This is a genomic window from Microbispora sp. NPDC046973 (genome assembly GCF_040644495.1).
GTDB lineage: Bacteria > Actinomycetota > Actinomycetes > Streptosporangiales > Streptosporangiaceae > Microbispora.
The window spans coordinates 173015-229562 of record NZ_JBEYWQ010000007.1; the positions used below are offsets into that span (position 1 = coordinate 173015).

A 56548-nucleotide genomic window follows, 5' to 3' on the forward strand; every position below is an offset into this window, starting at 1 on the left:
TGCACAGGACGCCGACGCCCCAGGCACGGCAGACATCCCAGCCGCGCCGCAGGAGCCCGAGGCGGAGCCCGCACCCCAGGAGCCCGCCGGCGACGCGGGCCGGGAAGACACGGCACAGCGGGACGCCGAGGTCCTCGAGCAGCATCGCAAGGGCCGTCCGCCGCGGCTCGTGCGTCCCCGCGTGCCGGAGGACACCGCGACGGACGAGGGCGTGCCGGCCGAGCGGGCGGCGACGAAGGAGGCGGCGTCCGCGGCGGCTCCTCCGATGGAGGCCACGACCGGGCACGGACCGGCGGCCGAGGCCTCCGAGGCCTCCGACGCCTCCGCGGAGGACACGCCCAGCTGGATCAGGCCGCCCCACGCGCCGGGGTCCAGGCCGTACGAGAGCGCCCTGGGCAGCACCACGGGCAGCGCCTCTGACAAGGGAAACGTGACGCCGCCTCCGGCGGGTCCGGCGGCGGTGTCGATCCGGGCCGTGCCCGCGGGGCCTCGCGCGGCGGGCCCTGCCGGTCCCGCCCGGCCGTCGCTGCCCACCCCGGGCACGTCCTCCCCCGGCAGGCCGGCGCACGAGGAGCCGCCGCGGCTGCGCCGCGTCGAGGCCGTCGTCGGGCGTGACACCTCGGGCGGCTGGCGGCGGCTGGCGCAGGTCGTCGTGGGCGGCAGCCGTACGGACGGCATGGAGGTCGACGAGGCCCGGACCCGCATCCCGCTCACCACGAGCAGGCGGATCATGGTGCTCGGCTGCACGGGCGGCGCCGGGCAGACGACCACGGCGTTAATGCTGGGCCACACACTGGCCCGTTACCGCGAGGACCGCGTGCTCGCGCTCGACGCGAACACCGGAGAGGACACGCTCACGACGAGGATCGCCGCCGAGTCGCCCGAGACGCTGAGCTCGCTCATCGAGGGCTCGGAAGAGGTGACCGGCTACCTCGGCATGCGGGCGTACACGACGCGCTGCGAATCGGGATTGGAGGTCGTCGGGGCGGACACCGACGACCGGGTGACGCAGCGCCTGGCGGAACGCGCGTTCCTGGCCGACTGGCGCAGGACGCTCGCCGCGCTCGACCGGCACTACCGGCTTACCGTGATCGACCCCGCGGCCGCGCTGGCGGCCCGGCTCCTGCCGTACGCCGACCAGCTCGTGCTGGTCGCCCCCGCGAGCGAGGACGCCTCCGAGGCGGTGGCGATGACCTACGAGTGGCTCGACGGGCACGGCTGCTCCGACCTGCGGCGCCGCGCCGTGATGGTGATCAACGGCGTGAGCCGCCGCAGCCTCCCCGACGTGGAGCAGGCCGAGGCGGTGGCCAGCGGCCGCTGCCGGGCGATCGTCCGGGTGCCCTGGGAGGACGAGCTGGCCCCCGGGCGGCCGGGACCGGTCGACGTCAATCACCTCCGAATGGGCGGCCGCAGGGCGTACGTTGCGCTTGCGGGTGTGATCGTGAGCGGCCTGGCGGCTGTCCAGGCCAAGCAGGAGGTGGCCAGATGAAGGGCGAGCGAGGAAGCTGGTGAGAGGTCGATGAGCAGGGCGCGCAGTCGCCTCGCGGTGCGTTACTTCGACGATCGCGTTCTCCTCACCGACTCGGCGGCCTGGGCCTACTTCCGGCTGCCGACGGTGAGCTACGAGTTCCTCACCCCCGAGGAGCGCGAGGCGCTGGCCACCAACATCACGATCGCGCTGGCCGCGATCAGGATGCCCGACGCCGAGGTGCACCTGCGGATCGCGCACCGGGCCTACCAGGCGGCGGAGTGGGCGATGGCGCTCAACTCGACCTCCGACGAGGGTCCGGGCTGGCGGGAGTACCTGGAGGAGATGTACCGCCACGTCTGGGCCAAGGACTTCTGGAGCAAGGAGGTCTACCTCGGCGTACGGCTCGGGCCGCGCGGCGCGCAGCTCGGCACCGGCGTGCTGGCCCAGCTCTTCGGCTTCTACCAGCGCAGCGAGAAGGCGCTCGGCATCGAGGACGACCACGTGCCGGACAAGGAGATCGCCCGCTGGACCGAGGCCGCCGAGCGGCTCGGCCGGGCCCTGGCCTCCAGCGCGTTGTACGCCCGCCACGCCACCTCCACGGAGATCGCCTGGCTGTTCCAGCACGCGGCGGCGGGCGGTCTCGGCGAGCCGCTGGCCTCGGCCACGCCGCGCCGCAGGTGGGGCAAGGGCGAGATCGAGGCGCTGGTCGAGGGACAGATCCACAACGGCAGGTCGCTGCTGCGGATCGAGCAGCCGGCCGGAGACTCCTACACGGCGCACCTGTCGTTCGCCCGGTTCCCCGACCTCATGCCGTTCCCCGACGGCGAGCCGTGGCTGCACTTCGCCGACCAGCTGCCGTTCCCGGTGGAGGTCTCCAGCCGGATGCGGCTGATCCCCCCGGTCAGGGCGAGCAAGGACGTGGCGCGCAAGCTGGCCCACGCCCGCGACATGGACATCCACATCCGTGAGGCGGGCGCCGAGGCGCCGCTCGCGCTGGCCGAGCAGATCGACGCCGCGCGCATGCTGGAGCACGGCATCACCAAGGAACGGCTGCCGTTCGTGTACGGCTGGCACCGGCTGAGCGTCAGCGCGCCGACCGAGGAGATGTGCGTCCAGCGGGTCGAGGCCGTCGTGGAGCACTACCGCGACCTCGGCATCGACGTCGTCAACTCCACCGGCGACCAGTTCTCGCTGTTCTGCGAGGCTCTTCCCGGCGAGCGGCTGCGGGTCAACGCGTACGCCCAGCGGCAGCCGCTGCGTACGATCGCGGGCGGCATGGCCACCGCGACCGTCGAGCTCGGCGACCGGGTGGACGAGTCGAACGCCGGATGGATCGGGCCGTACGTCGGGGAGACGCTGGGACGGGCGCGCAGCATCGTGCACTTCGACCCGCTCGTCGCGGCGGCGCGCAACCGCCCGACCGCCATCGCGATCACCGGTGAGCCGGGCGGCGGCAAGACCACGCTCGCGCTGCTGCTGATCTACCAGATGGCGCTGCGCGGCGTCACGATCGCGGTCATCGACCCCAAGGGCGACGCCGAGTCGCTCGTACGGCTGCTGCGCAACCGGGGGCGCAAGGCACGGGTCATCCCGCTGGGGTCGGCCGCGCCGGGCCTGCTCGACCCGTTCTCGTTCGGCGACGACATCGCGACGAAGAAGACGATGGCGACCGAGACCCTGCGGCTGCTGCTGCCGAGGATGTCGGAGGAGCGCGAGTCCGCCATGATCCAGGCGGTCGCCGCGGTCTCCAACGAGCCCGACCCCTCACTGGGCAAGGTGGTGGACCATCTGGAGCAGTCCACCGACCCGGCGTCCAAGAACCTCGGCGCCGTGCTGCGGTCGATGTCGGAGATGCACCTGGCCCGGCTGTGCTTCGACGCCTCGGGCGGCGAGCAGATCGACACCGAGGGCTGGACGACCGTGTTCACGCTCGGCGGGCTCACGCTGCCCGACGTGATGACGGTGAGGGACGACTACTCCTACGAGCAGCGGCTGTCGGTCGCGCTGCTCTATCTGGTGTCGCAGTTCGCCCGCCGCCTGATGAACGGGCTCGACCGGCGCACGCCCAAGGCGATCTTCCTCGACGAGGCGTGGGCGATCACGTCCACCCCCGAGGGCGCCAAGCTCGTGCCGGAGGTCTCCCGGATGGGCCGCTCGCGCAACACGGCGCTCGTCCTGGTCTCGCAGAACGCCGGTGACCTGCTCAACGAGCAGGTGACCAACTGTCTGTCGTCGGTCTTCGCGTTCCGTTCGACGGAACGCGTGGAGGTCGAGCACGTGATGGAGCTCCTCGGCGTGGACCCGTCGGAGGAGCACAAGGCGGTGCTGCGCTCCCTGGGCAACGGGGAGTGCGTCTTCCGGGATCTGGACGGCCGGGCCGGCCGTATCGGGGTGGACCTTATCTCGGAGGAACTGCTGCGCTGGCTTGACACCAATCCGACACACGACAAACCCAACGAGAACGTGCATGATCTTCTTGACGGGGGCTCCGGTCGGTCGGGGGTCGCGCAGGAGGTGCGATCGTGAGCGTGCGCAGGAACGGTCCGAAGGGTCGCACCAGACAGGGTGCCGGACGCGGCAGGAGGATCCGCCGGAGTCTGGCGCTGTTGTTCGTCGCGTTCGCGGCGTTCGTGACGCTGCCGCTGGTCTTCCCCACCGGTACGGCGAGCGCGGTCGGGCCCTGTGACCTGTCGCCCAATCTCGCTCCCGAGATCGTGGGCGGCGGCGTCGACGGGCTGGTCCAGCCGCCGGCGACCGACGAGGCGCCGGCCGGGAGCCAGAACACCCCCCAGGCGCCGAAGGATCCGGCGACCAACTACGAGCGGTACGGCATGGCCGGCCAGTTCTGGCACACCTACGACCTCGGATGCTCCGACGTCACGGCCGTGCTCGGCAACGCGTGGGCCAACACGGTCTTCTCCTGGGCAAAGGCCGTCGACCGGCTGACGATCAGCACCTACCAGGCGGCGGCGACCGAGGGCCCGCTGCAGCCCATCAAGGACGTCGCCGACGAGATCGTCACCAACCTCGCCAACGCGATGTACTGGCCCTACCTGCGGCCGATCGTCATCCTCGGCGCGATCTGGCTGGCGTGGTACGGCCTGATCCGCAAGCGCGCGACGACGACCACCGAGGGCGTCATCTGGATGGTCCTCGCGGTCACGGTCGCCATCTGGTTCTTCAGCCGCCCGGGTGACTTCACCAGCCTCGGCAAGACCGTGACCGACAAGACCGGCGAGATCGTGAACTCGGCCTTCTCCGGGCTGCCGGGGGCGGGCGGCGCGTCCTGCCTGTCCATGAAGGAGACCGCGCCCGGCGAGGTGCCGAGCGCGCCCACGGCGGGCGGCTACGGCCACCAGGGCACGCCCGGCGTGGCGCAGAACGCCGACGCGCTGTGGTCGGTCCTGGTCTGCAAGCCGTGGCTGATGGGCGAGTTCGGCACGGCCGACCCCAACTCCGGTCTCGTGAAGGGCCTGGGCGCCAAGCTGCTCAACCTCCAGGCGATCGACGCCGCCGAGCAGGCCGCCGATCAGACCCCGGCCTCCGACTCCCACCAGCAGCGGTTCGAGGAGGAGGTCGCCAAGCCGATGCAGAGCACCCCGGCGTACTTCCTGTTCCAGGGCAAGGACTGGACCAGCCGCCTGGGCATCGCGATCGGCGCGTTCATCGCGGCGATGGTCGCCGGTCTGCTCATCTTCCTCGTCGCAGTGTCGCTGCTCGTCCTGAAGGTCGGCTTCCTGCTGCTGCTGATGCTCGGGCCGATCTTCCTGTTGATCGGCGTGCATCCGGGCTCCGGCCGCATCATCGCCATGCGCTGGGTGGAGATGCTGGTGGGCACCCTGCTGCGCCAGGCGGTGCTGGCCCTGGTGCTCGGCGTCCTCGTGTACGGCTACGCGCTGATCATCTCGACCAGCCTGCCCTGGGGCATGCAGATCCTGTTCATGGCGCTGCTGACGATCGCGGTCTTCTTCTACAGACGGCCGTTCCAGCACCTGTTCGCCTCGATGGACGGGCACACGATCGCCACCCGGATGCTCGGCGAGGCCGCCACCGCGCCGACCCTCTCGCGGGCGGCCAACGTGCTGCCGCCGGTCGCGGCGGCCCGGGCGGGCCGCTGGGGGCTGCGCAAGGCCGAGCCGGTCATCAGCGCGGCTGCGATGGCGACCGGCGCGGGCGCGGCGGCGGCCGCCGCCGCGGGCGTGGCGCAGGGCCGCGTGCGCGGCGAGGAGGGCGCGGGCAACGTCCCCGCCCAGGCCGGAGCGCGTGCGGGGGCGCAACCCGCGCCGCTCGACGCCGACGCGCAGGGGGCCGGCCGCCGCAAGGCCGGGGTCACCGCCTCACGTCCGGGAACGGCCCCGCCGCTCAACCTGTCGGGAGTGCGGCCCGCCGGGGCCGTACGGGCCGGCGCGGGCTCTCCCTCGGCGGCACAGGCCGCCTCCGCCGCGGCGTCGGCGGCGGGAAGCCCGGCGGCCCCGCCGCAGCGGGTCACCGGCGCCACCGCCGGACCCGTGCCGTCTACCGGGCCGTCTACCGGGCCGTCGGCCGCGCAGCCCGCGCCGTCCCGCGGCCGCCCGATCGGCGGCTCCAGCGGTGGTTCCAGTGGTGCGTCGAGTGGCGGTTCCGGCGGCGGCTGGTTCGGCGGCAGGTCCGGTGGCGGCTGGGCCTCCCGGCCGTCGTCCACCCGGGCGTCCGGTGGGAGCTCGGGCGGGTTCTTCGGCGGTTCGCGCGGCTCGTCGGGCGGGTCGAGCAGGTCGGGCGGCTCGGGCGGCTCGGGTGGCCTGTTCGGCGGATCCTCCGGCAGGTCCTCGAACAGGTCGTCCGGTGGTTCGTCCGGCGGCATCTTCGGCGGCTCGTCCCGGCGGGGCGACGGCGGCCGTTCCCGGCCCGCCACGCCACGTGACTCCGGTTCGTCCGGCGGCTCGTCGTCCAGCCGTTCCCGTTCGGCCGAGCCGCCCCCGCTCTGGCTGCCGAGCAGGGGAGAGGGCACGCGCCGCGACGGTGACGCGCCGACCCCGTTCTGGGCCAAGCCCGCCGACCGCGACTCCGGCGACTGACGGGAACCTCCGCGCTGTCATGAGAAGCCGAAACAGTGATCGGGGGAAGGGCCTCGCCTTCGCGGCGGCCGTCGTGGTGCTCGCCGCCGTCGGCGTCTACCTCACGATGAGCCCGCCGTCGAGCTCCTCCTCCGAAGGTGACGAGCAGACGAGGGAGCAGTCGGTCGTGGCCACCTCGCAGGCGACGGCCGCGGTCCGCGAGCCCAGCCCGGTGGCCACGACTCCCGGCGCCTTCGACGTGTACGCGTACCTGCCGTTGTCGAGGGAGGAGATCGGGGCGGCGGCCGACCTGGCACGCCGCTTCACCGAGGCGTACGGCACCTTCTCGCCCGGCGAGGAGCCGGCGGCGCGGGCCGACCGGCTGAAGCGGTTCGCGACCGACGAGTTCGCCGGCCAGCTCACCAGGACCGTCACCGACCCCGCGGTGGTGGAGCAGAACGAGGCCGACCAGGTGACGTCCAAGGCGTCGGCGAAGGTGACGACGATCCGCGACATGACGGCCGACCAGGTGGTGTTCGTCGTCGACTCGGCCCGCCATGTGACGGACAAGAACGGCCAGAAGGACGTGCCCGAGCGGTTCGCCGTGACCGTGATCAAGGCGGGGACCGACTGGCGGGTGTACGACCTGCAACTGGCCGACGCCGGTCAGGACGGGGACAGCTCGCCGTGACCGCCCCGCCGCGCATCACTTCGTCCGGCGCCTCGACGCGCGTCGTGCGCAGGCTCGCGTCGGCGGGGCGGAACTGGCGGACGATCGCCGTCGCCCTCATCGTGATCGTGCCGGCCACGCTGTTCGGCTCGATCATCCTGATGACCCCCAGCCCGTCGATCCTCTTCGGCGGCGGCGCGGCCGAGAACTGCGCCGAGGCGGCCACGGGGGAGTCCGCCGGCGGGGCCGCCGCCGACGTCTCGCAGACGGCCCAGGGCGACATCCCCTCCGACTACCTGGAGCTCTACAAGAAGTTCGGCAAGCAGATCGGCGTGCAGTGGAACGTCCTGGCCGCCATCGGCAAGCGGGAGACGAACCACGGCCGCTCGACGCTGCCGGGGGTGCGCAGCGGCACCAACTACGCGGGGGCCGCAGGGCCGATGCAGTTCCTCGTCAGCACCTGGGGCGGCCAGGCCAAGATGAAGATCGAGCCGGGCATCAACGGCTACGCCTCCGACGGCGACGGGGACGGCTACGGCGACGTCTACAACCCGGCGGACGCGATTCTCGGCGCGGCCAAGATGCTCAAGCGCAACGGCGCGCCCGACGACCTCAGAAGGGCGATCTTCGTCTACAACCGGGCCACCTGGTACGTCGACCAGGTGCTGGAGATCGCCAAGCGCTACGCGGCGACCGGGGACATCGGCGTGCCGCCGGAGGCCGACCCGGCCTGCGACTCCGGCTACGTCGACAGCGCCCCCGACGACGTCGTACGCAAGATCCTCGAGTACGCTCTGGCGCAGCGGGGCAAGCCGTACCGGTGGGGCGGCACGGGCCCGGACGCCTACGACTGCTCGGGGATCATCTACATGGCCTACCGCAACGCGGGTCTGACCATTCCCCGCACGACCTTCGGCCAGTGGCCCTTCGGTATGAAGATCGAGGAGGGGCGGGAGCAGCCCGGTGACCTCGTCTTCTTCAACGCCGGCCCCGGCACGTCCAAGGACAGCCCGGGGCATGTCGGGATGGTCGTGTCGCCCGGCAAGATGATCGAGGCGCGGTGCACGCTGTGCGGGCCCATCAAGGTCTCCTCGTACCGCGACCGGCCCAACATCGTGGGCTTCACCCGGCCGCTGGAGAACGAGACCGTCATCGCGCAACTGAAGCGGGCGCAGACGTGACCGGCACGCGGCTCGTCGTCGGGGCCGCGATCGTCGAAGGCGGCCGTCTCCTGGCCGCCCAGCGGTCCGGGCCCCCGGCGCTGCGCGGCGGCTGGGAGTTCCCCGGCGGGAAGGTCGACCCGGGGGAGGACGAGCGCGCGGCGCTGGTGCGCGAGTGCGCCGAGGAGCTCGGGGTCCAGGTCGTCCTCGGACGCCGCGTCGGCGGGGACTGGCCCCTGGACGACGGCTACCTGATGCACGTGTGGCTCGCCACCGTCGTCGAGGGCGTGCCCCGCCCGCTTGAGCACCTCGCGCTGCGCTGGCTGGAGCCGCACGAGTTGTACGACGTGCCCTGGCTTCCGGCGGATCTGCCGGTCGTCGCCGCGATCGAGAAGTTGTTGCCGAACCGGAACGCATAGTCGCCGAATCGTTCGCAAGATCGGGCTTTGCTCATGCTTTTACCGAACTACAATCGGTTCTGACCTCGAAGCCGGGCCGACAGGAGGCGAGCGGTGATCGGACGCGCGTATATGAGAGCCGCGTCCTCGGCTGTCGCGTCCGTGGCCATCGCCACGCTGGCGATCCTGGCCGTGGGCCCGGTGATCGGCGCCAGCGCGGACCCGGTGGAGCCGTGCGACCCCGGCCAGGACCCCCAGTGCGCCGTCGTCACGGTCACCGTCACCCAGACGCCGCCGGCCACCTCCTCGGCGAACGCGAGCCCCTCGGCCGAGCCCGTGGTGACCAAGACCGTCACCATCACGCCGACGCCGAAGGCGACCAAGACCAAGGCGCCCAAGCCGGTCGCGACGACGACCGCTCCTCCCGCGTCCACGACGGAGCAGAACCCGCCGCAGACGATCCCGACGCTGACCGACACCCCCGCCACGAGTCCCAGCCCGAGCCCGGAGGACAACGGGCAGGTGCAACTGCCCACCGCGTCGGCCGAGCCGACGCCGGACGTGGCGCAGCAGACCCCCAGCACGGGCGTGACGTTCGAGCAGCCCGATCCCCAGACGGTGCCGATCGAGATCCGCAACGCGTCTCCCGAGTACGACAAGCCGACGCTGGCCCACCGGCTCGCCATCCCCGCCGGGGTGCTCGTCGGCGTCGCGCTGATCGCGTGGCTGATCTTCGAGGGCCGGCTGCGGAGGATGGCGCACGCCGCCGCCGTACGGCGGGCCGGTCCGGCCGCGGCGCGGACGCCGGTTCCCGAGGTGGCGGCCTACCCGGCGGCCTCTCCCGGCTACGCCCCGATGATGGGCTTCGTGCCCGTCCAGCCCTACACGGTGAACTATCCGCAGCAGCCCTACGGCTACCCGGTGCCGTACGGCTATGCCCAGGCCCAGCCGTACGGGTACCCGGTGGCCGACCCCGCCCAGATGCAGGCCCAGGCGCAGGCCCAGATGCAGGCACAGCAGGGCATGGCCGACCCGTGGAGCCAGGCGGTCGGCGAGGCCCAGGCCGGGGTCTGGAACGAGGCCACCCGGCCCGGTCACCTGCCGCAGCAGCCCACGGGCGAGGACCCCACCACCCTGCGCTGACGAACCCCGGGCTGACGAACCTCGCGCAGGCGAGCAGAGACGAACAGAAAGGCGCCGATCGGACGGACCGATCGGCGCCTTTTCCTGGGGCTCAGCGCTGGCGCTTGAAGATCTTCGAGCCCAGCCAGACCAGCGGGTCGTACTTCCGGTCGACCACACGCTCCTTCATCGGGATCAGCGCGTTGTCGGTGATCTTGATGTGCTCGGGGCAGACCTCAGTGCAACACTTGGTGATGTTGCAGTAACCCAGGCCGTGCTCCTCCTGCGCCGACTCCTTGCGCTCGGCCACGTCGTACGGGTGCATGTCGAGCTCGGCGATCCGCATCAGGTAGCGCGGACCGGCGAAGTTCGGCTTGTTCTCCTCATGGTCGCGGATCACGTGGCAGACGTTCTGGCACATGAAGCACTCGATGCACTTGCGGAACTCCTGGGACCGCTCGACGTCGACCTGCTGCATGCGGTACTCGCCCGGCTTCACGTCGGCGGGCGGCGTGAACGAGGGGATCTCGCGGGCCTTCTGGTAGTTGAACGACACGTCCGTCACCAGGTCCTTGATGACCGGGAACGTCCGCAGCGGCGTGACCGTGATGGTCTCGCTCTCCTCGAAGGTGGACATCCGGGTCATGCAGCCCAGCCGGGGCTTGCCGTTGATCTCCATCGAGCACGAGCCGCACTTGCCGGCCTTGCAGTTCCAGCGGACCGCGAGGTCGGGGGCCTGCGTGGCCTGGAGCCGGTGGATGACGTCGAGGACGACCTCGCCCTCGTTCACCTCGACGGTGAAGTCCTCCAGGCGGCCCTCGCCGCCCTCGCCGCGCCAGATGCGGAACTTCGCCTTGTATCCCATCACGACTCCTTGACCGCGGCGTCGTATTCCGCCAGCTCTTCCTCGGTGAGGTACTTCTCCAGCTCGGAGCGCTCGAACAGGCTGATGAGGTCGCCCCGCATGGACGGCTGGGCCCTCTCCTCGACCGTGATGGACGTGCCGTCCGGGTTCGCGGAGCAGACCAGCAGCTTGCGCCGCCACTCGGCCGACATGCCGGGGTAGTCGTCGCGGGTGTGGCCGCCGCGGCTCTCCTCCCGCAGCAGCGCGGCCTTCGCCACGCACTCGCTGACCAGCAGCATGTTGCGCAGGTCGAGCGCGAGGTGCCAGCCGGGGTTGTAGACCCGGCTGCCCGAGGAGGCCGTGTTCTTGGCCCGCTCCTTGAGCTTCTCGATGACCTGCAGGGCCTCGCTGATCTCCTCGGACTTGCGGATGATGCCGACCAGGTCGTTCATCGTGCGCTGCAGTTCGTGGTGGACCTCGTACGGGTTCTCCCCGCCGCTCCGCTCCAGCGGGGCCAGGGCCTCGGCCTTGGCCTCCTCCACGCCGGTCACGACCGGCCGCCTGGCCAGCCCGTCCACGTACGCCGCGGCTCCCGCGCCGGCGCGGCGGCCGAACACCAGCAGGTCGGACAGCGAGTTGCCGCCGAGGCGGTTGGAGCCGTGCATGCCGCCGGAGACCTCGCCGGCCGCGAACAGGCCGGGGACCGACGCCGCGCCGGTGTCGGCGTCCACCTCGACGCCGCCCATGATGTAGTGGCAGGTCGGGCCGACCTGCATGGGCTCCTTGGTGATGTCGACGTCGGCCAGTTCCTTGAACTGGTGGTGCATCGACGGCAGCCGCCTGGTGATCTCGGCGGCGGGCAGGCGGGTCGACACGTCGAGGAACACGCCGCCCTGCGGTGACCCGCGCCCGGCCTTCACCTCGGCGTTGATCGCCCTGGCCACCTCGTCACGGGGCAGCAGCTCCGGCGGACGGCGGTTGTTGGCCTGGTCGTCATACCAGCGGTCCGCCTCCTCCTCGGTCGTGGCGTACTTGTCCTTGAACACGTCCGGGATGTAGTCGAACATGAAGCGGCGGCCCTCGGAGTTGCGCAGGACGCCGCCGTCGCCGCGCACCGACTCGGTCACCAGGATGCCGCGCACCGACGGGGGCCAGACCATGCCCGTCGGGTGGAACTGGATGAACTCCATGTTGATGAGCTTCGCGCCGGCGAGCAGGGCCAGCGCGTGACCGTCACCGGTGTACTCCCAGGAGTTCGACGTGACGACGTACGACTTGCCGATGCCGCCGGTGGCCAGCACCACGGCGGGGGCGTCGAAGACGATGAAGTCGCCCGTCTCGCGCCAGTAGCCGAAGGCCCCGGAGATCGCGTCCCCGTCCTTCAGCAGCCGGGTGACCGTGCACTCGGCGAAGACCTTGATGTACGCCTCGGGGTCGCCGTGCAGCTTCTCGTCCTCCTGCTGCAGGGCGACGACGCGCTGCTGGAGGGTGCGGATCAGCTCCAGGCCGGTGCGGTCGCCGACGTGCGCGAGGCGCGGGTACTCGTGGCCGCCGAAGTTGCGCTGGCTGATCTTGCCGTCCTTGGTGCGGTCGAACAGCGCGCCCCAGGCCTCCAGCTCCCAGACGCGGTCCGGGGCCTCCTTGGCGTGCAGCTCCGCCATGCGCCAGTTGTTGAGGAACTTGCCTCCGCGCATGGTGTCGCGGAAGTGCACCATCCAGTTGTCGCTGCTGTTGACGTTGCCCATCGCGGCGGCGGCGCCGCCCTCGGCCATGACCGTGTGGGCCTTGCCGAACAACGACTTGCAGACGATCGCCGTCCGCTTGCCCTGCTGCCGCGCCTCGATCGCCGCGCGGAGCCCCGCTCCACCGGCTCCGATGACGACGACGTCGTATTCGTGACGCTCCACGTGAAATCCTTAAGCGAACGGGAAGTTGATGACGCCCATGGCGACGAGCCGGACGTACAGGTCGGCGATCATGACCGAGAACAGCGAGGCCCAGGCGAACTGCTGGTGCCTGGCGTTGAGCTTCGAGACCAGGGTCCACGCCTTGTAGCGCAGCGGGTGCCTGGAGAAGTGGTTCAGGCGCCCCGCGGTGATGTGACGGCACGAGTGGCAGCCGAACGTGTAGCAGAGGATCAGGGCCGCGTTCGCGAGCAGAATCCAGCTGCCCAGCCCGGCGGGCTTGTGCACCAGCGCGAGAACCGCGTCGTACGTCAGGATCAGGCCGATGATGATGGCGAAGTAGAAGAAGTAGCGGTGGATGTTCTGCAGGATCAGCGGCAGACGCGTCTCACCCGTGTACTTCCCGTGCGGCTCGGCCACGGCGCACGCCGGCGGCGACAGCCAGAACGACCGGTAGTAGGCCTTGCGGTAGTAGTAGCAGGTGAGCCGGAAACCGCCGGGCAGACCGAGGATCAGCATCCCGGGCGGCAACGTGTACCAGTCGCCGAACGGGGCGAGCCCGAACAACCGGGCCCCCTCGGGGCACGACGTCGCCAGACACGGCGATGAGAAGGGCGCGATGTACGGATCGACGAAGTAGCTCTTGTCGAAGATCGCCCAAATTCCGTAAATCAAGAACAACAGGAGTCCGGCGAACGTGAACGCCGGAGCCAGCCACCATCGGTCGGTTCTCAGAGTGCGCACCCTGATCTGTGCGCGTTGTTTCCTTGCCGGGCTCTCGGCCGTTGTCTGGGTCATCGGAGACCTTCCACCCTCACTGACTCCGCGCACGCCGGAGCGACCGCGCCGTACTGCTCAGGCCGTGCGCGTTATTGGTGGGGCACACATTACGACGAGCACATCACGAAGTGTGAGGAGGGTCACTCCTCCCCGCTGTGATCTCGGTCACTTCGCCGGCAGCTTGACCACGGTCACGAAGAATTCGTCGATCTGGCGTACTACCCGGGTGAACTGGTCGAAATCTACGGGTTTGGTGATGTACGCGTTGGCGTGCAGGTTGTATCCCCGCAGGATATCCTGCTCGGCCTCCGATGTGGTGAGGATCACAACGGGGATGGTCCGCAGCGAGGGGTCCTTCTTGACCTCCTCCAGCACCTCGAACCCGTTCACGCGGGGCAGGTTGAGGTCGAGCAGCACCAGGTCGGGCCGGGGCGCCGAGTCGTACTGCCCCTCGCCGCGCAGGTAGGCCAGCGCCTGCTCGCCGTCGTTGACCACGTGGAGGTTGTTGCCGACCTTGTTGTAGGAGAACGCCTCCTGACAGAGCAGGACGTCGCCCGGGTCGTCCTCGACCAGGAGGACCTCGATCGGGCGGAACTCACTCATCGGGGTCTCCCAAAGCCGGCAGGGTCCAGCGGAACGTGGCTCCGGCGTCCTCGTTCGTGTCGAGCCAGATCCGGCCGCCATGATATTCGACGATTTTGCGGCACAGGGCCAGTCCGATGCCCGTCCCGGGATAGACGTCCCTCGGATGCAGGCGCTGGAAGATCAGGAAGATGCGGTCGGCGTACTTCGGCTCGACGCCGATCCCGTTGTCCGAGCAGCTGAACTCCCACATGTCGCCGTCCCGCCGTACGCCGATGTGGACGCGGGGAGGCTCCTCGGAGCGGAACTTGAGCGCGTTGCTGACGAGGTTCTGGAAGAGCTGGGTCAGCAGCGTGCGGTTGCCGACGACCTTGGGCATGTCGTCGTGGGTGACCGTCGCGCCGGTCTCCGACAGCCGGGCGTCGAGGTTGCGCAGGGCGCCGGCCAGCGCGTCGCCCGTGTCCATCTCCTCCGGCTCGCCGCCGACCCGGCCCACACGGGAGAAGTCGAGCAGGTCGTTGATGAGCAACTGCATGCGGCGGGCGCCGTCGACCGCGAAACCGATGTACTGCCGGGCGCGGTCGTCGAGCCGGTCGGCGTAGCGCTGCTCGAGCATCTGGGTGAAGCTCGCCACCTTGCGCAGCGGCTCCTGCAGGTCGTGGCTGGCCACGTAGGCGAACTGCTCCAGCTCGCGGTTGGAGCGCCTGAGCTCCTCGGTCTGCTCGGCGAGCTGCTGGCGGGCCTCGACGGACGACTGCCACTCGGTCATGATCCGGCGGCGCATCCCGTCGATGTGGCCCGACAGCTCCCACAGCTCGGCCGGCCGCTCGACCCCGAGCTCGTGGTCGAAGTCGCCCGCGGCCACCGCCCGGACCTGCCGGGTCAGCCGCGCGATCGGGCCCACGACCGCGCGGCGCACGATCAGCGCGCAGAACACGATCGCCAGCACCATCGCGCCGGCCAGCGCCGCGACCGCCAAATAGATGGTGTTCCAGCCGGAGTAGAGCCGATCCCTGGCGATGTCGTGCAGCCGCCCCAACAGGGCCTGCTGCGTGTCGAGCGCGCTCCTGACCGCCGAGAAGCGCTGGAGGTTGTTCTTGGCCAGGTCGGTGAGCGGGGCCGGGCCGCTCTTGAGGGTCCGCGCGACCACCGGCTCGGCGTAGTCGCGCCGCCACGCGGTCGTGGCGTCGGTGATCTCGCGGATCTGGCGGCGCACGCCGTACCCCTGGGGCAACCGGGGGACGAGCCTGGCGATCGCGCCGGTCGCCGACCGCTCCTCGGCCACCCCCTGGCGGTAGGAGTCGAGGTACTGCTGCTCGCCGGTGAGCCCGTATCCGCGGATCGCGCCCTCCTGCGCCTGCACCGCACGGGCGACGCGCAGCGTCTGCAGGGCGGCGGGGTCGACCGCGTCGACGAGGGTCTGCCGGGCCTCGTGCGTCGTGGAGAGCGCGAGCAGGATGGCGCTAATAGCGATCACGAAGACGAGCAGGACGCCCGCTCCGGCGAGCACGAACCACCGGCTGACCGGCAGGCGCGCGCCCCGAGCGGACGGCGTCAGCGGGGGCAGCGGGGGCGGCGCATCCTCATGCGCCTCCACATGCGCGTCCACATGCGCGTCCACATGCGCGTCCTCATGTGCCTGCACATGCGCCTGCTCAGTGGGCTGCGGCGCCGTCATGCTCCACTCTCCCGTACGCCCTGCTTCTCATGGCCGCGGGCGACGAGGACGGCCGCGACGTCGTCGTGCATGGCGCCGTCGAGGCTGGCGATGATGCGGTCGAGGTCGATCCCCGCCTGGGCGCGGATCAGGTTCGCCAGCCCCTCGGTGCCGAGCAGGTCGCGGTTCTCGCCGACCGTGGCCTCGATGAGGCCGTCGGTGTAGAGCAGCAGCGACCACCGGTCGCCGAGGGTGACGTCGATGGGCGTCCACTCGATGTCCGGGAAGATCCCGAGCGGCGGGCCCGACGGCGTCTCGGTGACCACGCCGAGCACGCCGTCGCGCAGCAGCAGCGGCGGTGGGTGACCGATCACGTGCAGGCGCGCGGTGGTCAGGTCGGGGGCGATGGTCGCGGTGCACATCGTGGTGAAGATCTCCGGCGACTTGCGCTCGTGCCGCAGCAGCGTGTCGAGCGTGCGCAGCACGTCGTTGCCGGTCTGCCCGGCCAGCACCAGCGTGCGCCAGGCGATGCGCAGCGCCGTGCCGAGGGCGGCCTCGTCGGGCCCGTGCCCGCACACGTCGCCGATCAGCACGTGCACCGCCCCGTCGGGCGTCTGCACGGTGTCCCAGAAGTCGCCGGCCAGCAGCCCGCCCGAGCGTCCGGGAAGGTAGCGGGCCTGGTGGTGGAGGAGATCGGGGTCGAGCAGGGGGACGGGCAGCAGGCCGCGTTCGAGCCGGGAGTTCTCCTTGCTGACGATGCGTTCCTGCAGGAGTTCGCGCATGGCGAGGTCGGCGCGCTTGCGCTCGATGGCGTAGCGGATGGCACGGATCAGCAGCCGGGCGTCGACGTCCTGCTTGACCAGGAAGTCCTGCGCTCCGGCGGCGACCGCCTCGATGCCGACGTGCGCGTCCCCGAGCCCGGTGAGGACGAGCACCGCCGTGTCGGTGGACATGGCGAGGACCTGCTGCAGCGCCTCGAGCCCTGACGCGTCGGGAAGGGAGAGGTCGACGAGCACGCACTGCACGTCGTCGGTGAGCCGCGCGCGTCCCTCGGCGAGCGTCCGTGCCCAGGTGATCTTCGGCGGCCTCTCGGCGCCCGCCAGCAACTCCTCGACGAGAAACGCGTCGCCGGCGTCGTCCTCGATCAGCAGGAGGGTGAGCGGATCGGGCAGATCAGGGGAGACCGGGGTCACGAACGCCTCTCGTCAGCGTCGGCATCATCGTCGTGCAGCATCGTGTGCACAAACCTATCGTCTGGAAACCGCTCGGTTAGGGCTCACACGTCAACGAGCGCCTCTATTCCCTGGGGAAGCGTCCCCTCACGTGCGGCCTCCCCGAGGAACGACAACAGCGTCCCACGGAAGGCCTGCGCCGCCCGAGTCGGCTCCACGTCTTTGCGGTGGGCGAGGGCGACCGTACGGCGCAGACCGGGCAGCAACGGCGTGCCCGTCAGGCTCGGCCGGTTCTCCAGCACCATCGAGGGCACCACCGCGATGCCCAGCCCCGCCTCGACGAACCGCAGCACCGCGTCCATCTCCCCGCCCTCCACCGCGAAGCGCGGCTCGAACCCCGCCTGCCGGCAGGCCGCCAGCGTCGCCTCGCGCACGTCGTAGCCCCTGCGGAACATGACCATCGGCCGTCCGCGCAGGTCCTCGATCCGCATGTACGATCGGCGCCCCCGGGGCGACGTGGAGGCCACGACGAGGTTCTCGCTCAGGATCTCCTGGGTCACCAGGGACGGATCGCTGCTCTGCAGCGGCAGGATGATCAGCGCCAGATCGAGCTGGCCCCGGGCGAGGTCGCGGACGAGGTCGCGGGACCCGCCCTCCTCGACCTTCAGCTCCACGCCGGGGTAGTCGCGGTGGAAGCGGGCCAGCGCGTCGGCCAGCAGCCCGGCGCACAGCGACGGGGTCGCGCCGAGGCGCACCCGCCCCCGCCGCAGCCCCGCCAGCTCGGCGACCTCGCGCCGGGCGGTCTCGGCGTCGGCGAGCATGCGACGCGCGAGCGGGAGCAGCGCCTCACCCGCCGGGGTGAGCGTGACGTTGCCCCGGGCCCGGCTGAACAGGGGCGCTCCCAGCTCGGTCTCGAGGCTCTTGATCTGCTTGCTCAGCGACGGCTGGGCGACCCGCATCCGCTCCGCGGCCTGGGTGAAGTGCCGCGTCTCGGCCACGGCCATGAAGTAGGCCAGTTGCTGGAGCTGCACACCTCAATAGCCTAGGGCTATCGCCGAAGCCGGCTCGATGCGCCCCCCGTGGTGTGGCGCGGTGTGAAATTCGTCGCACACTCTCGGGACCTTCGACTCTTGGAAACCGTGTGGGACAGAGCGCATAGCCGGGGGCTATCGAAACCAGACCTGTCATGACTTGGACGTCTGAACAGCACGAACCTAGCGTGTGCATTCGTGACTGCCACTGTTGACCACTCTGTGGACTCTGCTTCCGTGGATCGCGGCTCGGCGACCGCTCCGGTGCCCGTGCATGACGCACCCCGCAAGCCCGCCGGGCCGGCGCCGCGTACGCCCGCCCGCCGCGGCCTGCTCGGCACGTCGGCCGGCAGGAAGGCCGTCATGGCCGTCACGGGCGCCGTTCTCGTGCTCTTCCTGATCACGCACATGCTGGGCAACCTCAAGATCTTCTTCGGCGCCGACTCCTTCAACCACTATGCAGGCTGGTTGCGGACCGTGGGCTCGCCCGCGTTGCCGAACCGCACCGTGCTGACGATCACCGAGATCGTGCTCGCGCTCAGCGTCGTGCTGCACATGTGGGCGGCGGTGTCGCTCGCCCGACGGGCCGCCAAGGCGCGGCCCGTGAAGTACGCGGCCAAGCGGAAGTCGCAGGCCAACGGGTATGCCACGCACACCATGCGGTACGGCGGCGTGATCATCCTGCTGTTCGTGATCTGGCACCTGCTGGACATGACCTTCGGCACGGTGAACCCCGAGGGCGGCGACGCCACGCCGTACGCCCGGATGATCGCCGGCTTCCAGCCCGACCGCTGGTGGGTGGCGCTGTTCTACCTCGTCGCCATGGTGATGGTCGGCCTGCACCTGCGCCACGGCCTGTGGAGCGCCTTCCAGTCGCTCGGCCTGACCCGCCGACCCCGCGTCCGCAGCACGCTGCAGACGACCGCCGTCGCGGTCTCAGCGGTGCTGGTGCTCGGGTTCGTCTCCGCGCCCGTCTGCATCCTGATCGGAGTGGTCAAGTGAAGTTCCGCCGCCGCGCCCAGCAAGACAACCAGCAAGACAACCAGCAGGACAACCGGCAGGTGAACGTCCAGCGGGAGAGCCGGGGCGCAGAGCCGGCCATCGTCGGGCACTACCGGGTCGGCGACCCCATCCAGGACACCAAGGCGCCGGCGGGCCCGATCGAGGACCGCTGGGACAAGCGTCGTTTCCAGGCCAAGCTGGTCAACCCCGTCAACAAGCGCAAGCTGACCGTCATCGTCGTCGGCACCGGCCTGGCCGGCGGCTCCGCCGCGGCCACGCTCGGCGAGCTGGGCTACAAGGTCAAGTCGTTCTGCTACCAGGACTCGCCCCGGCGGGCCCACTCCATCGCCGCACAGGGCGGCATCAACGCCGCCAAGAACTACCGCGGCGACGGCGACAGCGTCTACCGGTTGTTCTACGACACGGTGAAGGGCGGCGACTACCGCGCCCGCGAGTCGAACGTCTACCGCCTCGCCCAGGTCAGCGTGAACATCATCGACCAGGCCGTGGCGCAGGGCGTGCCGTTCGCCCGCGAGTACGGCGGCCTGCTCGACACCCGGTCGTTCGGCGGCACCCAGGTGTCGCGTACCTTCTACGCCCGCGGCCAGACGGGCCAGCAGCTCCTGCTCGGCGCCTACCAGGCCCTGGAGCGGCAGGTCGCGGCGGGGAACGTGGAGGTGTACACCCGCCACGAGATGCTGGAGCTCATCGTCAGCGGCGGCCGGGCCCGGGGCATCGTGGTCCGCGACATGGTCACCGGCGAGATCGAGACCCACCTCGCCGACGCGGTCGTGCTCGCCAGCGGCGGCTACGGGAACGTGTTCTACCTGTCCACCAACGCCAAGGGCTGCAACACCACGGCGATCTGGCGGGCGCACAAGAAGGGCGCCTACTTCGGCAACCCCTGCTACACGCAGATCCACCCGACCTGCATCCCGCAGAGCGGCGACCACCAGTCGAAGCTGACGCTGATGTCGGAGTCGCTGCGCAACGACGGCCGGGTGTGGGTGCCCAAGCGCAAGGGCGACGACCGCGCGCCGGGCGACATCCCCGAGGACGAGCGCGACTACTACCTGGAGCGCATCTACCCGGCGTTCGGCAACCTCGTGCCGCGCGACATCGCCAGCCGCGCCGCCAAGAACGTCTGCGACGAGGGCCGCGGCGTCGGTCCCGGCGGGCTCGGCGTCTACCTCGACTTCGCCGACGCGATCAGGCGGATGGGCCGGGAGGCCGTCGAGAAGAAGTACGGCAACCTCTTCGAGATGTACGAGCGCATCACCGGCGAGAACCCGTACGAGGTGCCGATGCGCATCTACCCGGCCGTCCACTACACGATGGGCGGGCTGTGGGTGGACTACGACCTGCAGTCCACGATCCCCGGGCTGTTCGTGATCGGCGAGGCCAACTTCTCCGACCACGGCGCGAACCGCCTGGGTGCCTCGGCCCTCATGCAGGGCCTGGCGGACGGCTACTTCGTGCTGCCGACGACGATCGGCGACTACCTCGCGGGGGCCGGTTCGTTCGGGCCGGTCGAGGAGGGCGACGTCGCGGAGGCCAGGAAGGCCGTCCAGGACAAGATCGACAAGCTCCTGTCCGTGAACGGCGACCGCACCGCCGACTCCTTCCATCGGGAGCTCGGCCGGATCATGTGGGACTACTGCGGCATGGAGCGCACCGAGGAGTCGCTGCGCAAGGCGCTGGAGCGCATTCCCGAGCTGCGCGAGGAGTTCTGGAACAACGTCAAGGTGCCGGGCGACGCCGAGGGGCTCAACCAGGCGCTCGAGCGCGCCGGCCGGGTGGCCGACTTCTTCGAGCTCGCCGAGCTGATGTGCATCGACGCGCTGCACCGTACGGAGTCGTGCGGCGGCCACTTCCGGGCCGAGTCGCAGGACGAGGACGGCGAGGCGCTGCGCGACGACGAGAACTTCGCCTACGTCGCGGCGTGGGAGTGGACTCCGGAGGGCCCGGTCCTGCACAAGGAAGAGCTGAACTACGAGTACGTCAAGATGACCCAGCGGAGCTACAAGTGAACCTGACCCTCAAGATCTGGCGGCAGAACGGCTCGTCGGACAAGGGACGGATGGTGACCTACCGGGTCGAAGACGTCTCGCCTGACATGTCGTTCCTGGAGATGCTCGACGTCCTCAACGAGCGGCTGATCCTGGAGGGCGACGACCCGGTCGCCTTCGACCACGACTGCCGCGAGGGCATCTGCGGCATGTGCGGCATGGTCATCAACGGCGTCGCGCACGGCGAGCAGAAGCTCACCACGACCTGCCAGCTGCACATGCGGCACTTCAAGGACGGCGACGTCATCACGATCGAGCCGTGGCGGGCGGCGGCGTTCCCGGTGATCAAGGACCTCGTCGTGGACAGGTCGGCGTTCGACCGGATCATCCAGGCGGGCGGCTTCATCTCCGTTCCCGCCGGGTCCGCGCCGGAGGCGCACTCCGTGCCGGTGCCGAAGGCCGACGCCGACGCCGCCTTCGACGCCGCGACCTGCATCGGCTGCGGCGCCTGCGTCGCGGCCTGCCCGAACGGCTCGGCCTCCCTGTTCACCGCGGCGAAGATCACTCACCTGAGCCTGCTGCCGCAGGGCCAGCCGGAGCGCGAGTCGCGCGCCAGGGCGATGGTCGAGCAGATGGACGCCGAGGGCTTCGGCGGCTGCACCAACACCGGCGAGTGCACGGCGGTGTGCCCCAAGGGCATCCCGTTCGACACGATCGCTCAGATGAACGCCGACTACCTCAAGGCCGCCTCGAAGTAGCAGACGAGTGACGTGGGCCGGTCGGCCGGAACATAATCACCCCTCCTCCCGGGTAACGTGTGATTTGTGTTGGCGTAACACGCCTGCCGTGTCCCCGCAGGCGAGGGAGTGAGCATGCCCGTGACCGGTCCACGTTCCACCTTGAAGGTCGCGTCCGCAGTCCATGGCGCGGCCGTCGTCGTGCGTGTGGAAGGCGATCTCGACGCCGGCACCGTGCATCTGCTCCATGAGGAGTTGCACCGGGTCTGGGAGTCGCCGGGGACGTCCGTTCTCGTGATCGACGCCGCCGAGCTGATGTTCTGCGACTCGCGCGGGCTGAGCGAGCTGATCTCCGCGTTGCAGCGCGGCCAGGCCCTGAACGTCCGGTTGATACTGAGCGGCGTGCAGGGCGTGCTGCGCCGGGTGCTGACGATCACCGGTCTGCGCAACGTGTTCGAGCAGCACCCGACGGTCGCGGAGGCGCTCAGCCGCGCGGCCGACGCCGGTCCGCGTCTTCCCCAGCCCGGCGGCGGGCCGGACCCGGACTCCGATTCCGGCGGGTTGTACGAGATCGCCGGCGACCGCTGAGCGTCCCTGAGCCCCCGCCGTCCTGTCCTTGCCTCCCCCTGCCTGCCGGGGTAGGTAGAGGTGTAACTTCTCTGTAGATCTTCCATGGGGAGGGTCTTTCAGGATGAGGACAGGCGATGACGACGAGACTTGGCGTCACGGTGAGCCATGAGGCGACCCACACTCTCGTCACCCTGACCGGCGAGCTTGATGTGATCTCCGGCGAGCGGCTGCGCACCGTGTTCGCCAAGTTGTCGGAGGAGGGCGTCACCCGGCTGGTCGTGGACACCTCCGAGCTGACCTTCTGCGACTCCATGGGCCTGCGGCTTCTGCTGGAGACGCACGACCGCGCCGTGGAGGCGGGCGGGTTCATGAAGCTCGCCGGCGTCAAGGGCGTCTTCCGGAGGATCCTCACGGTGACCGGGCTGCACGCCGCGTTCCCCATCTATGAGACCCTCGCGGACGCCCAGGCGGCTGTGACCGACTGACCCCGGTCAGAGGGCGCTCCTGACCTCCGTCCGGAGCGCCGGCAGATCGACCCCGGCGTCGGCCAGGATGCGGACGCCCAGGCCCTCGCCCTCCCGGATGACGCCGAGGAGGATGTGCCCGTCGCGGATGTCCCTGCTCTTGAGCGCGATGGCCTCGCGCAGCGCGAGTTCGAGCGTCTTCTTGGCCCGCGGCCCGAAGGACGCCCGGCGGCCGCTGCGAAGCGCGCCTCGATGGTCGCGGTGCGGTTGCCGGTCCAGCGCCCCGGGCCCGAAGACCTCCTCGATCCTCTCCCGTACGGCTGACAGGTCGATGCCGATCGTCTCCAGGGCCTCGGCGTCGATGTCCCCGCCCGTGGCGTCGCCGAGGATCCGGACGACCTCCCTGCGGACCCGCTCGTGATCGACGCCGCGCGCCGCGAGTAGCCGGGCCGACAGCGTCTCCGGGCGGCTCAGCAGGCCGAGCAGCAGGTGTTCTGTGCCCACCTGTCCGTGCCGGAGCGTCCTGGCCTGCTCCTCGGCGTGCAGCACGACCTCCCGGGCGTCTTGGGTGAACCTTTCCAGCATCTACTTCTCCCGTCTCAGCAGTCCTCGCCCGCCTGCGTACTTCTTGTGCACCGCCTGCCGGGACACCCCGAGCAGGAGCGCGATGTCCTGCCACGACCACCCCGCGTTGCGGGCGTTCTCCACCTGCAGCGCCTCGAGCCGTTCCACCAGGAGCCGCAGGGCCCGTACGGCCCGCAGGCCGACGGCCGGATCGCGGCTGCCGGCGTCGCTCGCCAGTTGTGCCGTATCGCTCATGTCGTCAACATAGGTTGACAGCCCTCTCTGTGTCAACCTTGGTTGACGCATTGATCGGCGCAGGTATCGGCGCAGGTAAAACGGTTTGCCCTCCGACCTGCGTCTTTGCGAGCCTGGAACGACCATGCGTGTTCTTCCTGTGGCCGATCCCGGCACTCCCGACGCCCGCGGGCCGCTGCGCTACCTGTGGTGGGTGGCGCGCCGCCAGGCCGCCTCACTGCTGGCCGGAGTCGGCCTGGCGGTGCTGTGGTGGCTGGGGCAGGCGCTCGTGCCGGCGGCCCTGGGCAAGGCCATCGACGCGATGGCCGCGCGGGACGCGGGCACGCTGATCAGGTGGTCGGCGGTGGTGCTCGGCCTCGGCGTGGTCCAGGCGGCCGCCGGTGTCCTGCGCCACCGGTTCGCCGTCGTCACCTGGTTGTCGGCGGCCTACCGCACCGTGCAGGTCACCGTACGGCAGGCGACCAGGCTCGGGGCGACGCTGCCGAAGCGCCTCTCGACCGGCGAGGTCGTCAGCGTGGGCAACTCGGACATCGCGCACATCGGCAACGCCATGGAGATTCTCCTGCGGGGCGCCGGTGCGGCCATCGCGATCGTCGCGGTGACCGTGATCCTCCTCGCCACCTCGGTCCCGCTGGGTCTTGTCGTGCTGGTCGGGGTGCCGCTGATGGCGGCCGCGGTGGGTCCCCTGCTCAAGCCGCTGCACCGGCGCCAGCACGAGCAGCGCGACCTGCAGGGTGACCTGGCCACCCGGGCCGCCGACATCGTGGCCGGTCTGCGGGTGCTGCGCGGCGTCGGCGGCGAGCAGGTCTTCGCCGCGCGCTACCGGGCGGAGTCGCAACGCGTACGGCAGGCGGGCGTGCGGGTGGCCTCGGTGGAGTCCCTGCTGGAGGGCGCCCAGATCCTGCTGCCCGGCGTGCTGATCGCGTGCGTGACCTGGCTCGGCGCGCACTTCGCGCTCGACGGCCGCATCACGCCCGGTCAGCTCGTCGCGTTCTACGGCTATGCGGTCTTCCTGATCGCGCCTCTGCGTACGCTGACGGAGGCCGCCGACAGGCTGACCAAGGGGCACGTGGCGGCGCGCCGCGTCTGCCGCATTCTGTCGCTGGAGCCCGAGATCACCGGCGGCGACGGCCGCTTGTCCGCCGGACTGAACAGGCTGCCGGGCACGCTCCGCGACGGAGAGTCGGGCGTCGAGGTCCGGCCCGGCCGGCTCACGGCGCTCGCCGCGGCCGCGCCGGAGGACGCCATCGCCATCGCCGACCGCCTGGGCAGGTTCGCCCCCGGCGACGTCACGCTCGGCGGCGCGGCGCTGGCGGAGCTGCCGCTCGCCGAGGTCAGGCGGCACATCCTGGTGGCCGACAACGGCGCTCGGCTGTTCACCGGACGGCTGCGCGACGAGCTGGACGTGCGGGGCACGGCCACCGACGAGGACGTCCGTCAGGCGTTGCACGCCTCGTGCGCCGAGGACATCGTGGCGGCGCTGCCCGAAGGCCTGGAGGCGCACGTGGCCGAGTCGGGCCGCGAGTTCTCCGGCGGCCAGCAGCAGCGGCTGCGGCTGGCCCGGGCGCTGCTCGCCGACGCGGAGACCCTGATCCTGGTCGAGCCCACCAGCGCCGTCGACGCGCACACGGAGGCGCGCGTCGCCGAGCGGCTGGGCAAGGCGCGGGCGGGCCGCGCCACCCTGGTCTGCACGACCAGCCCGCTCGTGCTCGACCGGGCCGACCACGTGCTGTACGTCGAGGGAGGCGTGGTGCGGGCCGAGGGCACCCACCGGGCGCTGCTGGAGACGGTGCCCGCGTACCGCTCGACCGTGACACGAGGGGAAGACTGACCATGGCCCGCGAGATCCTTCCGGTCGCCGACAGGGCGCAGGTGCGCGCCTACGCGCGGCGGCTGACGCTGAAGTATCCGCGCGAGCTCGGCCTCGCGCTGGCCCTGCACGCCTTGGCGGCGGTCGCCGGGCTCGTCGCGCCCCGCATGCTCGGCGACCTGGTGGGGGGCCTGGCCAAGGGCCGGACCGACCTGCGCGTGGACGCCGTCGCCCTGGCCATCGCCGCCTTCGTGGCCGCGCAGGCCGTGCTGGTCAGGTTCGCCGTGTACGCGTCGTCACGGCTGGGCGAGAAGGTGCTGGCCGAGCTGAGGGAGGACTTCGTCGGCCGGGTGCTCGCGCTGCCGCTCTCGACGGTCGAGCGGGCCGGCTCCGGCGACCTCATCACCCGTACCTCCAGGGACGTCGACGCGCTGTCCCGCAGCGTGCGGCACGCCGTGCCCGAGACGCTGATCGCGGTCGTGACCGGCGCCTTCGTCGTCGGCGCGGTGATCCTCGTCGGGCCGGTGATGGCGGTGCCGTCGCTGGTCGCCGTGCCGCTGCTGTGGGGCGCCACCCGGTGGTACCTCAATCGCGCCAGAGACGGCTACCTGCGGGAGAACGCGGCGTACGCCGACATGACCGAGGGCCTGGCCGAGACCGTCGAGGGCGCCCGCACGATCGAGGCGCTGGGGCTGCAGGGCCGCCGCCGGGACCGTACGGACCGGGACATCGCACGGTCGTTCGCCGCCGAGCGGTACACCCTGGGCCTGCGCACGGTGTGGTTCCCGGCCGTCGAGTTCGGCTACGTGATCCCGGTCGTGGCGACCCTGCTCATCGGCGGACTGTTCTCCATCGAGGGCTGGGTGACGGTGGCCCAGGTGACGACCGCCACGCTCTACGTGCAGCAGCTCATCGACCCGCTCGACCGGTTGCTCTCGTGGGTGGACGAGCTCCAGGTCGGCGGAGCCTCGATGGCCCGGCTGCTGGGCGTGGCCGGCGTGCCCGACGACCGGGTCGCGGGCGACGCCCGGCCGGTGGGGGAGGAGCTGAAGGTCAGCGGCGTGCGGTACGCCTACCGCGAGGGCCACGACGTGCTGCACGGCATCGACCTCGACGTACGCCCGGGGGAGCGCCTGGCCATGGTCGGTCCCTCAGGGGCGGGCAAGTCGACGCTGGGCCGCCTCATCGCCGGGGTGCACGCGCCGGCGAGCGGGTCGGTCACGGTCGGCGGGGTGCCGCTGGTCGAGCTGCCGCTCGACGAGCTGCGCGGGCACGTCGCCCTGGTCACCCAGGAGCACCACGTGTTCCGGGGGACGCTGCGCGACAACCTCCTGATCGCCAGGCCCGACGCCTCGGACGCCGAGGTGCGCCGCGCGCTGGAGGCCGTGGACGCCTGGGAGTGGGCGGCTGCGCTGCCGGAGGGCCTGGACGCGGCCGTCGGCTCCGGCGGCACGGCGATCTCCCCGGCCCAGGCGCAGCAGCTCGCGCTCGCCCGGCTGGTGCTGGCCGACCCGCACACCCTCGTCCTGGACGAGGCCACCTCGCTGATCGACCCGCGGGCCGCCCGCCACCTGGAGCGGTCGCTCGCGGCCGTGCTGGAGGGCCGTACGGTGATCGCCATCGCGCACCGGCTGTACACGGCGCACGACGCCGACCGGGTGGCCGTGGTGGAGGACGGCCGGATCAGCGAGCTGGGCCCCCACGACGACCTGGTGGCGGCGGGCGGTGCCTATGCCGCGCTGTGGGACAGCTGGCACGGCACCGCCCGGTAGTCCCGTCAGCCGGTGATGTCCAGCGACTTCTTCAGGAAGTCGAGCTGCAGGAGGAGCAGGTTCTCCGCGACGACCTCCTGCGGCGTCATGTGGGTGACGCCCGACAGCGGGAGCACGGTGTGCGGGCGGCCGGCCGCGAGCAGGGCCGACGACAGCCGCAGCGTGTGCGCGGCGACCACGTTGTCGTCGGCCAGGCCGTGGATCAGCAGCAGCGGGCGGTCCAGCTTCTCCGCGTCGCCCTTCTCCGCATCGCCGAGGAGGGACGACCTCTCGTAGTGCCCCTCGTCGGGGTGGCCGAGGTAGCGCTCGGTGTAGCAGGTGTCGTACAGCCGCCAGTCGGTGACCGGCGCCCCGGCGACGGCGGCGTGGAACACGTCGGGGCGGCGCAGCACGGCGAGCGCGGCGAGGTAGCCGCCGAACGACCAGCCCCGGATCGCCACCCGCGACAGGTCGAGGTCGCCCGGGTACAGGGCCGCCACGCCCTGGAGGGCGTCCACCTGGTCCTGCAGCGAGATCGTGAAGTCGTGCAGCATCTCGCGCTCGAAGGCCGGGCCGCGCCCCGGCGTGCCTCGCCCGTCGGCCACGATCACCGCGAAGCCCTGCTCGGCCCACCACTGGGACTCCAGGAACATCCGCCGGGCCGACAGCACCCGCTGGGCGTGCGGCCCGCCGTACGGGTCCATCAGGACGGGCAGCGGGCCCGAGCCGGGCACGTGCCACGAGGGCAGCAGGACGGCCGTGGACAGCTCGCGCGAGCCCGCCCGGACGAGCGACACGCGCGGCTCCAGGCCCGGCCGCTCGGCCAGGGACCTGATGGAGACCGACCCCTCCGCCCGGACGACCGACACCGTCGTGCCCTCGGTGTCGAGGCTCTGCCGGGCGACGAGCGTCACGCCGCCGGCCCGGCGGCCGGAGTGGACGCCCGGCTCGGTGGTCACCGGGCTGAGAGTGCCCGCCGTGTAGGTCCACAGGTGGATCTCGGTGGGCTCGCCGCTCGCGGAGAAGAGCACGGTGTCGCCGTCGACGTCGAGCACCGCGCGGACCTGCAGGGACGGCGGCGTGACCGGCTCGTCGCCGACCACGAGCCGGTGGCCGCCGTCGGCGTCGGCCACCCACACGAGCGTCCCGTCGGACAGGCGGGCCGGGACGCCGGTGACGATGTCCACCCAGGCCGGGTCGGTGTCCTCGCGCAGGAGCGTCGTCTCGCCCGTGTCCGGGTCGGCCGACAGCAGGCGCATGGTCCGCTGGTTCCGCGAGAGCGTGACGATCGCGAGGCCGTGGGCGTCCCAGGCCGCCGTCACCAGATACTCCTGCTCGAACGGCACCGCCGTACGCGCGCCGTCCAGGCCGATGACGTGCAGCGTGACCTCGGCGTTGGCCGTTCCGGCCGCGGGGTAGCGCTGCGGGACGGGCCGACGATCGGGGTTGGCCGGGTCGGCGATGTGCCACAGGGCCACCGGCGACTCGTCCACGCGGGCCACGAGCAGGCGGTCGCCGGAGGGCGACCACCAGTAGCCGCGCATCCGCTCCATCTCCTCGGCCGCGATGAACTCCGCCAGGCCGTAGGTGACCGTGTCGCCCTCCGGCTCCGCAAGCGCGGTGTCCGCGCCGGTGGCGATCTCCAGCACGTGCAGGGCGCCGCCCGTGACGTACGCGACCCGGGTGCCGGCGGGGTCGAGCCGGGGGTCGATGACCGGCCCGGCCGCCGGGAGCCGCCGCACCTCGCCCGAGGCGAGGCCGGCCAGGTAGAGGTCGCCCGACAGCGCGAAGACGGCCTGCCGGACCTCCCGGTCCGTGGCGTACGCCACCACGCCGCCCGCCGACTCCCGCGACCGCTCGCGCCGGGCGCGCTCCTCCGGCGGCAGGTCCTCGTCCGCGGCGCCCAGGGCGAGGGGGTCGACGACGAGCCGCTCGGCTCCGGACGCGACGTCCAGCTCCCACAGGCAGGTCACCGGATCGGTGCCCGACCTCGTCCTGAGGAAGGTCACCCGACCGCCGTCAGGGGAGATCGTGAAGTTGCGCGGCACCCCGAGGGTGAACCGCCGGGTCCTGGCATGCAACCGCGGGAAGCTCTCCGTCATAGCTCCTCATACTGCCAGCACGGGGGCACTACCCTCGGAGGCATGACTGACCGTCGCTTGCTGCTCGTGCACGCCCACCCCGACGACGAGTCCATCACCACCGGTGCGACCATGGCCAAGTACGCCGCCGAGGGTGCGCACGTGACGCTCGTGACCTGCACCCTGGGGGAGGAGGGCGAGGTCATCCCCCCGGAGCTCGCCCACCACGCGGCCGACAGGGACGACACCCTCGGTCAATACCGCGTCGGCGAGCTGGCCGCCGCCTGCAAGGCGCTCGGCGTCACCGACCACCGCTTCCTCGGCGAGGCCGGCCGCTGGCGCGACTCGGGCATGATGGGCGCGGCGACCAACCACCGCCCCGGCTGCTTCTGGCAGGCCGACCTCGACGAGGCCGCGGGCGAGCTGGTCAGGGTTATCCGCGAGGTCAGGCCCCAGGTCCTGGTCACCTACGACGAGAACGGCTTCTACGGCCATCCCGACCACATCCAGGCGCACCGCGTCTCCTGGCGGGCCTTCGAACTGGCCGCCGACCCCGCGTTCCCCGGCGGGGAGCCGTGGCGGATCGCCAAGTTCTACCACACCGCCATGCCCAAGTCGGTGCTGCGGCGGACCATCGAGACCATGCGCGAGGCCGACGTCGACTTCTGGGTGCCCGAGTCGATCGACGACATGCCGGGATGCGCCGACGAGGACGTGACGACGGAGATCGACGCCCGGCCCTACGTGGAGGCCAAGCTCGACGCGATGCGGGCGCACGCGACACAGATCGCGGTGGACGCGCCGTGGTTCGCGCTGTCGAACAACGTCGGCCAGCAGGCCCTCGGGGTCGAGCACTTCATCCTGCGCGCCGGGGTCCCCGGCCGGCCCGGCATCGGCGCTCCGCCCGAGGTGGGCGGCCTGGGCGAGCCGTACGACCGCGAGACCGACCTGTTCGCCGGCGTCGGATAAGTTGAGTGGTATGACCCAGGAGACGCACGTCGCCGTCGAGACCGAGGACGTTCCCGGCCCGATGGCCGGGGCCGTGACCGGCGCGGCGTACGGCGTGCTCTTCCTGCTGGGCGTGGTGCTCGGAGTGGTCGGGGGCTTCCAGCACGCGTGGTATGCCGGGCAGGTGCCGGTCGCCGCGATCGCCTGGCTGGTGGCCCTGTTCGCCGTGCCATACGCGATGGGCAGGCTGATGGGCGGCAAGCTGGGCGCGCTCCTTCCCGCCGCCGGCTGGCTCCTCGTGTCGTTCCTGCTGGCCACGCCGCAGCGGGCCGGCGACCTCGCCATCGCGGGCAACTCGGCCGGCTACTGGTACCTCTACGGCGGCGCCGTCGCCGTCGCGGCGGCCGTGGTCGTCACGCGGTCCACCGGTTCGTGGCTGCTGAGGTCGTACGACCGGGTCTGAGCTTGTATAGACGGTGCTTGTATAGGCGGTGCTTGTATAGGCGGTGCTTGTATAGGCGCGGATCCTCGCCGATCCTGGGGACATGCGGCGCTCGCACCGGGTCCGGCAGGTCATCAACTACGTCAACCTCTCCACGCCTCTCGGGCTGCTGATCGCACGGATCGGCGGAGCCCGCACCCGCAGGGGGGAGCGGGGCCTCGTCTACGCGCACGGCTATCGCATCCCGTTCCCCGTCGCCGGGGCGTTCACCGTGGGCAACGTGATCCTGACCAAGCACGGGGAGGGCTATCTCACCGGCTGCCTGCTCGACCACGAGTCCCGCCACGCCACCCAGTACGCGTTCTGCGTCGGCCTGCCCATGCTCGCGCTGTACGTGCTCGCCTCGGCCGTCTCCTACGCCGTCTGCGGGCATCCGGCCTCGTGGAACCTTTTCGAGCGGATGGCCGGCCTGGACGACGGCGGTTATCCCCGGGTGCATCCATGGTGGCGGAGAAGGGGGAGTAGGTCGCCTTCCACCTGAGGGCGGAGGAAACATGGAGGGAATCGACCGGTCGTAGGAGGAATATTTTCGGCTCTGCGGGGATCATGGAGAGCGGAAGGGAGTTCCCCATGTCGCAAACGATTCAACCGGAAAGCCCTGAGGCCCTCGAAATCCCCGTTTCTCCCGTTCCGCAGGCGCCGAGCGCGCCGATTGTCCGGCCGGCCGGACCCCGCCGGTGGCCGTCCAGCTTCGCCGACAGGCTGACCGCCCCTCTTCCGGACTTCCGCGAGGTCACCAGTGTCATGTGGCACGGGCAGCTACGGCCCGACATCGGTGACAGCGACCAGATTCCCGTCCACCGCGTCGGCCTGCCCCGTGCCGCCGCGACCGAGACCGTGGTGACCTGGGTCGGCCACGCGACGTTCGTCCTCCAGATCGGCGGGCTGACCGTGCTGACCGATCCGGTGTGGTCCCGCAAGATTCCCGGCGTGCGCCAGCGGCTGACCCCTCCCGGCGTCGCCTGGTCCGACCTGCCCGAGGTCGACGCGGTCGTGATCAGCCACAACCACTACGACCACCTGGACGCGCCGACGATCCGTCGCCTGCCGAGGGACACGGCCGTCTTCGTCCCCGCCAAGCTCGGCGGATGGTTCCGGCGGCGAGGCTTCCGCGACGTGACCGAACTGGACTGGTGGGAGTCGGCTCGCCTCGGCGACGTGACGTTCGACTTCGTCCCGGCTCACCACTGGAGCCGCCGTACGCTCTGGGACACCTGCCGCACTCTGTGGGGCGGATGGGTGCTCACCTCCCCCGAGCACCGGGTCTACTTCGCCGGGGACACGGCCTACGGGGAGCGGTTCGCCCAGATCGGCGAGCGTTATCCGGGGATCGACCTCGCTCTCATGCCGGTCGGCGCCTACGAGCCGCGCTGGTTCATGAAGGTCTCCCACGTCGACCCGGCCCAGGCCGTGCAGGGCTGCCTCGACGTGGGCGCACGGCGGATGGCCACCATGCACTGGGGCACGTTCGTGCTGTCGGGCGAGCCGCTGCTGGAGCCCGTGCGCGAGGCCCGCGCCGTATGGGAGTCACGCGGCCTCGACCCCGCCGACCTGTGGGATCTCGCCGTCGGCGAGAGCCGTACGCTGCCCTGACGGGGCGGTGGTGCTTGCGGGAGGGCGGCTTCGGCTGTGGCTATGGCCGCTCTCCGAGCATCGCCGCGGCATTGGCCAGTCGCGTCCGCAGATGCCGCCGGACCGCCCGGAGCTCGGGGCCATGTTCCTTGATCATCGTTTGCTGGGCCTCGATCTCTGTCGTCAGCCGCACCGTCAGGTAATCCACCTGCAGCTTGCAGCGCATGTCCGCCGCCGCGGTGGCCTCCTCCCGCGTGTCACCCGGTTTCCGCCAGCGTGGGTCCTCCCACGCCTTGACGGGCGTCGGGTAGGAGTAGCCGGCCCTCTTCATGCAGGCGCTCCACGCCGCGTTCACCGCCTTCACCCGGGGATCATCGAGCGCCTTGTCGTACGCCTGCGTGCCCAGCCGGACGACCAGCCACTCCGCGTCGGGCGGGACCCCTTTCATCACGCGCCGGTTCGCCGCCCCGATGCAGCCGCCCTCCGGCACGCGGATGCCCCTGACCGTCTTCGGCCCCTGCCCGTTCAGGACGGCCTGCTCTTCGATCGGGGTCAGACCCGTGTCCGTCCTCGCGCTTCTCGCGCTTCCCGGCGGTTTCCGCTGCTGTGCGGGAGACGGCAACGGCACGGCGTATCCGTACCGGGCGGCGAGCTCAGGATCGACGAACAGGTAGCGGCGGGCCCTCGGCGTCGTGTCGCGTTGCGGCGGCAGCGGGTTGTCGTCGTTGCTCGCGATTGCGAACCTTCTCGTGCACAGGGCCAGCGAATGACGCACGGCGTTGACGAGCCGGACCCGCTGTTCGGGTGTCGGCTCGAACACGTCCAGGGGGAACACCGCGGTCTCGACCGTCCGTACCGCCTTCTCGCCCGCCCTTTCCGCCGCCTTCTGGGCCGCCTGCCCGCCGTCCGGCACGGGTGATGCGGTGAGAGTGGTGCCCGCCGTGAAAGCGGTGCCGCTCGTCTGACAGCCGCTGAGCGCGACAGCGGCGAGTACGGCGAGCGGAAGCGGGCGGAAGCGCGAAATATCGTGCACGCCTGCATTCTTTTCCCAGCGGGCTCTCCTCGGATAATCAAGGCATTTACGGAATGGCCAATCACGCATTTCCGGGCGTGGCTGCCGCCCCGGTGGCCCCGGCGGCCCTGGCACAATGCGGCCATGAGCTTCGCGACAGCTGATCTCTACGACGCCCACGGTGACGCGCTGCGTAGTTGTGTCACCCAGTTCCGCTCGTACGGCTCGCGTGCGCGATTCTCCGGCCAGATCTCCACGGTCCGCTGCCTTGAGGACAACGCGCTCGTCAAGCAGGTGCTCGCGACGCGGGGTGAGGGCCGGGTGCTGGTGGTCGACGGCGGCGGGTCGCTGCGCACGGCGCTGCTCGGCGACATGATCGCGACCTCGGCGGTGGAGAACGGCTGGGCGGGCGTGGTGATCAACGGCGCGGTACGGGACACGGCGGCGCTGGCCGGGCTCGACCTCGGTATCAAGGCGCTCGGCGCCAACCCGCGCAAGAGCGCCAAGACCGGCCTGGGGGAGATCGATGTCCCGGTGACCTTCGGGGACGTGACCTTCGCCCCGGGCGCGTGGCTCTACAGCGACGAGGACGGCATCCTGGTCAGCGACCACCGCCTCGACGTCTGAGCCCCCGGCGGCTGCCGGTGCCGCCACCCGCCCGTCTCTCTCACTCACGTGGCCGCCGGGTTCTGGCGTGCGCTGGGTGGTAGGTGAAGGCCCAGCGGTCGGTGCCTGCTTTGCGGCGGGTGTAGCGGTCGGGGTGGCGGTAGCGGTCGCGGTTGTGGAACTGGCAGGCGGGGCCGAGCAGGTTCAGGTCGGTGAGGCCGCCGGTGCTCCAGTTGTCGGCGTGGTCGATCTGGCACATGGTTGCCGGGAGGGGGCAGCCGTCGATCCAGCAGGTGGCGTAGCGGGCGAACACGGCCCTGCGTTGGGCGGGGGTGGCCAGGCGGACCTTGCGGCCCATGTCCAGCACCTGCCCGTCGGCGTCCATGACCAGGTGCACCAGGGTGCTGGTGCGGGCGAGGCGGTGCACGCTGGAGACGGGCAGCATCTGCCCGGTCGCCAGCAACAGCCCCGGTGCCGTCCCCAGCCACAGCCCTGGTCCCTGGCACTGCTCACCGCGCACGCCGGCCTGGTCCAAAGGGGTGCCCTGCCCATGCCTGCAGTCCCCCGCAGGCCGATGCCCGGCGTGGGCGTGCTGCGCGGCGGCGTCCTCGGGAGGAGGATCCGGCTGCGCTGCGGAAGGGGGTGCTGTGGGCGGGGGTGCGCTACCACCCCATGCAGGCCATGCTGCTGGGCGCCTCAGGCGCGTTGCCCCAGGATGGGCCGCAGCACGGTCGCAGTCCCCGCCCTTGGCGTGCCCGGTGTCGTCGCCCTCCGCACCGTCATCGCCCTCGGCAGAGGCGGCGCTCTCGACAGCGTCAGTGCCCGCCACGCCGTTGACGCCTCCGGCATCGCGGGAGGCGCGGTCGCCGGTGTTTTCGGCCTCGCCAGGGGCGTCAGCGCTTCCGGCCTCGCCCCGGACGGCGGCCTCGAAGCGGTCGGCGGAAGGGTCGGTGCCGGCGGCGGGAGGGGCGGCTTCGGGGTGGTCGGTGCCGGCGGCGGGAGGGGCACCTTCTGGATGGTCGGTGGGGAGGGATTCGGCGGTGACCAGGACCAGGAGCTCGGTGGCGATCTTCTCCTCCAGCAGCGCGATGAACGCATCCGCGTTGCGCACGCTTTGCGGGCGGTCATCGCCCTCCGCCTGGGGTTTGGCGTAGGCGTCCAGCAGGGCCCGCAGCCGGGCGGCGGCCTCACGCGGCAGACAGAACTCCCCCTCCAGCCCCCCGCCCCGGGTCGGGCGGACCCGCAAGAACCGCCGCGCGTAGCCGGCCCGCTCATCGCGGTCCTCCCCGTCGGGGTCGAGCACCGCGCGCAGATAACGCCCGGCCTTGGCCACCTCCGCCGCACCCGCCTTGCCCGCCAGCTCCAGCAAGATCGGCTCAGCCAGGGCGGCCTGCTCATCGTTCAACTGCGCGGTGGCCGCGCAGATCGCCTCCACCACCCCCGCCGCCAACTTCCCGGCCGCGAACCTCTCCCGCACCCGCGGCAGACGCGCCAACTCCACCGCCAAGGTGAGCAGGCGGCCCGCACCCGCCACACTCATCCCCCCGGCCGTGCGCAACCAACTACGGGTCGAGGCATGCCCATGCTCCTTGACCCGCCCCACCCCATGCACCCGCCCCACCCGACCAGCAAGAGCACACGTGATCCGATCCCGGACGAACATCAACTCCTCAGCCTCAGCCAGGCACACGTCCACGTCCTCAGGCACAGGTGTCAGCGCCAACTCCTGCGCCGACTCACGCAGACCACCCACCAACACCCACGACGACCGGCCCTTGCCACGAGCGGCGCCGGGTGCGTCCTTGCCGGTGTCCTGGCCCGCGTCCTGCGGCACCTCGGGGTCGGCGATCGGGAAATGCTCACGGGCGGCCGAGCCCTGCGACGACCACAAGGGCGAACCGGAGGTCAACCGGTCCCACCAACCGTCGGAATTATTCGAACGACGAGAGCGGTCAGGATCGACAGCGGACAGATCCATCGCACCTCCTCGTTGATTCGAATATTTGTGTGAATTCTTTCACGGGATGGTGTCCGGCGCACCTCCTGAGCTGGGAATTGTTGGAGTGACAGGTTGAGCCGTCCGGCTGCCCTCACCGCGTCGGGCGCGGCTGAGGGCGACAGGCAGGCGCCGGGGGGCCGGGGCGCGGCGGACGAGCTCGCGGGAAAGAGAGGAAGTGGCTACCGGGCCGGCCGTCGGCAAGCATGTGAGACGGACCGGCCGGCTCGGTTCACGCGGGGGGAGTGCCCGTCAGATCCGGCCGATGTCGGCGGGCAGGTCGAGGGCGAGCACGTGGTCGAAGTGGAGGAAGGTCTCGAACTTGGACCCCGGCGCGACCGACTCGTCGGCCTCCAGATCGCGCAGCAGGCGCAGCGCCCCGGGTGTGTCGAGGTCGTCGTCCAGCGCCCTCTGGACGCGCTCGGCGTGGACGTCGTCGATCGGGCGGCTCGGTGACTCGGCCCATTCGGCCACCCGCCGCCGCAGCCGCCGCAGTTCCTCGTCGGCGGCGCGAAGGGCGTCCCAGGTGAGGTCGACCGGCCGCCGGTAGTGGTGCTCCAGCAGGGCCAGCCGTACGGCGAGGGGATCGAGGCCGGCCTCGACGACGCCGGACAGCGGCATGACGCTTCCGGTGCCGGCCGGGCGGCCCTCGAACAGCAGGTGCCCGGAGTGCGCCCAATGGGCGGCGGCCTCCTGACCTGTGGCGGCGTTCGACTGGGCCCGCGCCCTCTCGTGGTGGGGGAAGGACAGGTCGGCCCCGCCCACGTACAGGTCGAAGTGGGGGCCGAGGAACCGCAGCGGCGTGGCCGAGCACTCGACGTCGCGGCCGGGCAGACCGCGGCTCCAGGGCCCGTTCCAGACCGCCCCGGCGTCGCCGTCGGCCGAGCCCTCCGGAGATTCCGGCACCGGCTCCCAGAGGGGCCAGTCGGACGCCGAGCCCGGCTTGCCGGAGATCTCGCCGTACGTGGGGAAGGACGCCGCGTCGAAGAACACCGCCCCCTCCGGGGTGGCGTACGCGTGGCCGCGCTCGATGAGCCGCCCGATGAGCTCGATCACCAGGCCCATCGTCTCGCTGGTCCGAGGGGAGTGCTCGGGGGGGCGCATGTTCAGCGTGAGCGTGTCGGCGTCGAGGGACGCGCCGTCGCCGCCACGGCCGGCACCGCCGTCCGGGTGAACGAGGTCGGAGACGTGACGGCAGGCGAGCACCCGCAGCCCGGCGCGTTCGGCGACGCGGCGGACCAGGTCGGCGAGCAGGGCGGGGCGCAGGTCGGCGAGGCCGGCGGGCCCGTGCGCGGCGCAGGTGTACATCCGCAGGATCCGCGAACCGGCCGGGGCGACGGGCACGACCTGCCGGGTCAGGGTGTCGTGGAGCCGCAACATGCTCCGAGCCTACGTGCTGCCCCCGACATCCCCGCCCCGGCCCCTGATCACAGTAAAAGCCGGAATCAGGTCAGGAAGCGCAGGATGTCGCGGTCGCCGCGTTCGCGCAGGCGGTCGAGGACCTCCTCGCGGGCGGACCCGTCGGGCAGGCCGATGCGGGCGCCGATGAGACGCAGGCCCTCGGCCTCCGACGCCACCGGAGCGGTGTATCCGATGAGGTGCAGCGCCTGGTTGATCGCGGGCAGCCCGGCGCCCGCCGTGGGCAGGAAGCGGGTCAGCAGTTCGCCGCCGTCGGAGACCGTGAGGAAGACGTGGTCGCCCTCGGACGCGTTGTACTCGGCGAGAACGTTCCTGATCGAGCCGATGGTCGGCTGGTTGTGCCAGCTGATCACCACCTCGCCCGAGGCCGTGGAGGCGGTGAGCTGTCCGCCGGGCGCCATGCCGAGGTGCGCGGCGAAACCGGTCGGCAGCGGGGATCCCGAGCCGCGCAGGTGCTCGGCGTTCACGTCCACCCGGTGCCACCAGCGGCCGTCCCTGCTGCGGAAGCAGCGGCGGGTCATCGACACGTCCCGGCGCGGCTGGTAGGCCTCGGCCTGGTCCTGGACGGCCACCCTGATGTAGCCGCGCTGGGTCCGCTCGAACCCGGGCCCTCCGGCGTACGCCCTGATGGAGCTTTCGCTCACGTCGTAGCGGGAGGTCAGGTTGTCCACGACCGTGCTCACGGACGCCTCGCCGCCCGCGCGCTCGATCTCCCGGATGATCATCTCCCGGATGCCGAGGTACTCGTCGCCGCCCCAGCGCCGCAGGCCGTACTTGCTGCGGTCGAGCCGGATGAACCGCTCGTCGGAGGCGAGCTGGTTGCGGATGCCGACGATGCTGTAGTCCTCGCCGATGCGGCCCTGGATGTCCTCGGGGGTGAGCGGGGCGTGGGCGACCGCCAGCACGGCCTCCGCCTTGTCGCCCATGCTGCGCGGCCAGGGGACTACGTGGCCGTCCATGACCCGCAGGTGCGGCACCGACGCCAGCCAGCGCTCGGCGACGTCCTCCCGGATGCCGAGCTGGGCGACGAGGGACACCGCCTCATCGAGCGGCCGGGGGCCGTCGGCGAACAGCTGCCGGGTCTTCTCCCTGAGCTCGTCCGCGCCGCCCGCGACCAGCCAGCCGTCCACCTGCTCGTACCCGGTCAGCAGCGTACGGACGAACCGCCAGGCGGGGATCGCGAGAGTGATCAGCTCGGTGCGGTGCCACGGCACGGCGGCGGCGACGTCGTCGGCGGGCACGGCCGAGCCCAGCCGGGTGCGCAGCCAGGACAGGTGGGCGTTCAGCGGCGCGGCGGACGGGCCGTTCAGCCAGTCCATCACGTGGTCGCGCAGGTCGCGCTCGATCTGCCGGATCCGCTCGCGGGTGACGGAGAACCGCTGAGCCAGCTCGTCCAGTGTGGCCCGCTGGGCCTGGCCCGGCTGCTGTGAGGTGTCGAAGTAGAGCCGGTCGCGTGCGATGGCCCGCTGGCGGTCGTCCAGCCGGGCGAAGATCTCGTCGATGATCTCGGGCATCGGCCGCTCGGGGAGGGCCGGAGGCACCGGCGCACCGGCCGGCTCCAGCGCGGGCTCCGTGGCCAGCAGCTTGTCGATCACGTCGACGTAGAGGTCGTGGACGCTCTCCCGGGGGCCGGGCGTCTGGAGGCTCTCCTCGGGGTGGGTGAACCTCAGCAGCGGGAGGATGTCGCCGAGGACCAGGTGCGCCCAGCAGGCGGTGGTGAGGTCGGCGAGCCGGGAGGCGACCTGGGCGGTTCCCACCGCCGCGCAGGCCCGGTCGAGGGGGAGCGCCTGCCACCACGCGTCGGGAAGACCGGGGTCGCTCGCGATCGGCTCTACCTGGCTGGGCGCGGTCCAGCGCAGCGGAGGCACGATGTCGCTAAGGCTGAGGTTCATGCAGGTCCAACCGGCAAGGGGAATATATCCGCAGTTCAGACTAGGGGATCGGGCATCAGGCCGGGATGAAGGGACTGGCGCGCCCCGAATAGGACACGTACAGCAGCTCCCCCGCCCGCGTACACGCCACGTAGAGCAGCCCCCGTTCGCGTTGCAGATCGTGCGCCCGGGCCGTCGGGTCCTCGTCGGCCGGGGTCAGCGCGTCCGGCGCCGGCACGATTCCGTCAGCCACGCCTATCACGGCCACCCGGCGGAATTCCAGCCCTTTCATGCCATGAAGAGAGGTGACTTTGACCGTGATGCCCGCTTCGCGTAGTGCGGTGCGGGCGGTACGGACGAGGTCAGGGGTGCGCGCGGCCACCGCTATCTGGGCGGTCGGCACGCCCTCCTCCAGCCATTCGGCCACGGTGGAGACGAGCCCGGCGATCTCGGCCGCCGCGTCCACGTACCCGCGCACCATCGGGCGCACGCCGTGGTCCACCGCGCGGTAGCCGTACATCGCGGCGTTGCCCGCGACCAGGCCGTCGGCCGGACCACCGCCCCGCAGGCGCACTCCCCACGACAGGATCTCGGTGGACAGCCGGTGGGAGACCTTCAGGCGGAAGTGGCGGGCGGGGATGCCGACGTCCGCCAGCGCGACCCGCGTGTCGAACATGCGCTGGTGCGGGTCTCCCAGGATGAACAGGTCGTTCGGAGCGGCGGGGACCGCCGCCCGTAGCAGCCGCCACTGGGCCGGATGGAGGTCCTGCGCCTCGTCCACCACGACGTGCCGGTACGGCTCCCGCCCCGGCGCCTCCTCGCCCAGCAGGTCGCCCACGGCCCGCCCGAGCAGGCCCGCCGCCTCCGAGGCGAGCTGCAGCAGGGTGCGCCGCCCGGACTCGCGCAGGCGCCGTACGACCTGCTGGACGGCCTCCCACACCATCGTCCTGGCCGCGGGATCGAGCCGGACGCCGCGGCCAGGCCGGGCGGCGGCCTGATACTCCTCCAGCGTCCGCAGGTTCTGCGCGAGGATCACCTGCTCCCACTCCCGCAGCAGGAACGCGCTGCCGAAGCGCCCGACGGCCGCCTCCTGCCACAGCTCGGCCAGGTCGTCGGAGGAGACGAGGGCGGGGGCGCGGCCCTCCGCCTCGGCGACGATGCGGTGCGCGATCCTGTCGACGTTGCCCACCTCGACGCGCTTGCGGACCACCTCGTCGTTGATGATCATGTCGAGCCGCGCGGACAGCTCGGTCGCGAGGCTCTGCGAGAACGTCACCAGCAGCACCGGGCCGGTGGCCGCGCGGGCCAGCAGGGCCGCCCGGTGCAGCGCGATGACCGTCTTCCCGGTGCCCGCGCCCCCGGTGATCAGCACCGGCTGCTCGTACGCCGGCCAGTTGGCGTAGGTGTGCTGGGGCGGGTAGAGGAACGTGCACCAGCCGGGCAGCGTGAGGATGCGCTCGAGCTCCGTTGCGTCGGCGGCGAACGCGGCCCGGTCGGGGCTGCGCCGCAGCGCCGACAGAAGATCCTCGGGGTCGATCTCGTCGGCGACGCGGGAGCGGCAGGCGTCCAGCTCGCGCCACGCGGCCGCGAGCGAGCCGCCGCGGGCGAGCGCGGCGAGCGGCGCGTACTGGCTGTGCGGAAGCAGCGGCTCCAGGGCGGCGAGATGCGACTCCGACGTCATCAGCCGCAGCAGCGGCAGCAGGTGGGCGTCGACGCCGATGTTCAGCAGATCGGCGTCGCACCAGTTCTCGAACAGCGGCCGTCCGCCGGTCACCGACGCGCGGCGCAGGGCCGGCTCGATCCGCTCCAGCGCCTCGGCGTCCCAGGTCTCGACGATACCGATGGCCGTGTTGACGCCGAACCTGTGCCGCTGCGCGTACGACCACGCCTCGGCGTCCGGTAGCACGGTGAGCAGCCAGTAGACGTCCTCCTGCCGCACCACCACCCCCCGGTGGCGGTCGGCGAGCCGCAGCGTGGCGACGCGGGGATCGCGGCTGTTGCGCACCCTTTCGGGGTGCGGCGCGGCGGACGCGTTCAGCAGGAACCGGCGTACCGCGACGGCGACGTCCCGGCGGACCGGACGGGTGAGCGCGCCGAGCCCGCGCAGGAACTCCGGGGAGATCGCGAGCCGGGGCATCGGCTATCCCAGCAAGGTCAGCAGGTCGCGGTCCCCGCGTTCTCGCAGCCGCGCGAGGAGTTCGGGCCGCCCGACGGGCGGAACGAGGCCGACACGCGTCGCGATCACCCGCGCCGCCTGCTCGGGCGTGCCGCTCGGCGCGGTGTAGCCCACCAGGCGCAGGGCGCGGCTCGTCTCGTCGCCGCCGTTCGCCGCCGGCAGGTGCCGTACGCGCAGCATGCCCTCCTCGGACAGGGTCAGGAAGATGTGGCTGCCCTCCTCGGCCGAGACCTCGCTGAGAATTCGCTGGAGGGAGCCCAGGATCGGCCGCGCGTGCCAGGAGAGGCCCACCTCGCCGGCCGCGCTGCGCACCGTGCGGTCCTCGCCGGGCGTGAGACCGACGTACGCCGCGAACCCGCTCGGCAGCGGCACCTCGCCGCCCTGGAGGTGGTCGCCGGAGACGTCGATCCTGAGCCACCATCTGCCGTCCGGCTGCCGGAAGCACCGCCGGGTCAGCGCGACGTCCTTGAGCCCGCCCTGTTGCCGGTCGGGGTCGATCGCGGACGCCTTCTGGGCGCGCAGTTGCGGCACGCTCTCCAGCCACTGCCTGGCGATGTCGGGACGTACGCCGAGAGAGCCGATCATCTCCAGAGCCTGGGGGACGGTCGGCGGGCGCTCGGCCGAGGCGATCAGGCTCCGCGTCCTCTCCCGCAGCTCCTCGATGTCGCCGGCCACGAGCCAGTCGCCGAAGAGGCGGTATCCGGGGAGCGTGGCGAGCACGAACCGCCAGGCGGGCACCTCCAGCGAGCGCAGTTCGCGCCCGTGCCACTCGGCCGCCGCGACGAACCGCTCCTTCGGCACCGCGGCTCCGCAGGTGTCGGTGAGCCAGGTCAGATGCTCGTTGTACGGCTTCGCCTCCGGCAGCGCGAGCCAGCGGGACAGCCGGTCGCGCAGGGCCGCTTCGAGGTCGTGGATGACGGCGGGATGGACGGCGAGCAGCCTGGCCAGCTGCTCGGGGTCGGACGGCTCGTCGGCGAAGACCCGGTTCTGCGCCACCATCCAGGTCTGGTCGTCCAGGTCGCCGAACGCCGCGTCGATCAGCTCGGGGATTTCCGCGGCCTCGTTCTCCGGGATTTCGTGTTCCGGAGGCTCTTCTTCCCCGACCTGTTCGTCCGGGGAAGCCTCCACCGGCCCGGCCTGCTCGGGGACGAGCTCAGGGACAGGCTCGGGGACCGGCCTGGCGACAGGCTGGGCCTCCTCCGGAGACATCCGTAAGAACACGGCGGTGAACAGAGCGGTCAGCACCGGGCGGGCCTTGACGAACGGCTGGTCGGCCAGTTCCCGGCCGGACAGCGCGAGCAGTCCGTGCCACGACCCCACCCGGTCGAGCGCGATCGCGACCTGGGGATCGTCGGCCTCGTCGGGGTCGAGCACGTGCAGCGCGGGCAGCACGTCGCCGACGGCCGCCGCCGGCCAGTGGTCGAGCGCGAGTTCCGTGAGCAGGTCGCCCAGGGCCTCGGCGTCCAGGACGGCGAGCACCCGGTGCAGGGGCAGCGCCCGCCACCAGGCGTCCGGCAGGCCGGGCCGCTCGGTCAGGATCGTGATCCGGGCAGCGTCACTCCAGCGCAGCGGTGGCACGAGGTCACTCAGGCAGAAGTTCATGCTTTCCCCATCACTCACAAAGACCAGTCCATAGTCTGGCAAATCGCCCCGTCGTGGTGGAGATGTCAGTGACGTTCTGCGGCGAAACGGAGACGGACGTAGTCGGCCATCCAGCCGGTCTCCCGGCGCAGGGCGGGGGCGGCCAGTTCGTTGACGCGGCGCAGCAGCGGCTCCACGGCCGCCGGGGGGACCCGGTCGAGCAGCGAGCCGGCGAACATCCGGACCCAGTCGGCCGCGCCGTTCGGGCACTCGTCGAGCGGGGTGGGGCGGTCGAAATACTCCAGCAGCCGGACCGTGAACCCGCCCTTCTCCAGCCGGTGGGCGTACTCGGCCGGGCTGGGGAAGTACCACGGCAGCTCGGGCTCGGGCAGGCCGTACTCGCGCCAGGCGGTGAGCACGGCGGAGGTCAGGGCCGCGCAGTTGCCCGCGCCGCCCATCTCGGCGACGAACCGGCCGCCCGGCCGCAGCGCCTCCCGCACGCAGTCGATCACCGCGTCGGGGTCGCGGCTCATCCAGTGCAGCGCGGCGTTCGAGAAGACCGCGTCGTACGGCTGGGCGACGGTGAAGTCGTAACCGTCGCCCACCGTGAAGTCGAGTCCGGGATGCTGCGCGATGGCCTGCTCGATCATGGAGTGGGAGCCGTCGATGCCCAGCACGTGGGCGCCGCGCCTGGCGATGTCGGCCGTCAGCACGCCGGTGCCGCACCCGAGGTCGAGCACGCGCTCACCTGGGCGCGGGTCGAGTAGTTCCACCAGCGGGGCGCCCTGAGCCGAGACGTAGCCGAAGGAGCTGTCGTAGGCGCGAGCGTTCCATCGGGTGAGACTGGGAGTTTCGTACCTCAAGATCGGCTCGCATTCTGACACGTGGTGCCCGGTGTCGGGATTGCCGCAATCTCATGCCGACTTGTGAGACTGCTGGGATAACGACACACTTTACGGCTTCCGTCGCGTCCGCGAGATCGGCGAGCTCAACCGACCATCTTGGCCCAATGCGCGGTGATGTATGACTTGGCCTGATCCTGCTCGGGGATGTTGATGATCACCGGGTCGCCGGACGCCTCCGGCAGCCTGGCGGCGGCGTCCCCGTCCAGCGTGTCGCGCATCTCCATCGCCTCCATCCGGGCGGGCCGCGCGTACGCCTTGAGGAAGAGGTTCTGGCCCTCGTCGGACAGCAGGAACTCCTCCCACAACCGGGCGGCGGCCGGGTGTGGCGCGCCGGCGCTGATCGCCTGCATGTAGTAGGAGGCGAGCACCTCGTTCTTCGGGATCGTCACGCGCCAGGCCGCCGCTCCGCGGCCGGAGGCGGCCCGCGCCGCGTTCATGAAGTCCCAGTCCACCACCGCGGTCGCCTGGTCGGGCCGGCCGAGCATGCCGCCCTTCTTCAGCCGCGCGAACAGGTCCACGCCCCGCGCGGCGTCCGGCAGTCCGTTGCCGAGCGAGGCGGCCATCACGGCGCTGAAGGCCGAGGCCACCCGGCGCGGGTCGCCCGGTAGCGCCACGATCGTCCCCGGCCTGACCAGCGCGCCGTACGACGCGGGGGCGGGGACCTTCCTGGGGTCGTAGCCGATCGACATGTATCCGCCGTAGGCGGCGAACCAGCGTCCCCGCTGTTCCTTGGCCTCGTCGGGGATGTCCGCCCAGCCGGTCACCCGGTAGGGCGCGAAGAGCTTGGCGTTGGCGACCGCGACCTCCAGGGTGAGGTCGAACACGTCCGGCGCCTGATTCGTCCCCTTCAGGCGGGCCGCGGTGTCGATCTCCTGCTTGCTGCTCGCCTCCGGCACGATCGAGGTCACCTTGATGCCGTACTTGTCGGAGAAGCGGGCGATGATGTCCTTGTAACCGACCCAGCCGCCCGGCAGGCCCACGACCGTGAGCGCGCCCTCCTTCTTGGCCGCGTCGACGAGCCTGTCCATGGTGCCGAACCCGGACTCCAGGCTGTCGGCCCGGGGGTTCAGGGGCGGCGGCGGCTTGTCCGACGACGACGGCTTCGAGCACGCGGAGGCCGCGAACAGGAGGACGGCCGCCGAGGAGATCGTCACGACGCAGGCACGTATGGTCACGCCGCGTATGCTCCCCGCGTCGCGGCGGCCGTTCGCGGCGGCGCGCTGGGGCATTACCGAGTCGGCGTCCGCACCATGCACGCCGATTACCGGGCGCGGGGATTACCGGGCGGGCGGCGCGGGCGGCACGACCTTGGCGGCGGCCAGGGTGTCCTCGGCGATCTCTACGAGGCTTCCGTCCCGTTTTCGCACGATGAGCACCCCGTCGTGCCAGGATTCCAACACGCCGACGGCGTCCCGGTGCCCGCCGGGCACTCTGCGTCGCGTCGTCACCCGTTTGCCCACGTCGGCGGGGGTGATGGCGACCACGAGACGGGCTCCGAGCCGAGGGGCCACGACGATTGCCCCCCTCCTGTTCCGGCTAGTCGGCAGGCACCGCAATACTAGGGCTAGCAACCCGCGGTCGAGCCGTGCAACCCAGAAGGAGCCCGAGGTGACGTACGTCATCGCGCAGCCTTGCGTGGACGTCCTGGACAAGGCGTGCATCGAGGAGTGCCCCGTCGATTGCATCTACGAGGGCGAACGCATGCTCTACATCCACCCCGACGAGTGCGTGGACTGCGGTGCGTGCGAGCCGGTGTGCCCCGTAGAGGCGATCTTCTACGAAGACGACCTTCCCGATCAGTGGAAGGACTTCTACAAGGCCAACGTCGACTTCTTCGAGGAGCTGGGGTCGCCCGGCGGCGCCTCGAAGGTCGGAAAGATCAACAAGGACCACCCGCTGGTCGCGGCGCTCCCGCCGCAGGGCGAGGACCACTGATCGACGCCTGACCGGCGTCGTCCGTGACGACTGGGGGATTTTCTTTGCTTGCGTTGCCGGACTTCCCATGGGATCGGCTCGTGCCCTATCAGGATCTGGCGCGGGCGCATCCCGGCGGGATCGTCGACCTGTCGGTCGGCACGCCGGTCGACCCCGTTCCCCCGGTCGCCCGTGAGGCGCTCGCCGCCGCCGCCGACAGCCCCGGCTATCCCCTGACGTACGGCACGCCGCGGCTGCGTGAGGCGGCCGCGGGCTGGCTGCGGCGGCGGCACGGCGTCACGATCGACCCCGCCGACGTGCTGCCGACCATCGGCTCCAAGGAACTGGTGGCCTGGCTGCCGACGCTGCTCGGCGTGCGGCCCGGCGAGCGCGTGGTCTTCCCCGAGCTCGCCTATCCCACGTACGACGTGGGGGCGAGGCTGGCCGGGGCCGAGCCCTACGCGACCGACGGGCTCCTCGCGCTGGGCCCCGAGCGGGTGCCCCTCGTGTGGGTGAACTCACCGTCCAACCCCACCGGGCGCGTCCTGCCCGCCGAGCACCTGCGCAAGGTCGTGGCGTGGGCGCGCGAGCGCGGCGCGGTCGTCGCGTCCGACGAGTGCTACATCGAGCTGGGCTGGGAGGAGCACCCGGTCTCCGTCCTCCATCCGGACGTGTGCGAGGGCTCCCACGAGAACCTGCTCGCGGTCCACTCGCTGTCGAAGCGGTCGAACTTCGCCGGATACCGCGCCGGCTTCGTCGCCGGCGACCCCCGGCTCGTACGGCGGCTGCTGGAGGTGCGCAAGCACGCCGGCATGATGATGCCCGCCCCGGTCCAGGCCGCCACGGCGGCCGTGCTCGACGACGACGCGCACGCCGACGAGCAGCGGGAGCGGTACGCCCGGCGCAGGGCGGTGCTGCGCCCGGCGCTGGAGCGGGCCGGCTGGCGGATCGAGCACTCGACCGCCGGGCTCTACCTGTGGGCCACCGACGGCACCGGCTGCTGGGACCAGGTGCGCGCCCTGGCCGAGAGGGGCATCCTCGTCGCTCCGGGCGAGTTCTACGGCGACGCCGGGCGCGGCCACGTCCGCATCGCCATCACCGCCACGGACGAGCGCGTCGATGCGGCGGTGAGCCGCCTCCAGTAGGATCGCCCGCCATGACGACAGCGATCGTGATCGTGCTGGGCCTCGCCGCGGTCGTCGTCGTGCTGGGCGCCGTCGCCGCGATCCGGCGCGTGCGCGCACGCGAGCCGGTCCGCACGCCGCCCGCCGCGCCGGGAGAGTCGCCGCCGCCCGACCCCGCGGCCGATCCCGACTTCTTCGACCCCCGCACGATCAGGGTGGGGGACACCGTCTACGTGGAGGCCGCCCGTTATCGGGCCGTCGGCGCCCTGCACTGCACGATGCAGGGCGAGAAGTGGACGGAGTATCTGCTGGACGAGGGCGCGCGGCGCTACAACTGGCTGTCGGTCGAGGAGCGGCCGGGCAAGGAGGGCGAGCCCCTCCACCTGGAGGTCCTGTTATGGACCGACGTGCCGACCCAGGGCATGGTGCCGGCCAGGCACATGCTCATCGTCGACGGCCTTGAGTTCTATCCCATCGAGCGCGGCACGGCCGCCTTCCGCTCCGAGGGGACCACCGGGCTGCCCGAGCGCGGCCTGCTCGACTTCGCCGACTACCGGGCCGGTGACGGCCGCCTGCTGTCGTTCCAGCGTGTGCAGGGCGGCCAGTGGGAGGCGTCCTACGCCCGGCCGCTCACTCCCGGTTCCATCCGAGTGGATCGGCTTCCCTGATCACACGGGTAGGTTCTGCTTGTGGAACGGCGCCTTACCAAACCTGTCGTGACCGTCATGGTCATCGTCGTCCTGCTGGGCGCCGCCATCTTCTACGGCGCCTATCACCTGTTGAAGCGGACAGAGCCGTTCGCTCTGGGCGAACACTGCATGGTCAAGACCCCCGAGGGCACGCTCGACCTCGACATCGAGCAGGCCCAGGTGGCCGCGACCATCGCCGCCGTCGCGGTGCGGCGCAAGCTGCCCGAGCGCGCTCTCCAGATCGCCTACATCACCGCGATTCAGGAGTCCAAGCTGGCCAACCTCCCGTACGGCGACCGCGACTCGGTGGGCGTCTTCCAGCAGCGGCCCTCCCAGGGGTGGGGGACGGCCGAACAGCTGCAGGACCCGGTCTACGCCTCGCGGAAGTTCTTCGCCGCCCTGGAGAAGGTGAAGCACTACCGGACCCTGCCGCTGCACGAGGCGGCCCAGGCCGTGCAGCGCTCCGCCGACGGCTCGGCCTACGCGGAGCACGAGTACGACGCCAAGGTCCTCTCCGCGGCGTTCATCGGTCGCGTGCCCCAGGCTGTGCACTGCTGGTATCCGCCGTCCGACAAGCCGGTCGCGCCGCGGCCCGAGGCCGCGCGCAAGCAGCTCGTGCGCGCGCTCGGCACGGACTCCGCGCCCAAGCGCGGCTGGCTGGTCGCCGCCTGGTACGTCACCCACGCGCAGAAGTACAACCTGCGCCAGGTGCGCTTCGAGGGCGTCACCTGGACGGCCGCCAGCGGGCACGACGGCTGGCGCAAGGCCACCAAGCCCGTCGCCACCGTGCAGGTCGCCTGAGCCCGTGGATTAAGGTCGGATGGCATGCGGCTTGACCTTGCCCAGGACGTGGGCGCGCTGACGGCGCAACTGGTGGACATCGAATCGGTGAGCGGCGCGGAGAAGGCGCTGGCCGACGCCATCGAGGAGGCGCTCGATCCGCTGCCGCACCTGACGGTGCTGCGGGACGGCGACGCGGTCGTGGCGCGGACCGACCTCGGCCGGGCCGAGCGCGTGGTGATCGCCGGGCACATCGACACGGTCCCGGTGGCGGACAACCTGCCGAGCAGGGTCGAGGACGGCGTGCTCTACGGCTGCGGGACGTCCGACATGAAAAGCGGCGTGGCCGTCCAGCTGAAGCTGTGCCTGCTGGCCGCGCCCAACCGCGACCTGACGTTCGTCTTCTACGACTGCGAGGAGGTCGAGGCCGAGCGGAGCGGCCTGCTGCGGCTCACCCGCACCCACCCCGAATGGATCACGGGTGACTTCGCGGTCGTGATGGAGCCGACCGACGGGCTGATCGAGGGCGGCTGCCAGGGCACGCTGCGCGCCGAGATCACGGTGAAGGGCGTGCGCGCGCACAGCGCCCGGTCCTGGGAGGGCGTCAACGCCGTCCACGGCATCGCGCCGATCCTGGAGACCCTCCGCGAGTACGAGGCGCGGCGCCCGGTGGTGGACGGCCTCCAGTTCCGCGAGGGGCTCAACGCGGTGGGCGTACGCGGCGGGGTGGCCGGAAACGTGATCCCGGACGAGTGCGTGGTGACCGTGAACTACCGCTTCGCCCCCGACCGCACGCTGGAGGAGGCGTTCGCCCACGTCCAGGAGGTCTTCGACGGCTTCGACGTGCGGCTCACCGATGGAGCGCCCGGCGCGCGGCCGGGGCTGACCCACCCCGTCGCCGCGGCGTTCGCCGCCGCGATCGGCGGCACGCCCCGGGCCAAGCTCGGCTGGACCGACGTCGCGCGGTTCTCCGCCCTCGGGATGCCCGCCGTCAACTGCGGCCCGGGCAACCCCGACATCGCGCACACGGCGGGGGAGAACGTGAGCCTGGACAAGATCGTCGAGAGCGAGCGCCGGATGACGGCCTGGCTGGCCGAATAGCCCGTAGATAGAAGAAAGTGGCTTTCCTCGCCGGCCATTTGGCGGGGAAAGCCACTTTCGTCCCGAGCAGCACCCTCAGTCCTTAGACGGAGCCTCGGCGAAGACCGGTTCCACGTTCCCGGGAATGTTTTCAAGATTCTTCAGAGCGTTGAAGGTGCCCTCCCGCCGCACGGTGTGCCAGCGCAAGCGCACCCCGAGAACGGCCGTGGCGACGGACTGGATGACCACCAGGTACATCAGCTGCCGGTAGACGAACTGCTGCAGGGGGAGCACCCACAGCGCCGAGGCCCGTTCTCCGTCCAGACGCAGCGCGTACCACCCGCTGAGGGCCTGGGCGGTGACGAAACCGGCCCATACCGCGACGACGGGCAGCGGGTCCGCCACCGCCACGCTGTAGACCGCCATGATGTCGACGACCGGGGCCAGCAGCGGCAGGATCACCTGGAAGAGCGTGAGATATCCGAGGCACCGGCGGCCGAAGGGCCCCCGCTCCAGCACTGCCCCGCGGTGCTTCCACATCGCCTGCAAAGTGCCGTAGCACCAGCGGTAGCGCTGGCGCCACAGTTGCCGTAGCGAGGTGGGCGCCTCGGTCCACGCCCGGGCCCGTTCCTCGTAGACGACCCGCCAGCCCGCCCGGCAGATCGCCATCGTGAGGTCGGTGTCCTCGGCGAGGGTGTCGAGGCTGACGCCGCCGACCGACAGCAGCGCCTGCCGGCGGAACGCGCCGATCGCGCCGGGCACCGTCGCCATGCAGCCGAGCAGGTCGAAGGCGCGCCGGTCGAGGTTGAACCCGATGACGTACTCGATGTGCTGCCACCGGCCGATCATGCCGCGGCGGTTGCCGACCTTCGTGTTGCCACTGACCGCGCCCACCGAGGGGTCGGCGAGCGGTTGGATGAGGTTCCCGATGGTCGACGGCTCGAAGACGGTGTCGCCGTCCACCATGATCAGGATGTCGTGTGAGGCGTGGGCGATGCCGGTGTTGAGCGCGGCGGGTTTGCCGCCGTTGGGCTGACGGATGACGCGGACGCCGGGCAGATTCAGCGAGGCGGCGATCTCCGCCGTGCGGTCGCTGGAGCCGTCGTCCACGACCAGCACCTCGACCCGCCCCGGATAGTCCGTCGTCACGAGCGAGCGGACGGTCGCCTCGATCCCCGCCTCCTCGTTGTACGCGGGGACGATCACGGACACGGCCGGAGGGGCCGGCCACACGGGAACGCGGTCGCGCCTGCGCCTGGGGGAGTTCTCCGGGCGCCTGCGGCGGGTCCTGCGGGCGTGGACCCAGGCGAGCGAGACGAAGAACGCCAGGCGGGCGAGGGTGAGCACCCCTGCGACGGAGAGGATCCAGCCCAGTGAGCCGGTGAAGGCGGCCGAGACCCGCTGGGCGACGGCGAGAACGCTCCCGAGGAAGCGCTCGCCGGTCCCGGCGGGTGTGTGGGCCGAGGGCAGACCGGCGGCCTTCGTGAGCGTGGTGGCCGAGTAGCCCCTCCTCTTCAGCGCGTCCAGCAAGGCGTCGACGGCGGCCACGGTCCGGCTCCGATCGCCTCCGGCGTCGTGGAACATGACCACCGCGCCCCGGCCCCGGCGCGGGAGCGTGTCCCTCACCATCCGGTCGACGGCGGGACGGCTCCAGTCCCGCGAGTCGAGGTCGGTGAGTGCCACCAGGTATCCCTCGTCCCCGAGCGCGTGCATGGCCGCGAGCTGGGCGCCGCCGACCGCCGACGGCGAGGAGGAGTACGGCAGGCGCGCCAGGCGCGTGTGCACCCCGGTCGTGCCCGCGAGGACCTTCTGCGTGAGGGACATCTCCAGCCGGATGCGCCAGAGCGGGGTGGTCGTCAGGTCGGCGTGGGTGTAGGTGTGGTTGCCGAGCTCGTGACCCTCCGCGAGGATCCTGCGGACCAGCTCGGGGTGCTCGGCCGCGTGGGCGCCCACCACGAAGAAGGTCGCCTTGACGCCGTGCCTGCGCAGCACGTCGAGGATCCGGGGGGTCCACTTCGGGTCGGGGCCGTCGTCGAAGGTCAGCGCGACCGTCCGGGCGACCGGCCGTACGCTGCGAGGGCTGGGCCCCGAGGCGTTCACGACCGGCCCGCCCGAGCGCACCCGGTCGAGCTCGGCGGAGTGCTCCTCGCCCGCGGAAGGGGGCGCGTGCGTCTCGCCGACGACGTTGTGCGCGAAGCCGTTGAGCAGCAGCGCGCCGGTCGTCAGCAGGGCCGCGATCGCCACGAGGAACCAGTGGCCGCGGGGGTCGGCCCGCTTGCCGCGTCGTCCCGCCATCACCGTGTGCTCACCCTTTTCACTTGGGTCCGCGCGTCCGGCCGACCTGACCCGGCGGTGTGCCGCCGTGGCCGGGGTTCGCCGCCGGCGCCTCCGTGACCTCGGGCGAGGGTTCCGCGGACGGTCCCGCCGTCTCGGACGGCGAGGGCCGCCGGGTCGGGGCCGAGGAGGGGACGCGGGGCGGGACGGAGGACGAGGAGGCGGACGGGCGGGGCGGCCGGGAGGCGGACGGCCGAGCGGCGGGCGAGGTGGCCGTCCGCGTGGGGCGGGCGGCGGGCGTCGAGGCCGGAGGCTGGGCGGAGATGCTCGTCTCCGGTGAGCGGGAGGGGCTGGGCGAGCGCGGCTGCGGATGCGCCGCGTCCGTCCGGCCGGCCTGCCCCGGCCAGTTCAGCGCGGGGAGCTCGGAGCCGCCGACCATGCCGCCGAGCACGCCGACCAGCAGGGTCACCGTGAGAGCGGTGACCAGCACTCCGGTGACGATCGCGGTGACGGTGAGCACCTTGCTCCTGCGACCGCTGTGGTCGACGAAGACGGCCGTGCTCGTGGGGTGTGGCTCTCTCACGGGCTCCGATGCTATTGAGGCTGGGCTGATGTTTGGGACGCGATATGACGTTTGGGGCATAACTAATCGGGTACTTCGCGCGTCTTGCACCGTTCCCTATCCCGACCGTTAGCGTGACCGTCATGAACCACACCCGACCCGAACGCCGGCAGGGTCCGTCGCTGGTCCGCGGCGGCCTCGTCCCCGAATCCACCCACGACCAGCGCCTGCTCGACCGCCGCGGCCCCACCGGCTGGCTGCACGAGGATCCCTGGCGCGTGCTGCGCATCCAGTCGGAGTTCGTCGAGGGCTTCGGCGCCCTCGCCGACCTTCCCCCGGCGGTGACCGTCTTCGGCTCGGCTCGTACCGGTCCCGACAGTCCCGAGTACGAACTCGGGGTGAAGGTCGGCGCGGCGCTCGCCAAGGCGGGCTACGCCGTGATCACCGGCGGCGGCCCCGGGGTGATGGAGGCGGCCAACAAGGGCGCGCTGGAAGCCGGCGGCGTCTCGGTCGGCCTCGGCATCGAGCTGCCGCACGAACAGCGCCTCAACGACTACGTGGACCTCGGCATCGAGTTCCGCTACTTCTTCGTGCGCAAGACCATGTTCGTCAAGTACGCCAGCGGGTTCGTGGCCCTGCCCGGCGGGTTCGGCACGCTCGACGAGCTGTTCGAGGCGCTGACCCTGGTGCAGACGCGCAAGGTCACCTCGTTCCCCGTGATCATGATGGGCGTCTCCTTCTGGTCGCCGCTGATCGACTGGATCCGCGACACGCTGCTGGCCACCGGGAAGATTTCGCCGCAGGACGTCGAGCTGGTCTCGGTCACCGACGACCCCGACGAGGCCGTGCGCATCATCGTGGAGGCCGACCGGCGCTCCGCCACCCAGTGAGGTCGCGACTCAGCGAGGTCGTGACTCAGTAAGGTTGCGACGTGTTCGTCTGCGTGTACTGCTCGTCCAGCCAGAAGATCGACCGCAAGTACGTCGACCTCGCCCGGGAGGTGGGCGCCGAACTGGCCCGCCGCGGCCACGGCCTCGTGAGCGGGGGCGCCATCGTCTCCTGCATGGGCGAGGTCGCCCGGGCCGTCCGCGACGGCGGCGGCCACACGATCGGGGTGATCCCTCAAGCCCTCGTCGACGTCGAGATCGCCGACACCGACTCCGACGAGCTGATCGTCACCGCCGACATGCGTGAACGCAAGGGGATCATGGACGCCAGGTCCGACGCCTTCCTCGTGCTTCCGGGCGGCATCGGCACCCTGGAGGAGCTGTTCGAGATCTGGACCTCCCGCGTGCTCGGCATGCACGAGCGGCCGCTGGTCGTCCTCGACCCGTGGGGCCTGTACGGGCCGCTGCGCATCCTGGTCGACAACATGTACGAGCAGGGCTTCACGCGGCCGAACGTGTTCGACGCGATCTCGTGGGCGACCACGGTGGAGGAGGCGCTCGACATGCTGGAGCAGACCACCCTCCGCCTCAGCCCGACGGGCGAGGAACTCGGCGAGAGCTAGAGGGCGGCTCAGGCCAGGCCGCGGCGGGTCAGGGCAGGGGGACGGCGGCCCAGCAGGGCCTCGGTCATGTCGAGGGCCTGCCGTACGTCGTGCGACGTCCGGAAGACGCTCGCGCCCGCCCAGGCGTATGCGGCGGCGGCGGCGATCGCCTCGGTCTCGTCGCCGGGGAGCGTCACCACGACGGTGTGTCCCGCCCCGGCCAGCGCGGACGCCTCAGGCAGCGAGGCGGCCTCGACCCAGCCGGGCTCGATCTCGTCGTCGGGCCCGATCACGCGCGTCATGCTTCCATGCTCGCACGCGAAAGAGTTGTGGCACGATTCGTATGTGCTGGTCGTACTCGTCATCGCCGGACTCGCCGTGATCGCCTGTGTGGTCATGGTCTCGCTGGGACACGGCGGCGAGATGGCGGAGTTCCCCCCTGACGTGCCGCCGCTCGAACTGCCCGCGGCCGGTCAGATGACTCCCGCCGACCTGATCGCGCTTCAGCTTCCGATCGGTCTCGTGGGCTACAGCACCCAGGCGGTGGACGAGACGCTGCACCGCGTCTCGGTCGCGCTCGGGGAGCGCGACACCCGCATCGCGGTGCTGGAGCAGCGCGTGGCCGAGTTATCGTACGCACGGCTGCAGGCGCGCGAGGAGACGAAGCGGGCCGAAATTAAGCAGGCCGAGACCAAGCAGGTCGAGACGGAGCAGTTCGAAGACTCCGAGAACCGGGCCGAGCGCGAGCCGGAGGTGTCCTCGGCGACGGTTCGGGAGGGCTGGGACGGCGAGCGCGCCGACGCGGAAGAGGCATGGTGACAGTGCACGACGACGGGCTTGTCCGCTGCGGATGGGCGGGCACGACCCCCGACTACATCGCCTACCACGACGAGGAGTGGGGCCGTCCGGTCCGCGGGGACGACCTCGTCTTCGAGCGGATCACCCTGGAGGCGTTCCAGTCCGGCCTGTCGTGGCTGACGATCCTGCGCAAGCGTGACAACTTCCGCAAGGCGTTCGCCGGGTTCTCGATCCCGGCGGTGGCGGCCTTCGACGAGGGCGACGTGGAGCGGCTGCTCGCCGACACCGGCATCGTGCGCAACCGTGCCAAGATCGAGGCGGCCGTCGCTAACGCCCGCGCCGCACTGGAGGTGCCGGACGGGCTCTCGGCGCTGGTGTGGAGGCACGCCGAGGAGCCCGGCAGGGTCCCGGCCACTCTCGCCGACGTCCCGGCCCGCACCGCCGGTTCCACGGCGCTCGCCAAGGAGCTCAAGAAGCACGGGTTCCGCTTCGTCGGCCCCACCACGGCCTACGCCCTGATGCAGGCCATCGGCCTGGTCAACGACCACGTGGCCGACTGCCACGTCCGCGAGGCCGTCACCGCCCAGGTCAGCGGCCTGCGTCGCGTTTGACGGCTGGCGGCTGACGGCTTCAAAGCGCCTACCGCCCTTCGAAGCGTTCGACGGCTTCGAAGCGCCTACCGGCCTTCGAAGCGGGGGCGCTCCTTGCCGAGGAACGCCTTGGTCGCCGCCGCGTGGTCGGCGGTGCCCACGCACTCGTCTTGAAGCTCCGCCTCCCGCTCCAGCGCCTCGGCGAGGGAGGACGACGCCGCGTGGTCCAACGCCGCCTTGGTCGCGGCGTACGCCCGGGTGGGTCCCTGCGCGAGCCGTACGGCGAGGTCGCGGGCCGCGGACGCCAGCCGGTCGGCCGGGACGACCTGCCCGACCAGGCCGAGCTCCAGGGCCCTGGCCCCGTCCACGACGTCGCCGAGCAGCAGCATCTCCCGGGCGCGTGCGGGACCGACGAGGCGCTGGAGGGTCCAGGACGCGCCGGAGTCGGGCGCGAGGCCGATCCCGGTGAACGCCATCGAGAACTTCGCGTTCTCGGCCGCCAGGCGGAAGTCGCACGCGAACGCCAGCGAGGCCCCCGCTCCCGCCGCCACCCCGTTGACGGCGGCCACGACGGGCTTGCCCATCGTGGCGATGGCCAGCACGACCGGGTTGTAGTGCTCGCGCACGGTGTTCGCCAGGCCGAGGCCCCGGTCGAGGTTGTCGGCGTGCTCGCGCAGGTCCTGGCCGGCGCAGAAGGCCCGGCCCGCGCCGGTCAGCAGCACGGCCCGCACCGACGCGTCGTCGGCGGCGCGCCGCACGGCCGCGAGCAGGGCGGTCTTCATCGCGACGGTCAGCGAGTTCATCGCGTCGGGGCGGTTCAGCGTGATCGTGGCGACGGCTTCGTCGACGTCATACGTCACGGTCATCTCGGGCGGCTCCAATCAGGTCGTCGGTCAGGTCGTCGTCAGATTGCGATCGACGAACGCGGCGGCGGCGGGCAGCAGCCGGGCGGCCTCCTGATCGAAGAAGGCGCGGGCCTTCTCGCCCGGCCAGCCCGGCGGCAGCAGGTCGGCGGGCAGCCCGGGGTCGCGGAACAGGAAGTTGCGCCAGCCGTGCACCAGCCTGCTGCGGACCGCGAAGACCCGGTCGTCCGGGGCGTCCTCCGGCAGCGAGCCCACCAGGTCCGCCGCGCTGGCCAGCCAATCCTCGTACGCGCTGCCGATGCCGTCCAGGTCCCACGCGCGCGCGAGCAGGTCACGCGGGTCGCCTTCGTACGCGGCGTCGAACCGGTGGCCGGGGACCCGCAGCGCGTCGAGCTCGGGCGAGGGCCGCGGGCCGATCCACGTCGTCTCCGACAGCGGGGCGTACCCGAGGAAGGCGAGGTCGGCGCGCAGCCGCTCGCGCCGTGCCCGGTCCCTGACCGGTTCGAGCACCAGGATGTGCCAGCGGCCGGCCCACGGTGCGTCGCCCCGCCGGTAGACGCGGGCCGCCGTCTCGTCGAGCCTGCGTTCGCACTTTGGCGTGACCGCGTACCCCGGCCCCTGCGGCAGCCGTACGGGGTCGAGCCAGCCCTGCCGGACCATCCGGGATATCGCGGTCCTGACGGCCGGCGCCGCGATGTCGAGCGGTGCGAGCAGCCTCACGAGCGCGGCC

Annotated in this window: 52 protein-coding genes (2 of these 52 cut by a window edge); 28 read left to right on the forward strand and 24 right to left on the reverse strand. The window is 71.6% G+C overall.

What is annotated here, in order from left to right; all coding sequences use genetic code 11:
- From ABZ860_RS16330 to ABZ860_RS16360, 7 genes are all read left to right on the forward strand, one after another.
- Positions 1–1489, forward strand: partial view of a TcpE family conjugal transfer membrane protein gene (locus ABZ860_RS16330; protein WP_357220556.1) — the 3' portion only. The gene continues 1028 nt to the left of window position 1, outside the view; 1489 of the gene's 2517 nt are visible here — the last part of the coding sequence; its start codon lies off the left edge, out of view; the stop codon is at positions 1487–1489.
- A 30-nt stretch (positions 1490–1519) separates the two neighbouring features.
- A complete protein-coding gene (locus tag ABZ860_RS16335; protein ID WP_357220558.1) occupies positions 1520–3997 on the forward strand; it encodes an ATP-binding protein in 2478 nt (825 codons plus the stop codon).
- A complete protein-coding gene (locus ABZ860_RS16340) occupies positions 3994–6525 on the forward strand; it encodes a type IV secretion system protein (RefSeq protein WP_357220560.1) in 2532 nt (843 codons plus the stop codon). The genes ABZ860_RS16335 and ABZ860_RS16340 overlap by 4 nt, the downstream gene beginning before the upstream one ends.
- A 19-nt stretch (positions 6526–6544) precedes the next feature.
- Positions 6545–7195: a hypothetical protein gene (locus ABZ860_RS16345; RefSeq protein WP_357220562.1), complete on the forward strand. Its 651-nt coding sequence runs from the start codon at positions 6545–6547 to the stop codon at positions 7193–7195.
- Positions 7192–8355 carry a bifunctional lytic transglycosylase/C40 family peptidase gene (locus ABZ860_RS16350; RefSeq protein WP_357220564.1) on the forward strand — a complete coding sequence of 388 codons (1164 nt, stop codon included), beginning with the start codon at positions 7192–7194 and terminating at the stop codon, positions 8353–8355. Before ABZ860_RS16345 ends, ABZ860_RS16350 begins: the two co-directional genes overlap by 4 nt.
- Positions 8352–8753 (forward strand): (deoxy)nucleoside triphosphate pyrophosphohydrolase, encoded by a 402-nt coding sequence (locus tag ABZ860_RS16355; protein WP_357220566.1) that lies wholly within the window; start codon positions 8352–8354, stop codon positions 8751–8753. Before ABZ860_RS16350 ends, ABZ860_RS16355 begins: the two co-directional genes overlap by 4 nt.
- Positions 8754–8846: 93 nt before the next feature.
- The gene (locus ABZ860_RS16360; RefSeq protein WP_357220567.1) at positions 8847–9875 is read left to right on the forward strand and encodes a hypothetical protein; all 1029 of its coding nucleotides are present in this window, start codon (positions 8847–8849) and stop codon (positions 9873–9875) included.
- A 91-nt stretch (positions 9876–9966) separates the two neighbouring features.
- On the opposite strand, the gene ABZ860_RS16365 is transcribed toward ABZ860_RS16360, so the two are convergent.
- The 7 genes from ABZ860_RS16365 to ABZ860_RS16395 all read right to left on the reverse strand — a co-directional run bounded on the left by ABZ860_RS16365 (position 9967) and on the right by ABZ860_RS16395 (position 17824).
- Positions 9967–10719, reverse strand: a complete 753-nt coding sequence (locus ABZ860_RS16365; protein WP_139577390.1) for a succinate dehydrogenase/fumarate reductase iron-sulfur subunit — start codon at positions 10717–10719, stop codon at positions 9967–9969.
- The gene (locus ABZ860_RS16370; RefSeq protein WP_357220569.1) at positions 10719–12605 is read right to left on the reverse strand and encodes a fumarate reductase/succinate dehydrogenase flavoprotein subunit; all 1887 of its coding nucleotides are present in this window, start codon (positions 12603–12605) and stop codon (positions 10719–10721) included. The genes ABZ860_RS16365 and ABZ860_RS16370 overlap by 1 nt, the downstream gene beginning before the upstream one ends.
- Before the next feature lie 9 nt (positions 12606–12614).
- Positions 12615–13400: a hypothetical protein gene (locus tag ABZ860_RS16375; protein ID WP_357220571.1), complete on the reverse strand. Its 786-nt coding sequence runs from the start codon at positions 13398–13400 to the stop codon at positions 12615–12617.
- 147 nt (positions 13401–13547) lie between these two features.
- Entirely contained in the window at positions 13548–13985 is a 438-nt protein-coding gene (locus ABZ860_RS16380; protein WP_357220573.1) for a response regulator, read from the reverse strand.
- The gene (locus tag ABZ860_RS16385) at positions 13978–15642 is read right to left on the reverse strand and encodes an ATP-binding protein (protein WP_357220575.1); all 1665 of its coding nucleotides are present in this window, start codon (positions 15640–15642) and stop codon (positions 13978–13980) included. Before ABZ860_RS16385 ends, ABZ860_RS16380 begins: the two co-directional genes overlap by 8 nt.
- Positions 15639–16814, reverse strand: coding sequence for a fused response regulator/phosphatase (locus ABZ860_RS16390; RefSeq protein ID WP_357220577.1), 1176 nt, complete (start codon positions 16812–16814; stop codon positions 15639–15641). The genes ABZ860_RS16385 and ABZ860_RS16390 overlap by 4 nt, the downstream gene beginning before the upstream one ends.
- Before the next feature lie 83 nt (positions 16815–16897).
- The gene (locus ABZ860_RS16395; protein WP_357220578.1) at positions 16898–17824 is read right to left on the reverse strand and encodes a LysR substrate-binding domain-containing protein; all 927 of its coding nucleotides are present in this window, start codon (positions 17822–17824) and stop codon (positions 16898–16900) included.
- A gap of 198 nt (positions 17825–18022) precedes the next feature.
- On the opposite strand from ABZ860_RS16395, the gene ABZ860_RS16400 reads away from it, so the two are divergent.
- The 5 genes from ABZ860_RS16400 (at position 18023) to ABZ860_RS16420 (ending at position 22627) form a co-directional block, all read left to right on the forward strand.
- The gene (locus ABZ860_RS16400; protein ID WP_357220580.1) at positions 18023–18826 is read left to right on the forward strand and encodes a succinate dehydrogenase cytochrome b subunit; all 804 of its coding nucleotides are present in this window, start codon (positions 18023–18025) and stop codon (positions 18824–18826) included.
- Positions 18827–18924: 98 nt separating this feature from the next.
- On the forward strand, positions 18925–20856 hold the full coding sequence (locus ABZ860_RS16405; protein ID WP_357220789.1) for a fumarate reductase/succinate dehydrogenase flavoprotein subunit: 1932 nt from the start codon (positions 18925–18927) through the stop codon (positions 20854–20856).
- Positions 20853–21593, forward strand: a complete 741-nt coding sequence (locus ABZ860_RS16410; protein ID WP_193204874.1) for a succinate dehydrogenase/fumarate reductase iron-sulfur subunit — start codon at positions 20853–20855, stop codon at positions 21591–21593. The genes ABZ860_RS16405 and ABZ860_RS16410 overlap by 4 nt, the downstream gene beginning before the upstream one ends.
- Positions 21594–21713: 120 nt before the next feature.
- Entirely contained in the window at positions 21714–22160 is a 447-nt protein-coding gene (locus ABZ860_RS16415) for an STAS domain-containing protein (protein WP_357220581.1), read from the forward strand.
- A gap of 116 nt (positions 22161–22276) precedes the next feature.
- Positions 22277–22627 carry an STAS domain-containing protein gene (locus ABZ860_RS16420; protein ID WP_357220583.1) on the forward strand — a complete coding sequence of 117 codons (351 nt, stop codon included), beginning with the start codon at positions 22277–22279 and terminating at the stop codon, positions 22625–22627.
- 6 nt (positions 22628–22633) lie between these two features.
- On the opposite strand, the gene ABZ860_RS16425 is transcribed toward ABZ860_RS16420, so the two are convergent.
- Positions 22634–23191, reverse strand: coding sequence for a Clp protease N-terminal domain-containing protein (locus tag ABZ860_RS16425; RefSeq protein WP_357220584.1), 558 nt, complete (start codon positions 23189–23191; stop codon positions 22634–22636).
- Positions 23192–23425 (reverse strand): hypothetical protein, encoded by a 234-nt coding sequence (locus ABZ860_RS16430; protein ID WP_030507490.1) that lies wholly within the window; start codon positions 23423–23425, stop codon positions 23192–23194.
- 124 nt (positions 23426–23549) lie between these two features.
- Here ABZ860_RS16430 and ABZ860_RS16435 point away from each other — a divergent pair, with 124 nt between their 5' ends.
- Both ABZ860_RS16435 and ABZ860_RS16440 read left to right on the forward strand, forming a co-directional pair.
- Positions 23550–25256, forward strand: a complete 1707-nt coding sequence (locus tag ABZ860_RS16435) for an ABC transporter ATP-binding protein (protein ID WP_357220586.1) — start codon at positions 23550–23552, stop codon at positions 25254–25256.
- A 2-nt stretch (positions 25257–25258) separates the two neighbouring features.
- Positions 25259–27007 carry an ABC transporter ATP-binding protein gene (locus ABZ860_RS16440; protein WP_357220588.1) on the forward strand — a complete coding sequence of 583 codons (1749 nt, stop codon included), beginning with the start codon at positions 25259–25261 and terminating at the stop codon, positions 27005–27007.
- A gap of 5 nt (positions 27008–27012) precedes the next feature.
- Here the strand turns inward: ABZ860_RS16440 and ABZ860_RS16445 are convergent, their stop codons facing one another.
- On the reverse strand, positions 27013–29088 hold the full coding sequence (locus ABZ860_RS16445; RefSeq protein WP_357220590.1) for a DPP IV N-terminal domain-containing protein: 2076 nt from the start codon (positions 29086–29088) through the stop codon (positions 27013–27015).
- 42 nt (positions 29089–29130) lie between these two features.
- On the opposite strand from ABZ860_RS16445, the gene mshB reads away from it, so the two are divergent.
- From mshB to ABZ860_RS16465, 4 genes are all read left to right on the forward strand, one after another.
- Complete coding sequence (mshB, locus tag ABZ860_RS16450) at positions 29131–30036, forward strand: N-acetyl-1-D-myo-inositol-2-amino-2-deoxy-alpha-D-glucopyranoside deacetylase (protein ID WP_357220592.1); 906 nt, start codon at positions 29131–29133, stop codon at positions 30034–30036.
- A 10-nt stretch (positions 30037–30046) separates the two neighbouring features.
- Positions 30047–30478 (forward strand): DUF6113 family protein, encoded by a 432-nt coding sequence (locus ABZ860_RS16455; protein ID WP_357220594.1) that lies wholly within the window; start codon positions 30047–30049, stop codon positions 30476–30478.
- A gap of 82 nt (positions 30479–30560) precedes the next feature.
- Positions 30561–30998: a hypothetical protein gene (locus ABZ860_RS16460; RefSeq protein WP_357220595.1), complete on the forward strand. Its 438-nt coding sequence runs from the start codon at positions 30561–30563 to the stop codon at positions 30996–30998.
- A gap of 89 nt (positions 30999–31087) precedes the next feature.
- Positions 31088–32110, forward strand: coding sequence for an MBL fold metallo-hydrolase (locus ABZ860_RS16465; RefSeq protein WP_357220597.1), 1023 nt, complete (start codon positions 31088–31090; stop codon positions 32108–32110).
- Between the two features lie 40 nt (positions 32111–32150).
- Here ABZ860_RS16465 and ABZ860_RS16470 read toward each other — a convergent pair whose 3' ends face one another.
- Positions 32151–33122 carry a hypothetical protein gene (locus ABZ860_RS16470; protein ID WP_357220599.1) on the reverse strand — a complete coding sequence of 324 codons (972 nt, stop codon included), beginning with the start codon at positions 33120–33122 and terminating at the stop codon, positions 32151–32153.
- Positions 33123–33245: 123 nt separating this feature from the next.
- Between ABZ860_RS16470 and rraA the strand changes: the two genes are divergently transcribed.
- Positions 33246–33728, forward strand: a complete 483-nt coding sequence (gene rraA / locus ABZ860_RS16475; protein ID WP_357220600.1) for a ribonuclease E activity regulator RraA — start codon at positions 33246–33248, stop codon at positions 33726–33728.
- A gap of 40 nt (positions 33729–33768) precedes the next feature.
- Here rraA and ABZ860_RS16480 read toward each other — a convergent pair whose 3' ends face one another.
- From ABZ860_RS16480 to ABZ860_RS16515, 8 genes are all read right to left on the reverse strand, one after another.
- Entirely contained in the window at positions 33769–35685 is a 1917-nt protein-coding gene (locus ABZ860_RS16480) for a DUF222 domain-containing protein (protein WP_357220602.1), read from the reverse strand.
- Between the two features lie 270 nt (positions 35686–35955).
- On the reverse strand, positions 35956–37083 hold the full coding sequence (locus tag ABZ860_RS16485) for a cysteine--tRNA ligase (protein WP_357220604.1): 1128 nt from the start codon (positions 37081–37083) through the stop codon (positions 35956–35958).
- 65 nt (positions 37084–37148) lie between these two features.
- Complete coding sequence (locus tag ABZ860_RS16490; RefSeq protein ID WP_357220606.1) at positions 37149–39014, reverse strand: sigma factor-like helix-turn-helix DNA-binding protein; 1866 nt, start codon at positions 39012–39014, stop codon at positions 37149–37151.
- A 55-nt stretch (positions 39015–39069) separates the two neighbouring features.
- Positions 39070–41130, reverse strand: a complete 2061-nt coding sequence (locus tag ABZ860_RS16495) for a UvrD-helicase domain-containing protein (protein WP_357220608.1) — start codon at positions 41128–41130, stop codon at positions 39070–39072.
- A 3-nt stretch (positions 41131–41133) separates the two neighbouring features.
- Positions 41134–42771, reverse strand: coding sequence for a hypothetical protein (locus ABZ860_RS16500; RefSeq protein WP_357220610.1), 1638 nt, complete (start codon positions 42769–42771; stop codon positions 41134–41136).
- 65 nt (positions 42772–42836) lie between these two features.
- The gene (locus tag ABZ860_RS16505; protein ID WP_357220612.1) at positions 42837–43613 is read right to left on the reverse strand and encodes a methyltransferase domain-containing protein; all 777 of its coding nucleotides are present in this window, start codon (positions 43611–43613) and stop codon (positions 42837–42839) included.
- Between the two features lie 125 nt (positions 43614–43738).
- On the reverse strand, positions 43739–44830 hold the full coding sequence (locus ABZ860_RS16510) for an ABC transporter substrate-binding protein (RefSeq protein WP_357220614.1): 1092 nt from the start codon (positions 44828–44830) through the stop codon (positions 43739–43741).
- A gap of 102 nt (positions 44831–44932) precedes the next feature.
- Positions 44933–45166, reverse strand: a complete 234-nt coding sequence (locus ABZ860_RS16515) for a hypothetical protein (protein ID WP_357220616.1) — start codon at positions 45164–45166, stop codon at positions 44933–44935.
- Between the two features lie 97 nt (positions 45167–45263).
- Here ABZ860_RS16515 and fdxA point away from each other — a divergent pair, with 97 nt between their 5' ends.
- From fdxA to dapE, 5 genes are read left to right on the forward strand one after another with little or no spacing between them, the layout of a single operon-like run.
- Positions 45264–45590, forward strand: coding sequence for a ferredoxin (gene fdxA, locus ABZ860_RS16520; protein WP_169948736.1), 327 nt, complete (start codon positions 45264–45266; stop codon positions 45588–45590).
- 44 nt (positions 45591–45634) lie between these two features.
- Positions 45635–46714, forward strand: coding sequence for a succinyldiaminopimelate transaminase (gene dapC / locus ABZ860_RS16525; protein WP_357220618.1), 1080 nt, complete (start codon positions 45635–45637; stop codon positions 46712–46714).
- A gap of 11 nt (positions 46715–46725) precedes the next feature.
- Complete coding sequence (locus ABZ860_RS16530; protein WP_357220619.1) at positions 46726–47361, forward strand: DUF4178 domain-containing protein; 636 nt, start codon at positions 46726–46728, stop codon at positions 47359–47361.
- 57 nt (positions 47362–47418) lie between these two features.
- Positions 47419–48183, forward strand: coding sequence for a hypothetical protein (locus tag ABZ860_RS16535; protein WP_357220791.1), 765 nt, complete (start codon positions 47419–47421; stop codon positions 48181–48183).
- A gap of 24 nt (positions 48184–48207) precedes the next feature.
- Positions 48208–49263, forward strand: coding sequence for a succinyl-diaminopimelate desuccinylase (gene dapE / locus ABZ860_RS16540; RefSeq protein ID WP_357220621.1), 1056 nt, complete (start codon positions 48208–48210; stop codon positions 49261–49263).
- 75 nt (positions 49264–49338) lie between these two features.
- Here dapE and ABZ860_RS16545 read toward each other — a convergent pair whose 3' ends face one another.
- Entirely contained in the window at positions 49339–51537 is a 2199-nt protein-coding gene (locus ABZ860_RS16545; protein ID WP_357220623.1) for a bifunctional polysaccharide deacetylase/glycosyltransferase family 2 protein, read from the reverse strand.
- Positions 51538–51556: 19 nt separating this feature from the next.
- Complete coding sequence (locus ABZ860_RS16550) at positions 51557–52099, reverse strand: hypothetical protein (RefSeq protein ID WP_357220625.1); 543 nt, start codon at positions 52097–52099, stop codon at positions 51557–51559.
- A 122-nt stretch (positions 52100–52221) separates the two neighbouring features.
- Here ABZ860_RS16550 and ABZ860_RS16555 point away from each other — a divergent pair, with 122 nt between their 5' ends.
- Complete coding sequence (locus ABZ860_RS16555) at positions 52222–52968, forward strand: TIGR00730 family Rossman fold protein (RefSeq protein ID WP_357220627.1); 747 nt, start codon at positions 52222–52224, stop codon at positions 52966–52968.
- A gap of 41 nt (positions 52969–53009) precedes the next feature.
- Positions 53010–53588, forward strand: coding sequence for a TIGR00730 family Rossman fold protein (locus ABZ860_RS16560; RefSeq protein ID WP_357220629.1), 579 nt, complete (start codon positions 53010–53012; stop codon positions 53586–53588).
- Between the two features lie 8 nt (positions 53589–53596).
- On the opposite strand, the gene ABZ860_RS16565 is transcribed toward ABZ860_RS16560, so the two are convergent.
- Positions 53597–53869, reverse strand: coding sequence for a hypothetical protein (locus tag ABZ860_RS16565; protein WP_357220631.1), 273 nt, complete (start codon positions 53867–53869; stop codon positions 53597–53599).
- Positions 53870–53912: 43 nt separating this feature from the next.
- Here ABZ860_RS16565 and ABZ860_RS16570 point away from each other — a divergent pair, with 43 nt between their 5' ends.
- Both ABZ860_RS16570 and ABZ860_RS16575 read left to right on the forward strand, forming a co-directional pair.
- Positions 53913–54386, forward strand: a complete 474-nt coding sequence (locus ABZ860_RS16570) for a hypothetical protein (protein WP_357220633.1) — start codon at positions 53913–53915, stop codon at positions 54384–54386.
- Positions 54380–54976 carry a DNA-3-methyladenine glycosylase I gene (locus tag ABZ860_RS16575; RefSeq protein ID WP_357220635.1) on the forward strand — a complete coding sequence of 199 codons (597 nt, stop codon included), beginning with the start codon at positions 54380–54382 and terminating at the stop codon, positions 54974–54976. The genes ABZ860_RS16570 and ABZ860_RS16575 overlap by 7 nt, the downstream gene beginning before the upstream one ends.
- Before the next feature lie 65 nt (positions 54977–55041).
- On the opposite strand, the gene ABZ860_RS16580 is transcribed toward ABZ860_RS16575, so the two are convergent.
- Both ABZ860_RS16580 and ABZ860_RS16585 read right to left on the reverse strand, forming a co-directional pair.
- Complete coding sequence (locus ABZ860_RS16580; RefSeq protein ID WP_357220637.1) at positions 55042–55821, reverse strand: enoyl-CoA hydratase-related protein; 780 nt, start codon at positions 55819–55821, stop codon at positions 55042–55044.
- A 27-nt stretch (positions 55822–55848) separates the two neighbouring features.
- Positions 55849–56548: the 3' portion of a PaaX family transcriptional regulator C-terminal domain-containing protein gene (locus ABZ860_RS16585; protein ID WP_357220639.1), read on the reverse strand. The gene runs 71 nt beyond the window's last position; only the last 700 of its 771 coding nucleotides appear in the window; its start codon lies off the right edge, out of view; the stop codon is at positions 55849–55851.

Excerpts from the sequence above, each read along its gene's own strand:
- ABZ860_RS16335 (WP_357220558.1), top strand. The coding sequence starts at position 1,520 with ATGAGCAGGGCGCGCAGTCGCCTCGCGGTGCGTTACTTCGACGATCGC.
- ABZ860_RS16345 (WP_357220562.1), top strand. The coding sequence starts at position 6,545 with ATGAGAAGCCGAAACAGTGATCGGGGGAAGGGCCTCGCCTTCGCGGCG.
- ABZ860_RS16365 (WP_139577390.1), bottom strand. The coding sequence starts at position 10,719 with ATGGGATACAAGGCGAAGTTCCGCATCTGGCGCGGCGAGGGCGGCGAG.
- ABZ860_RS16375 (WP_357220571.1), bottom strand. The coding sequence starts at position 13,400 with ATGACCCAGACAACGGCCGAGAGCCCGGCAAGGAAACAACGCGCACAG.
- ABZ860_RS16380 (WP_357220573.1), bottom strand. The coding sequence starts at position 13,985 with ATGAGTGAGTTCCGCCCGATCGAGGTCCTCCTGGTCGAGGACGACCCG.
- ABZ860_RS16385 (WP_357220575.1), bottom strand. The coding sequence starts at position 15,642 with ATGACGGCGCCGCAGCCCACTGAGCAGGCGCATGTGCAGGCACATGAG.
- ABZ860_RS16420 (WP_357220583.1), top strand. The coding sequence starts at position 22,277 with ATGACGACGAGACTTGGCGTCACGGTGAGCCATGAGGCGACCCACACT.
- ABZ860_RS16425 (WP_357220584.1), bottom strand. The coding sequence starts at position 23,191 with ATGCTGGAAAGGTTCACCCAAGACGCCCGGGAGGTCGTGCTGCACGCC.
- ABZ860_RS16430 (WP_030507490.1), bottom strand. The coding sequence starts at position 23,425 with ATGAGCGATACGGCACAACTGGCGAGCGACGCCGGCAGCCGCGATCCG.
- ABZ860_RS16435 (WP_357220586.1), top strand. The coding sequence starts at position 23,550 with ATGCGTGTTCTTCCTGTGGCCGATCCCGGCACTCCCGACGCCCGCGGG.
- ABZ860_RS16440 (WP_357220588.1), top strand. The coding sequence starts at position 25,259 with ATGGCCCGCGAGATCCTTCCGGTCGCCGACAGGGCGCAGGTGCGCGCC.
- ABZ860_RS16445 (WP_357220590.1), bottom strand. The coding sequence starts at position 29,088 with ATGACGGAGAGCTTCCCGCGGTTGCATGCCAGGACCCGGCGGTTCACC.
- mshB (WP_357220592.1), top strand. The coding sequence starts at position 29,131 with ATGACTGACCGTCGCTTGCTGCTCGTGCACGCCCACCCCGACGACGAG.
- ABZ860_RS16455 (WP_357220594.1), top strand. The coding sequence starts at position 30,047 with ATGACCCAGGAGACGCACGTCGCCGTCGAGACCGAGGACGTTCCCGGC.
- ABZ860_RS16460 (WP_357220595.1), top strand. The coding sequence starts at position 30,561 with ATGCGGCGCTCGCACCGGGTCCGGCAGGTCATCAACTACGTCAACCTC.
- ABZ860_RS16465 (WP_357220597.1), top strand. The coding sequence starts at position 31,088 with ATGTCGCAAACGATTCAACCGGAAAGCCCTGAGGCCCTCGAAATCCCC.
- rraA (WP_357220600.1), top strand. The coding sequence starts at position 33,246 with ATGAGCTTCGCGACAGCTGATCTCTACGACGCCCACGGTGACGCGCTG.
- ABZ860_RS16480 (WP_357220602.1), bottom strand. The coding sequence starts at position 35,685 with ATGGATCTGTCCGCTGTCGATCCTGACCGCTCTCGTCGTTCGAATAAT.
- ABZ860_RS16485 (WP_357220604.1), bottom strand. The coding sequence starts at position 37,083 with ATGTTGCGGCTCCACGACACCCTGACCCGGCAGGTCGTGCCCGTCGCC.
- ABZ860_RS16490 (WP_357220606.1), bottom strand. The coding sequence starts at position 39,014 with ATGAACCTCAGCCTTAGCGACATCGTGCCTCCGCTGCGCTGGACCGCG.
- ABZ860_RS16495 (WP_357220608.1), bottom strand. The coding sequence starts at position 41,130 with ATGCCCCGGCTCGCGATCTCCCCGGAGTTCCTGCGCGGGCTCGGCGCG.
- ABZ860_RS16500 (WP_357220610.1), bottom strand. The coding sequence starts at position 42,771 with ATGAACTTCTGCCTGAGTGACCTCGTGCCACCGCTGCGCTGGAGTGAC.
- ABZ860_RS16530 (WP_357220619.1), top strand. The coding sequence starts at position 46,726 with ATGACGACAGCGATCGTGATCGTGCTGGGCCTCGCCGCGGTCGTCGTC.
- ABZ860_RS16535 (WP_357220791.1), top strand. The coding sequence starts at position 47,419 with ATGGTCATCGTCGTCCTGCTGGGCGCCGCCATCTTCTACGGCGCCTAT.
- dapE (WP_357220621.1), top strand. The coding sequence starts at position 48,208 with ATGCGGCTTGACCTTGCCCAGGACGTGGGCGCGCTGACGGCGCAACTG.
- ABZ860_RS16545 (WP_357220623.1), bottom strand. The coding sequence starts at position 51,537 with ATGGCGGGACGACGCGGCAAGCGGGCCGACCCCCGCGGCCACTGGTTC.
- ABZ860_RS16555 (WP_357220627.1), top strand. The coding sequence starts at position 52,222 with ATGAACCACACCCGACCCGAACGCCGGCAGGGTCCGTCGCTGGTCCGC.
- ABZ860_RS16565 (WP_357220631.1), bottom strand. The coding sequence starts at position 53,869 with ATGACGCGCGTGATCGGGCCCGACGACGAGATCGAGCCCGGCTGGGTC.
- ABZ860_RS16575 (WP_357220635.1), top strand. The coding sequence starts at position 54,380 with ATGGTGACAGTGCACGACGACGGGCTTGTCCGCTGCGGATGGGCGGGC.
- ABZ860_RS16580 (WP_357220637.1), bottom strand. The coding sequence starts at position 55,821 with ATGACCGTGACGTATGACGTCGACGAAGCCGTCGCCACGATCACGCTG.